Origin of the sequence: Hathewaya massiliensis, assembly GCF_902143515.1 — a bacterium.
Lineage (GTDB): Bacteria > Bacillota > Clostridia > Clostridiales > Clostridiaceae > Hathewaya > Hathewaya massiliensis.
Window position 1 is genome coordinate 288358 of sequence record NZ_CABFVD010000002.1, and the last position, 57671, is coordinate 346028.

Genomic DNA, 57671 nt, shown 5'->3' on the forward strand with positions numbered 1-57671 from the left:
TCAAAAAAACTATTAATTATGTAAATTATTTTTAAAATATTACGATAATCAGTGTAATATATATAATAATAGAATTTAAAATAAAATTTGTAAATTTATTACAAATTAAAAAATTAAATGAGAGGGGGAAGTCCCTAAAATTTTTAGGGGATAAGAATGAAAAAAATCAGCACAAAAATCATTTTATCAATAATACTCTGTACATTTATAGTTTCTATTTTAATTGGTGGTATAAGTTTTTTTAGTAGTAAAAAACTTTCACAACAGGATATTAACTATAAGATGGACTCTCTTGTGGAGGCTAAGGCAGAAAATCTAAATGGCACGTATATAAGCATGAAGTCTATAACAGAAGATTTAGAAGCTGTTTCTAGCAGTTATATGGATTTTAATCAATTGAGTAAAGACAAAAATTATATAGATCAATATGAAAAACAGTTAGACGGCGTAATTAAGAACATAACAACTTCTAAGGAAAATGGCATAGGAATTTATTTTATGATAAACCCAGAACTTTATGAAGGAAAAAAGTTAAAAGTAATTTGCTATGAAGATCCAGAAGGTAAAGGGAACATACAAAAGGTAGAATATGATTACGATAGGAAAACCTTTACTAGAAAAAATCCAGATTGTAAATGGTTTTATGATTATGTAGATAAAAAAGAAGGTACATGGGATGAACCTCATGAAGATAAAAACGGAAATTATCAAATGACCTTTGCAAAGCCAGTATTTAAAGATAATAAATTTATTGGACTTATAGGTGTTGATATGAATTTCACCACTTATTTTAAAAAGATTAACGATATGAAATTTTATAATTCAGGATATGCATTTATATTAAATGAGAAACTTGATTATATAGTTCATAAAAAGAAGAAAAGTGATGTTAATTTAATAACAGAAGAAAAAGGGAAGTACAAAGATATAGGGGAAAAGATGAATTCGCAAAAAGGAATATTCCAAGGAGAGTACGATAAAAAGAAAAGTTATATCGGATACACTAATTTAATTAATGGATGGAAAATGGTAATAGTAATTCCAAGGTCAGAAGTTCTAGCTCATGTAAACAAGAGTCTTATGCAAATTTTTATGGTCACTCTTTTAATAGTAGGATTTTCAGTTATATTGTCATTATTACTTGGAAAGAAGATGTCAAAACCTGTAGTTGATATAACTGCCATGTTAAATTCAATGAAAAATTTAGACTTAACATATGAAGTTGATAATATAGGAATATTAAAGTCAGAAGATGAAATAGGGGTTATGGCAAGAGCTGCAGAAGATTTTAAATTAGAGCTTAAACGGACACTAAAGACAATTCAAGAGTTCTCTCAAAAAGTACTTGAAAGCTCAGATACAGTAAATAACGAATCAAAGGATGCTGTTCATTCAGCCAATTCTATTTCAGATACCATAGATGAAATTGCAAGAGGAGCCAGTGAACTTGCTGCTAATTCACAAGATGGTTCAGAGAGATTGATGAATTTATCAGAAAAAATTAAGTTAGTAGTAGAGAGTAATAACTCAGTAAAAGAATACTCAGAAAACACTAGAGAGATAAATCAAAAATCTATGAGTTCATTAAAGGATTTATTAGATAAATTTAATACGAATAGAGATATGATTGAGGAAGTATCGAAAAACATAGATAAGCTAGCTAATAAGTCAGGATCTGTTGGAAAGATTGTATATACTATAGAAAATATAGCAGAACAAACAAATCTTCTTGCATTAAATGCTGCTATAGAAGCAGCAAGAGCTGGGGAATCTGGAAGAGGATTTGCCGTAGTTGCAGATGAAGTTAGAAAGTTAGCAGAAGAGACATCAGAATCAACTAAACAAATTTCAAATATAATAAAAGAAATTCAAGTTGAAATTCAAAGAACTAAGGAAAATATGGACATAAGCTTAAACCTTACAGAGGATACAGAAAAGGCTTTAGATATGCAAAAGGATTCTTTCGGTTTTATGGAAGATGCAATTTCTAATACTCTAGAAAAACTAGATATATTATCAAAAAATATTCATATTGTAGATGAAGATAAGGAAGCTGTAGTTAATATAATACAAGAAGTTACAGCAGTTTCTCAGGAATCAGCAGCATCTACGGAGGAGGTTTCAGCTTCCATAGAAGAACAATTTAAAACCTTTGAAAGCATAGTGGAAGCCTCTAGAGACTTAGATCAAATTTCAAGAGAATTAAACAATATAGTGGATAAGTTTAAGGTATAAAAATATATAGTATAATAGACACCCTGACAATTCTAACGTCAAGCAATGGAGATGATGAATATAGTGGAGATAATCAAGGATAAAGATATAGTAGATGGCATATAATTTGTACAGTAGCTAGATTAAGTAAAAGTAATAAGACTTAATGCTAGCTACTTTTTATTCCATGAATATTCTCGCTAATACCCAGTTAAAATACTACAACATACCTACTAAGTATAAAGAAATACGTGGAAACTAAGGAATAATAAAGCTAATTATGTTTATGTGTAATATATAAGAAGTGAACTTGTTATAAACTTTTAAATATAATATAATTAATTAGTATTTATTATTTTAGGTTTACTATTTAGTATAAAGTATTTTGCAGTATAGAGATTTAAAATAGTAAAACGATTTTAATTAAGTCTTTGAAGATTGAGTTTTAACAAGGATTATAAAATAATAATTATAACCATGAATTATAAAAAATGTAACTAAGAATTAAAACTAAGAATTATAAAAAAATTACGGAAGTTTAAAATTTAGCTATAGGCTTTAAGCTATGAATTGTATATAATTAGAAATTTTATTTACTATTTGGCTTTATTAGACTGATGGTTACGTAATAGCATATAAATCTAACAGGGTCTAATATTTAAAAGTTTAGAAAAAAGAGAGGGAGTTTATATATGGGTAGAATGTTTGGTACAGATGGTGTAAGAGGTATTGCAAATAAAGAGCTTACTCCAGACCTTGCTTTTAAACTAGGCAAGGCAGGGGCTTATGTTTTAACAGAGGGTACTCATAGACCTAAGGTTGTAGTTGGTATGGACACTAGAATTTCAGGAGAAATGTTAGAATGTGCTCTAGTTTCAGGCTTATTATCAGTGGGAGCTGAAGCTATTTGCGTAGGAGTGGTTCCTACACCAGCGGTTGCATATTTAACAAGAAAATATAAAGCTGATGCAGGAGTAGTAATATCAGCATCACATAACCCAGTAGAATACAATGGAATTAAGTTTTTTGATGGACAAGGTTATAAGTTAAAAGATGAATTAGAAGATAGAATTCAACAAGTTATAGAAAATAATTTTGAAGGAGTGCCATGTCCAACAGGAGAGAACCTTGGTAAAAAGAAAATAGTTACTAATGCAGTGGAAGATTATGTAGAGTTTGCAAAGAGCACCATAGATTGTGAGTTAAAAGGCTTAAAAATAGCTTTAGACTGTGCTAATGGAGCATCCTATGAAACAGCAGTAAAAGCCTTTAGAGAATTAGGAGCAGAGGTTTTAGTTATAAATAATGACCCTGATGGAATTAATATAAATAAAGCCTGTGGATCAACACATCCAGAGCATTTAATGACATTTGTAACAGATAACAATTGTGATTTAGGCTTAGCTTTTGATGGCGATGCAGATAGATGCCTTGCAGTAGATGAAAAAGGAAACCTTATAAATGGCGACGTTATGATGACTATTTGCGCAAAATATTTAAAAGAGCAAGGAAAACTTAAAAAGGATACCTTAGTTGTTACTGTAATGAGCAATATGGGCCTTGATATTGCATTAGATAAGGAAATTATAAATAGGGTAAAAACAAAAGTTGGAGATAGATATGTGCTTGAAAAGATGATAGAAGAAGGATATAGCCTTGGAGGAGAACAATCTGGACATTTAATATTCCTAGATTTCAATACTACAGGAGATGGGCTTGTATCAGGACTTCAACTTACATCTGTAATTAAGAATAAAAAACAAAAGTTATCAGAACTAGCTAGCATAATGACAGAGCTTCCTCAAGTTCTTGTAAATGCAACAGTACCTAATAATATGAAAGATATACATATTAAAGATAAAGAAATAGCAAATGAAATAAAGAAAATGGAAGAAAAACTAGATGGGACAGGAAGAGTATTAATTAGACCATCAGGAACAGAACCTCTAGTTAGAGTAATGCTAGAAGGAAAAGATAAGGCAGAAATAGAGAGCATGGCAGTGGCCTTAGCTAAAAAAATAGAAGAAAAAGCAAATTAAAAGTAAAAGGTTCATTAAGATAAATCTTAATGAACCTTTTCTTTAGCATATTTTCTATTTTAATAAATTTTATACTCTAAGATTTTACTATTTCACTAATATACTTTTAATACTACAAAGGTTATTAAAACTGCCTGTATTATTATTTGTCACCCTTAAGTAACTTTTCGTTTTTGCTTCCTAAGAATACAGATTTTTGAGTTGGTCTGAATTCTCCAGTGTTTTCATCTCTTCCTTGTAAGTAGTATCTAGCATCCGCTTTACCAATAGTATTAGCAGCTTCTTTTGAAAGCTTACCAAGTGCATCACCTTTACATCTGTTAACGATTAAGCTAAATTTAGTATCTTTAAAATCAGATAACATAGCAACGTCACCAGAGCTATCTCCACCAACGATTAATGGACCTTGTCCACCATGTTTTTCAACTAAGAATCTTTCTATAGTCTTAGTCTTACCCTTGCTTTGAGTTTGATCATAACCTTTTCTAAACTCAGCTTTAATTACACCCTTGTCATCTCTTTCAAGTTCCATAGCATATACGTTTTCTTTTGGAAGTTCATATCCAAACTTAGGATTAGTAGCAAATGTTCTAACAACATCTATGAATGATGCTGAACAGATATAAACATCTATTCCATTAGCCATTAAAGTTTTGTAAAGATTTTGTTGCTCTTTTAATGTTCTTAAACCAGTGTGGAATTTAACTGAAACAACGCCAGCCTTACCAGCTAATTCTTTTGGACTTGTCCAAGTTTCTTCACCAAGTTCATGTTTTAACCAATATTCATTTGATTTTTCAGTTAAGTCAGCAACTTCTTTTTCAGTCATTCCTGCAAATAAGTAAGTTACCCATGGATAGCTTACATCAGAACTGAAAGACTCACCAATTGAATTATAAAGGTATCTAGTTTTAGCTATAAAATCTTTATATTGAGGTGTAGCCTTGATCTCATCTAAAGATTTAGTCCCTTTGAAACCTTTATAGTTTTCATATAAGAATTTATAGCTTGAATCTATGTCAGCACCAACTGATTCGATATTAACAGGTTTTCCATCAACATTGTTGCAATCAGCTACAAAGTTATCTTTTGGAATGTTTATTCTAATAGTTTTTGCAAATTCTTCAGGAGTCATTTTAAACTCAAGATTTTCTAACTGATATGCAAGTAATGCTTCTTCAACGTCATTAACTATTGAAGTGTTGTCCCAGTCAAATACAGCATAAGGTTTTTTATTTGCATTATAATCTTTGCTGTTTTTACCGTGTTTTTCTATAAGGGCTGTTAAAGCAGCATAGTTTTCAGGAGCCCAGTTACCTTTTTCAAGTTTAACTTCGCTTTTGTTTTCAGTACTACTTTGTTCTACCTTAGTTTCATTTTTAGGTTGTTCTGTTTTAGCAGAATTTCCACATGCAGCTAAAGAAAAAGACATAATGCATGCTAATGCTAAGCCAAGAGTTCTTCTTTTAAAATTATTCATAAGTTATTTCTCTCCTCATTTGTAATCTTATTTTTATCCCTATACATAAATTTTACAAGGGATATTGTTCTTCCTTAGTAATTTAGTATAAAATTTAAAATAGAAATAGTTATAAATATGCTAAATAAAATTGATTGTTAAGAATATTTAATCATTATTAACATATTCTTTATAATTTATTTATATAACGAGCATCGAAAAATGTCAATATAAAATTGAATTTTCTTATTTTTTTAAAATTAAATTCAATAATTAATTATGTAAAATTGTTTAATTTGAAATATAATATAAAAATATTCCATAAATAGTAAGGAAAATTTAGGGCTTAAAAAAGGTTTTTTCTCTAATTGAGACTTAGAAGTCATTATCTAGGGACTTAAACACTACTTTACTCTTATTTTTAAGAATATATGGAATTATATCAGATAATTATTGCATAAAATAAACATAAGAATTATTTATATTATAAATATAAATAAACCGTTAAAAGTATTGACGTAAAATATGAAAAATGCATATAATAATGTGATAGCTTTTAGGATAGCATAAGCTATAAAAAACCAAGCAAATACATGGAGGTGATTATAAAGAAAAAATTAATTATTTTAAATTTAAAAGCGCCAGGAGTTATATGAATAACTAAAAAAATAAGTTTTTCATGTAACTTGACGAGGATGGGGTTTTATCGAATCTTCGGCGGGTGCCCCACGGTATTCGCACTACCGTTAACAATTGGTAAAAGCGAAAAGTGATTTTCGTTACAAAATCAATTAGGTGCAAAAATAAGTGCATTTATGGTGCCCATAGTGGGAGCATAAATGTCCATTAAGTATTTAAACTAAAAAATACAAACAGAATAAGAGAGGGAATAAAATAATGTGCGGAATAGTTGGGTATTATGGAAAGAGAGAGGTATCACCTCTTTTAATAAGTGGATTAAGCAAATTAGAATATAGAGGATATGACTCAGCAGGAGTTGCTATAATAGAAGATAACAAAATTAAAGTTACAAAATGCCAAGGAAGACTAAAATGTTTAGAAGAAAAGCTAGAGGAAAACCCTATACATGGTAATGTAGGGATTGGTCATACTAGATGGGCAACTCATGGACAGCCATCTTATGTTAACTCTCATCCTCATTCAAATGAAGATGAAACAATCACTATAGTTCACAATGGGATTATAGAAAACTATATTCGTTTAAGAGAAAAGTTAATAGCAAAAGGATATAAATTTGTTTCAGAAACAGATACAGAGGTAATACCTCATCTAATCGACTATTATTACGAAGGAGATCTTTTAGCAGCTGTAAGAAAAGCAGTTTCTAAAATGGAAGGAAGCTATGCTCTAGGAGTTGTATCTTCTCATGAACCAGATAAAGTAGTAGCAGTTAGAAAAGATAGCCCATTAATAGTTGGTCTTGGGAAAGATGAAGCATTTATAGCATCTGACATCCCAGCAGTTTTAAATGAGACAAGAGATATATATCTTTTAAATGATAACGAATTTGTTTTAATGGACAAAAATGGAGTTCAATTATTTGATATAGAAGGCGAAAAAATAGAAAAAGAAATCTACCATGTAACTTGGGATGCTGATGCAGCAGAAAAAGGTGGATACGAGCATTTCATGATGAAAGAAATCCACGAGCAACCAAAAGTTATAAGAGATACTATGAAGTCAAGAATTGCTTTAAATGAGCAGATCAAATTAGACGAAATAAAAATCACAAAAGAAGATCTAGCAAACTTTAATAGAATCTATATTGTAGCATGTGGAACAGCATACCATGCTGGTATAGTTGGAAAATATGCTATAGAAAAATTAGCTAGAATTCCAGTAGAAGTTGATATAGCTTCAGAATTTAAATATAGAGATCCAATAATAGATGAGCATTCTCTTTTAATTGTTATAAGCCAATCAGGAGAAACAGCAGACACCCTAGCAGCTCTAAGGCTTGCAAAAGCAAAAGGAGCAAGAGTTATAGCTGTAACTAATGTAGTAGGAAGCACAGTTTCAAGAGAAGCAGAAGATGTTCTATACACATGGGCAGGACCTGAAATTGCAGTAGCTTCAACAAAAGCATATGTAAGCCAACTTATAGCAATGTATATAATAGCTCTATATTTTGCAGAACTTAAAGAAACTGTAACAAAAGCAGAATTAGAAGAGCTTAAAAAAGGAATGTTAGAACTTCCATTAAGAGCAGAAGAAGTCCTAAACAATAAAGAAGCTCTACAAAAATTTGCATCAGAGAACTATATGCATAAAGATATGTTCTTCTTAGGAAGAGGAATGGACTATGCTGTTGCCATGGAAGGTTCTTTAAAATTAAAGGAAATCTCATACATCCACTCAGAAGCATACGCAGGTGGAGAATTAAAACATGGACCAATAGCATTAATGGAAGAAGGAACAGCAGTTGTAGCCATAGCTACTCAGTCTAATCTAATAGACAAAATGGTAAGTAACATAAAAGAAGTAACAGCAAGAGGAGCAAAAGTTGCAGCCTTCTTACCACAAGGACATAACGAAGTTGAAGAAACAGTAAGTTCAGTAACTTACCTTCCAAAAGTTATGGACATATTTTCACCAGTAATATCAGTAATTCCACTACAATTATTCTCATACTATGTAGCAGTACAAAAAGGTTGCGACGTAGATAAGCCAAGAAACCTTGCAAAATCAGTAACAGTGGAATAGGGATTATATAGAAAGAGTAAGCGGTGTATATTGTACTTCAATAAAAACTCGTATCACCTATAAAAAATGGTGTTACTCATAAAAAAGTAATATTAAAAGTCAGGAATTTTTAATCAGAAAGTGATTAGATTTTCCTGGCTTTTTTTGTTTTCAAGAAAGAAAGCTCAAGGATTTAGGTGAATATTTTTTATTTTTATCTACTGGTAAAAGTAAGAGATAAATAAATCAATAACTAGTAACATTTTTATTCAATAATAATAGAATTACAATAAGAGTTGTAGGTAATTAAGTTTCTGATAAATATATTATAGAAAAATTTATGATATATTTATTGTAATAGTTTAATAATATACAATAACACTTAATAAAATTAGGTAAAACATATTAAACGGTTATAAATAACCTATAATGAGTAAAAACAAAGCTTTATTGATTTCACAAAATATAGTAATATATACTCATTATTAATCGCAAAGGGGGGTCACAAAATGCGTAAAAAATCAATGTTTTACTCATTTTATGTGTTGTTATTTGCTATAGCATTGTATATATTCTTACCAGTAGTAAATTACAATCAAATTTCAATTTATATTATTATAATTGCAGTTAATTTAATTTTCGGAATGACATACTTAATATACAACAATGTTGTTGAAGCAAAGAAAAACAAGACAAACATTTTTTTGAATATAGCATCCATAGGTGTTGGTGCTATAATTGTGTTAGGTATTATTAGTTTGCCAGTATTTAGAGCTAATGGTTATAAAAGTTTATTACCAAACCCTCAATACAAAGAGTTTTCTAAGGAAATATCTTATATTGATGAAAAGAATATACCAACAGTAAATGAGCAGTATGCTAAGTTACTTGCAGATAAAAAGCTTGGAGAAGAAACTTCTTTAGGAAGCAGAGTAGAACTTGGCGATCTTACTCTTCAAAATGTAAATGGAAAGTTATATTATGTAGCAGCTTTAAATCACTCTGGTTTTTTCAAGTGGATGTTTAACAAAGGCACACCAGGATACATTATGGTTTCAGCTACTAATGACCATGATGTAAAATTAGTTAAAGAATTAGATGGAAAAGCAATAAATTTAAGGTACAGCCCATCAGCGTATTTTAACGATGATTTACGAAGACATATTTATTTAAATGGAGAGGTGTTTAGAGGAATAACAGATTTTACATTTGAGGTTGATGATAGTGGTAAGCCTTATTGGACTGCAACTATGTATAAAAATACTATAGGTTTAAAAGGTAAAAAAGCTGTAGGAATAGTGCTTGTAGATGCACAGACAGGAGAAGTTAAGAAATATAATGTAGACAATACACCAAAATGGATAGATAGAATTCAACCATTAAACTTTGTTGAAAACAATATAAATAAATGGGGTAAATATATTCATGGTGTATTTAATTTTTCAGGAAAAGATAAGTTAAAAACAACCCAAGGGGTTGGAGTGGTTTATAATAACGGAAGGTGTTATTATTACACTGGCTTAACTTCTGTTGGAAAAGATGAGTCCACTGTAGGATTTACATTAGTAGATACACGAACTCAAGAGACTACAATTTTTAAAATATCAGGAGCAACAGAAACAGCAGGAACAAAATCAGCAGAAGGTAAGGTACAAAATTTAGGATATACAGGATCTTTCCCTATCCTTATAAATGTTGAAAATATACCAACTTATTTTATAACTTTAAATGATAAAAGTGGACTAACTAAGATGTTCGCAATGGTTTCAGTGGGTGACTATAACGCAGTAGGAACTGGTGAAAATATTACAGAATGTAAGTCAAATTATATAAGAGTACTACAAAGCAAAGGTAATAATACTAACATAGTATCCACAGGAAATGCTAATAAGTTAGATGGGACAGTACTAAGAATAAACAGTTGTACAATTAATGGTTCAAGCTTTTATACATTTGTACTGAAGGAATATCCACAAAAATTATTTCAAGCGTCCCTTACAATTTCAAATGAACTTCCAATAACTCAAATTGGTGATAAAGTGTCAGTAAAATATAATGACATGAAGCAAGAACAAAACTTAATTAATTGTCTTGATTTTGATAATAAGGAATTTGTACAATAGCTATGGTCAAAGGACGTTGTTAACTCTATTATAGATAGTTTTATTGCTGATATTCACTGTTATATCAATGAGAAGTTAGTATTTTTGCCTTGCGAAAGTTGAGTTATAAAATAATAAAAAAGTAATATTAAAAGTCAGGAGAAAAATAGGGATAAAACCTTATTTAATCCTGACTTTATTTTATATTTCTATTGAAAATATTTCTCTAAATCTTGAATTTTTTCTAAATCAAAAATATCAGTTGCAATTACATCAATAGTTTCCTCTGACAAATTATTTATTTTTACCTTATATTCTTGAGGAACAGACTTGAATTTTTTAATTAATAACTTTATAAGAATTTCTGCCTTTCCTTTTTTTGACTTTCTTCAAGCCTTCTTTAAAACTGCATCTTCTATTTTATTATAATCCATAGTCATCCTCACTTTCTAGTTCATTATACTAGTTATTATTTCCAAGACTAAGGAACTTATACGAATATATGTTCTATTTTTGAAATTGAGGATACAAGTTATTACTATACTAATCTTTCTTAATAATACCTATGCGTTATTTTACAATAAAACTTTATAGTATAGTTTCAATTATTCTTGAAATAGGTTATTTAGAAATATGATAATAAAGAAGCAAAAGAGTATGATAAAATATAAAGAAGGGTTAGTAAATATTCACAGAATAAATTAGGGGAGGTAATTAAATGGATAAGAAAAACCATATGTCATACCTTGGGGTTGGATCTGGATATCCTAGATTACTAAGACAAACGTCGGAATATTTAAAAACTATTTTTGTTTAAATATACCAGTAGCTAACAATAAGGTAGAGAAGGAATAATACTTTTGATTCAAGGTTCTAGGGGTAAGAGGAAAAATTTTCTATATTGTTTGGAAGGTGATTTATATAAAATTATTGTTTATATGTAGTAGGAACAAATGGAGAAGTTTTACAGCAGAAAAAATATTCAATGGAGTGAATGGATATGATGTAAGATCAGCGGGAACAGAAGCAAATGCTCGTATTAAGGTAACAGGTGGACATATCGGATGGGCTGATATAATTTTTGTAATGGAAAAGAAACATTTAAGAAGGATTAGGGATAAGTTTGAAAATATACTCTATGATAAAAAGATAATTTGTCTTGATATTTCTGATGATTATGGTTTTATGGATGAAGAGTTAGTGGAATTACTTAAATGTAGGGTATCAGAATATATTGATTTATAGAATTTAGTATTCAAAAAGAGGTGGCTAGATGTCAGAAAAAATTATGCAAAATGAAGAAAGTATTAATTTAGATATTAGAAAGGCAATTATCCAACTTTTTAATTCAAAAGAATACCATGAGTTAAAACTATATTATGATTTTAAAGGTATTTTTGATATTTTAGGTATTATGAGAAATGAGAATGTACATAGCAACTTTTTAGCATGGATACTAAACCCAGATGAGAAGCATGGGCTAAGTAATTATCCAATGCAAAAATTCCTTGAGATGATAGTTATGTCATTATTTGATTGTCAGTATGCAAAGGGGCAAAGAAACTTATTTCCAGAACACCTTAGTGATTATATAATAACTGGTAATTATGAGATTGTTGATGTGAAAATAGAAAGAGAAAAAATTATTGATAATAATAAAAGAATTGATATATTTATTAATTTATCATTGCAGATTGATAATGAAGAGTCAGAAATTACTGATATAAAAATAGTTCTAGAAAACAAAGTTTATTCTAAAGAGCATTCAGAACAGACGGTTCAATATTACCAATGGGCAAAAGAAAATTTTAAGGATAACTGTGAATTAGTATTTTTATATCTTTCACCGATTTCTAATAGTGAGTTACATGACTTGAATGAACAGCAGTGCCAGTGTAAAGAATATATTCAAATAAATTATCAATACTTAGTTGATTACCTTTTAGAACCTTGCAAAATGCAGCAGTTATCACTAGAAGCAAGTTCACTGATCGATAATTATTTAAGATGCTTGAGCTATCCATCAATGGACGAGAAGAGTATTAAGAATGGGGGATTAGTTATGGCAGTTAATGAAAGAGAAAGGAAACTATTACTTGATTTTTGGGAAGGCAACAAGCCGTTACTTTTAGCAATGTTAAACGTATTAAAGGATGACGAAAATATTGATGAAGAAGAAAGAGAAAACATGGATAACATGATCAGTACAATATACAATAAATCTGGTAAGGATTATAGTAAGTACTTATTTAAAGGAAAGAAATATGCTAAAAATAGATTAGTTTTGGCTGTTATAAAAGAATATATAAATTCAACAAAAGCAACTTATGATGAGCTTAAAAGTATTTTCGAAGATAGTATTCAAGGAACTTGGGGAGTTTTTCAAACTGTAGAGGGTTTAGTGAGTAGAGATACAAGAAGATATTTTTTAAAATCTGATGAAATTCTTGTAACAGAAGATGGAACAAGAATAGCAGTTTGTAACCAATGGGGTAGTCCTAAAGTTGAGAAATTTATAGATACTGCAGTAAAATTAGGATATGAAATTAAAAAAGTAGAAGCATAGAAATTAAAAAATTGTTAGCATGAAAAATAATAAGATTAAAGTGTTAAATATTATATAAATAAAAAGATGTGTTGCTTGTTTAGTAGTACATCTTTTTAATATATAATAAATAAATTAATAAAGTTAATTTATAATTTTAGAATTAGAAAAAATTCTAATAAAAATATGTTATAAAATTATTGTATAATATAAAGTGTAAAAATGTAAAATTATGAAATAAAATAATATTAAGAGTATAAAATACGAAATGGTAAAAATATGCTGAAAATTACTAAAGTTAATTATTTAAATTTGTACGCTAAAAAAGATAAATAACAAATGAAGGAGAATTAATTGAATGAGAAATTTGTAAGTATTATTTATAAGTTTGAGAAATTGAAATAGATTAAGAGGTGGTAAGCAATGGAAGAGAATAACAGTATATTAATATATCAAACAGAAGATGGAACAACAAAAGTAGATGTTAGATTAGAAAATGAAACAGTTTGGATGACTCAAAAAGCAATAGCAGAGTTGTATCAAAAAAATGTGAGAACAATTAATGATCACATAATAAACATTTATAATGAGGGAGAATTAGAAGAAAGTTTAACTATCCGAAAAAACCGGATAGTTCAAAACGAAGGAAATAGAAGGGTTCAGCGTGAAGTATCTTTTTATAATTTAGAAATGATAATAGCAATAGGTTATAGAGTACGTTCACATAGAGGTACACAATTTAGAAGGTGGGCAACAGAAAGACTTAATGAATATCTAGTAAAAGGCTTCACAATGAACGATGAACGATTAAAAGAAATGAAAAATTTGGGACAAGATTATTTTGAAGAATTAATAGAACGTATTAGAGATATAAGGGCTTCAGAAAAGAGATTTTACAAGAAAATTACTGATGATTATGCTGTGTGATTTACAAATTTCTATTGGGGATTTTGATGAAGTAGATAGAAAAATGATTGGATTATGTTTATTAGATAAAACCTTATAGTAAGGTTAAAATTTTTGTTTTATGGGGGTATTATGGAAACTATTATTGGATGTTCATTAATAATACATGATGATAACAAAAAAGTTCTAATCGCACAAAGAAGCCAGATTAAACATAAATTTCCTATGTTGTGGGAAACAGTGGGTGGAACTTTAGAAAATGAAGAAACTCCTGAAGAATGCATTAGAAGAGAAGTTGAGGAAGAATTAAATTGTGAAATTAGTGAATTAAAGCTGTTTAAAGTCTATGTTATAAATTCAGATAATCGCTATGTTCTAATTGTATACGCAGGTAAAATAATTGGAGAAGTAAAACCAAATATTGAGATAGAAAAAGTCCAATGGATAAGTAGAAATGATATTAATAAATATGAGTTTATGGGAAATTGTAAAGATAAGATTATAGATTTTTACAGTGAAATTCAATAAATATAGTAGATAATGGATTATTAATATGTTCATTGTTGCATTATTTATGCAGAAAATAAAATATGATAACAAGGTGAGCAATATATGGATTTTTGAATAGTAATATAAAACTAAAGATAAGTAATTTGAATCAATAATCAATTTTACAGAGAATTAATGGTTAGTTATTTGAGGGGGGGGATTTATATGGAAATTAAAACAAGTGATTTAGGAACAGTAAATGATGAAGAATTAAAATTTGCCGTTATAATATCAAGATTTAATGGAAAATTCCTATATGTTAGACATAAAGAAAGAGACACTTGGGAAGTGCCAGGTGGACATAGAGAGTTAAATGAGGATATTAATTATACCGCAGCAAGAGAACTAAAAGAAGAAACAGGCGCAGTTAGATTTAATATAAAGCCTATATGTGATTACTCTGTAAAAAGAGAAAATGTTGATAAAAATTATGGAAGATTATTTTACGCAGAAATTCAAGAGTTAGGTGAACTTCATAATTTAGAGATTGGAGAAATTGCATTATTTGAGGATATACCAGAGAATTTAACATACCCACAAATTCAGCCTATTTTGATTAATGAATTAGAGAAGAGAATGAAATCAGCAGAGTTAATAGACATAGTTTCAAAAATAGTAGAGGAACAATGCAAAAGCAAGGATAATATATTTGGTTACTCAGGGTGGACATGTCACATTGTTAGTGTAGTTAAACATGCTAAAATTTTAGCAAAAAGGATGGGGGCTGATGAAGAAATAGTTGAACTTGCAGCCTTATTACATGACTATGCAAGTGTAAAAGATAAAAATATGTATGAAGAGCATCATATATATGGAGCAATAGAAGCAGAGAAAATTCTTAAAGAATTAGATTACCCACAAGAAAAAATAGAAGTTATAAAAGATTGTATTTTGTGTCATAGAGGCAGTGTAAGGAAGAAACAAAAAACTAAGGAAGCAGTATGTGTAGCAAGCGCAGATGCCATGGCTCATATAGATCAAGTACCATCATTATTACATCTTGTTTATCATAATAGAAAAATGGATGTAAAAGAAGGGGCAGAATGGGTAAGTAGAAAACTTGAAAGAAGTTGGAACAAATTATGTCCAGAAGCAAAGGAAATAATGAAAGAGAAATATGAGAGTGCTAAAGTGGTTTTAAAAGGGTGAACAGTAAAGATAAAACAAAATGTGAATGTAAATATGGGGACTAAAGTATAGTAAAAATTATAAATTAGTCTAGAGGTGGATAATTTTTCTGATGGATATAAGTTTTATGATATAATAAAGAAAAAATAATAATTATTACATGGGGGTATAGTTATGGAGAATGTTGATTTTGATAGAATAAGGAGAGTAGCGGAAGATTATTATAGAAGTGGAGATTTTTTTTGTTCTGAGGCAGTAGTTAAAACAATAAGGGATGAGTTTAAACTAGAGATTTCAGATGAAGCTATAGCCATGGCTTCAGGATTTCCTGTAGGAATAGGTGGAGCAGGATGTACATGTGGAGCTATTACAGGAGGAATTATGGCTATTGGGATGGTGTTTGGGAGAAAAGAAGCAAAAGATCCAAGGGTACAAAAGGCAATGAGTCTTAGCAAAGAGTTACATGATAGCTTTAAAGAAAAACACGGTAGCCTTTGTTGTAGATATCTAACTAAAGGCATGGAATTAGGATCAACGGAGCATATGAATCAGTGTATACAATTTACAGGGGAAGTAGCAGAAAAAGTGGCAAGAATAATAGTTGATAATAGATAAATGGTGTTTAATAGAACCTAATCAATTACAAGCTGAAGTAAATGACTATGGTTCGAAGATATAGGAACTTTTTGGGGTTTTGCAATAAGACAAAATTAAACTAATGCTATTTATTGGAGTGGGTAATCTTACTTACTCCTTATTTTATAAAATATATCCGAATGTTTATTGTACAATTAATTATAAACTATTCAACTTTAGCAAAATAAATGGGGGATAATTTATATGTATTTAATTAATAAAGAAGTTAATAGAATTTCTAGTGTACAACAAAAAAACTTTACCGAATTAGGTTTTAAAGAAAGAGCTCATTTACAGGAATGGATTGCATATAATCCTAAATGTTTAGGAGAAGAATTGCTTATTATTCAAAAAGAATTTGATGGATTTGATGATACTAGAGAAAGATTGGATTTATTAGCTTTGGATAAGCATGGGAATTTAGTTATTATTGAAAATAAACTTGATGATACAGGAAGAGATGTAACATGGCAATCATTAAAATATGCCTCATATTGTTCAAGTTTATCTAAAAATCAAATAAAAGATATATATCAAAAGTATTTAGATACTCAAGGTATAGAAGAAAAGGCAGAGGATAAAATAATTGATTTTTTTGATAATATTGATTATGAGGATATAACATTAAATTCGGGGCAATCTCAAAGAATTATAATGGTAGCTGGTTCATTTAGAAAAGAAGTTACTTCCACTGTCTTATGGCTTATGAATTATAAATTAAATATAAAATGTATAAAAGTAACACCATATCAATTGGGAGAACAATTATTTTTAGATTTAAGACAGATAATACCTATTAAAGAAGCTGAAGAATATACTATTAAAATGGCAGAAAAAAGTGAAGAAGAAAATGTTACCAAAAATCAAATAACAGGTAGATATAGTGTTAGGTTAGAGTTTTGGAATAAGTTATTAAAGGTTCTTAAAGAGAAAGAGAACTTTAATTTATTCTCCAATATAAATCCTTCAAAAGATAACTACATTGGAGCTAGTTCATCAATTGCTAATGTAGCATATATATTTAGAATTACTAAGGAGTATGTTAGGGTTGAACTATGCATGTATAACCCTAATAAGGAATTCAATGAGTTTATTTTTGATACCCTAAAACAGAGGAAAGAAGAAATAGAGACAAGGTTTGGAAAAGCTTTAGAATGGGAAAGACGTGAGGATATCAAATCTTCATATATTATATATAAGTTAGAAAATGTTAATATCTTTAATAGAGATGATTGGGATAAAATGATTGAATTCCTAGTAGAGAACATGATAAAGTTAGAAGAAGTTTTCAGACCAATATTAAAAGAAGTAAAAGAGGAGCTTAAAAATAAAGACTTTTAAATGCTTTTATTGAGCATAATATATTAAATAAAAAGGAGGAATTTCAAATGGCAGATATAAAATTTGATATTGTAAAAAATCTAGGAATCCTATCAGAAGGTTCAAAGGGATGGAAAAAAGAAGTAAATGTTATGAGCTGGAGTGGAAGAAAAGCTAAAATTGATATTCGTGATTGGGATGAAAAACATGAGAAAATGGGAAAAGGTATTACATTAAGCAAAGAAGAATTAAAAGCATTAAAGGATATTTTAAATGAGATAGATGTAGAGACTTTAGATATTGAATAATGGAATACTCAACTTAAATGTGAAATAGATATTTTAAAGGGAAGAAATAAATAGAATAACAATAAAAATATTTGTAATAATATTCCTTAGAATAATAGATAATTTCATATTGAATGTTATGACTACATTATATAAGGGGGGAATTATGGGGAATCAAGAATACTTAGAATTTGTTAGAAATGGATTTGGAGGAAAAGCCTTAATAAAAGAAAACACCACGGATACATTAGTTACATATGAAGAAGTGTTCAAGTGGAGCTGGATTGCAACAAAGCTTAAAATTTTTTCATTTGTAAATTTTGTTGAAACTATTGAACTTGACACAATAAAAGAGTATTCTAGCAAATGCTTAAAACGTGCTATCAAAGAAAAACATGGGCTACCAAGAGGATTTCAAAATGGCGTTTTAAGTTATAATGTTTTGGTTTGCAATTATGCTACACCAGAAGCTATTGCTTTTGTTACTAAGCAACCTAATAAACATTATAGTGCTTTTGAAGTTCCTATTATTTTTGATGTATCAAACAGCCAATTGCATTATTATCAAGGTGATATAGTTTGGGGCATGGTCTATAATTCATTTATAAAGGAATATATATATGAGCATTTTAATCCTGTTAAATTAACATAAGATTTGCTTCACAATATTATTATTCAGAATTAAAGTTCAGCAAATAAACATATTAAGATAAATTTATTAGTTTAGAACTCTGTTTATATTTAGAGAGGTTTTTCATGAAACTTAAATCAAAAAGAATGAAAATAGTTATTAATTGGAAAAGAGACAATTGCTATGGTATGGAGTAAAACTAAAAAACACTTAAAAAGTTTTATATGTGATTCTTTAAAAGATAGAGTAGAGTTTCACTGCTCTAATTATAGAATGCATGATGGTATTGGTAGGACTTATATAACTATAGATGGTAAAGAAGTATATAATATGTGTACATTAAAAAGAGATTATTACAGAACACCAGTAGAAGGTACATATTCTCAAGTTGAGTTTATGGAAATACTACGCAAATACTTTAATACTTCCATAGAAGAATCCCTAAATATAGAAAATACTCTAGTGAAAATATTAGTAGTTTTAGATAGAAGAATAGGAAAAAGAACTCTAATAAGTATGAAGGAAAGCATAGAAAATGAAGAGGATATAGTAAAATATTTTTACAAATTAAGATGTGAGGCTGAGGGAGTTGAGTAGCAGTTGAATATGGGGATATTGCAGAGTAATCAATATTCAAGACTCTCAATTTGTTATAGCAACACATTCTCCAATCATCATGGCATATCCTAATTCAGTGATCTATGAGATCAAAGATGAAATTAAAAAGGTAAATATCATTTTCTATAAGTAAATCTTGCTTAAAAAATAAGCAATGTAATTATGGGGAATGATATTTTTTTATTTAAGACAAAATGTTACACAAAATTTAAATTAAATATGATATATTCATATAAATTACTTTAAAAATATGAAATCAAAACTATTAAAATTTTTTTCTGATGCAATACCTTAATTGAAGGAATGAGGTAAAATAAAGGAGGTCCAACATGGGTAAGTTTTTAAAATCAAAGAGTTTTATAATAAGCATACTTTGTATAATTACTTTAATCATAGGTGGAACCTTAGTATTTGTTAATAGACAAAAGGATAATAAAGAAGTTGATGAAAATATGAGTACTAAAAATTCTAATACTAAGAACACCACTACTAAAAATAAAGTTAATGCAAAAGGCACTGAGAAAAAACAAATTCATAGCACGCATAAAATTGAAACCAGTTGGGTGAAAGATCCAAAGGAGCCTAAGAATTTACTGGAAGTTACAAAAGACAATTCTATAGTAAAGGTAAGGGTAAAATCATTAGGGGAACCAGCATTTTTAGAAAAAACAAGTGACTTTTCCGATCCAAATCCATTTACACCAGTGGAAGTTATAGTAGAACAAACACTAGATGGAGAAGCTTTAAATAACTTAAAAACAATTTATCTAAGAGGTGGAGATGTTAAGATATCGGAGCTAATGAAAACTTTAGACCAAGAATCCATTGAAAAAATGGGACTTGATACATTAATAGAAGAAAAAGAGAGTATGTATATTTCATATAAATCAGACTATGATTACAATTTAAAACCTAATGAAGAATATATTCTTATTGTAGCGAAAAACTCAAATAATACTCATACTGTTGTGGGTAATGGTTACGGAATCTTTAAAGAAGATAAGGAGATGAAAAAGGATAAATCAAGTCCATCAGAGGTTGCGTTAATAAATGTGTTAACAAATAAAGAATTAACAGATAAAAATGGGAACGTATTAAAGCGTAAATAATATATGATATAATCTATTAATCAGGGACGTAGGTGCTTTTCTCTTCTAAGGAAGGATTAGAGCAAGTAGTCATGGGATAAATTTCTATAGGGGATGATTGGGGTGTTTAAAATGTTGTTTTTTATTTTTTTTGCTTTTATAATTTTTATGTGGGTTACTAGATATATTAAAAATGAAAACTCACCAATTATATCTACGAAAGCACGAGTTATAAGGAAAAAAATAGATGCTCATACGCATACAGATGCTAATGGGACCATGACAAGGAATGAAACTTTTATATTAGTATTTGAACTTGATACTGGTAGTGAACTTAGACTTACAGTTAGAAGGCGTGTTTTTAGAAATATAACAGAGAATGAATGGGGAACATTAACTTTTCAAGGTACACGTTTTTTGAAGTTTGAATCTCCAAGTGGAATTATGGAAAAATAAGATGTACCAAATAGCGTTTAAAAAATCTGGAGGGTTATCATGAAAGTAGCAACTAGTTGTTATATAACAAAAGATAATAAAACCTTAATGCTTCATAGAATAAAGAAGAAAGATGATGTACATAAAGGTAGATGGATAGGATTAGGTGGGAAAATAGAACAGGGGGAAACACCGGAGGACTGTGTAATACGAGAGGTTAAGGAAGAAAGCGGATTAACACTTAAAAATCCAATTTTAAGAGGAATATTAACTTTTCCTAAATTTGATAAAAATGAGGACTGGTATGTCTTTTTATATACTGCAACAGAAGTTGAAGGTGAACTACAGGAATGTAATGAGGGTGTACTTCAGTGGATTGATAATGATAAGATTTTAGACTTAAACATCTTAGAGGGAGATAAATTATTTTTAGGGTGGCTTAAACAATATCAGATGTTTTCAGCAAAACTTGTCTATGATAATGGGGAACTTATAGAGCATAAGTTAGTGGTATATGACTAAATTTTATTTAAATAATAACATTTTATTTTTAATATTACTAATAGTCATGTCCCCTTATACAACTATTATACCAGGCATATACATGACATATACTGTTTTATCAGGAAAAGTAAATTTAAAGAAAAATTATTTTAATATAGGATTTATTTTATTATTTTTGTGGGCTTTTACTGTAGGGGTTATAAATAGAAGTTTAACATCAATAATCTCACCCTTTGCCTTATTTATTTATTTTTGCTGTAGTGTATATATTGAAGATTATTTTATTAACAGAGAAAGAATAGAAAAAATATATAGATATTTATTGTATTTTTCTTTTTTATCAGCATTACTTGGGATTTTAGAAAAGATTATTAGCATATATTTTAAAACTAATCTTATAGCAAAATTTTTAGATTTTACTTGTCAACAAATAAATAATAAAAGAATATATAGTACATTTGGTAATCCTAATGTGGCAGGAAATTGGTTTGCTATAATGATACTTGTTAGTCTTTATTTTTCTTCTTTAGAATCTAAATATAATAGGCTATTTTACAAATTGGCGACGTTTTTGTTTACTGTTGCATTGTTCTTAACGGGATCTCGTGGAGCATTTATAGGATTGGCATTTGGACTGCTTATTTTTTATATTTGTAAATTTAATATAAGCAAGAAGAATACAGTTTTATTAGTATCCATGTTTATAATTATATGCATAGTTACCTTTGTTCCAATACCTATTTTAGATAAGATTATTGATCATAATGTTGGTCGTTCTTTTTATAATCGCATAAGAATATGGCGTGGATGTATAGAAATGATAAAAATTAAGCCTTTTACAGGATGGGGGCTTATGGCTATATGGGATAATGGGGCAAAATACATAAGTCAGTATCATAAAACTTTATTTCATGCACATAACATTTGGATTACATTTATGAATACTCTTGGAATTATAGGGTTTTCTATATATTTATATATAAAGGTGAATTTATTTAGAAGCTTAAAGGTTCTTTATAGGGAAGGATGCACTCTTTTGCCGATGTTAGCAGGTATTCAAGCCTTAATAATTGGTCATGGATTAGTTGATTTTACACTGATTGCACCACAACCAGCCTTATTATTTATATTGTGCTCAATTACAATAGTATCTCTTGAAAATCAATATAGGATTTCAGTAGTAAAGAATCCTTGGAACAATAAGGATGAGGTTTCCCATAAAGATTAAAACATTATTATCATTATAAAAAACAAAAGTAAGGCCTAAAGGCTCTTACTTTTATTGGATTTCTAAGTATTCATCATAAGTAACTTTTTTATCAATGAATTTTGTAGGACTTATATCTATAATTCTATTTGCAATGGTTTGTATAAATTGGTGGTCATGAGATGTAAAAAGTATATTACTCTTATAATCCATTAAGCCATTATTTAAAGCTGTAATTGATTCTAGGTCTAAATGGTTAGTTGGTTGGTCTAGTATAAGCACGTTTGCATTGCTTAACATAGTTTTTGATAGCATACATCTAACCTTTTCTCCACCGGATAAAACTTTAACTTGTTTTAGTGCTTCTTCTCCTGAGAATAACATTCTTCCTAGGAAACCACGTAAATAGGTTTCATATTTTTCTTCTGAGTATTGTCTTAACCAGTCCACTAGATTTAAGTCTACATCATTAAAGAATTCGGAGTTATCTTTAGGTAGGTAAGCTTTTGTTATGGTAATGCCCCACTTATATTCTCCACTGTCTGGTTCCATTTCTCCAGATAGTATTTTAAATAGTGTAGTTATGGAAAGTTCATCACCTATAAAAGCAATTTTATCGTTTTTATCTAAAGTAAAGCTTACATTGTCTAAAACCTTTATTCCATCAATGGTCTTGCTTAAGGAATCTACCTTTAATATATCGTTTCCAACTTCTCTCTCTGGTTTAAATCCTATAAAGGGATATCTTCTACTAGAAGGCTGAATATCATCTAGATCAATTTTATCTAATAATTTTTTACGGGAAGTTGCTTGTTTTGATTTAGAGGCATTTGCACTAAATCTTGCTATAAATTCTTGTAATTCCTTAATTTTTTCTTCTTTTTTCTTATTTTGTTCTTTAGCCATCTTAAGAGCTAATTGGCTAGACTCATACCAGAAATCATAATTTCCTACATATAATTTAATGCTACCGAAATCTACATCTGCCATATGGGTACATACTTTATTTAGGAAGTATCTATCGTGGGATACTACAATTACTGTACCTTGGAAGTTTATTAAAAATTCTTCAAGCCATTTAATAGAATTAACGTCTAAGTGGTTAGTAGGCTCGTCTAGTATAAGAAGTCCAGGGCTACCAAATAGAGCTTGAGCTAGTAATACCTTAACTTTTTCACTACCTGAAAGTTCTTTTAAGGCTTTTTCATGAAGTTCTGTTTCTATGCCTAAACCTTGAAGTAGAGAAGAAGCTTCAGATTCTGCTTCCCAACCGTTTAAGTCTGCAAATTCACCTTCAAGTTCAGCAGCTTTTATTCCATCCTCATCTGTAAAAGGATCTTTTGCATATATAGCATCTTTTTCCTTCATTATTTCATAAAGTCTTTCATTTCCCATTATAACTGTTTCTAGAACAGGAAATTCGTCAAACTTAAAGTGATCTTGTTTTAAAATAGACATTCTAACGCCAGGTTCAATAGATACATCACCTTTATTAGGCTCTATTTCTCCAGATAAAATTTTTAAAAATGTACTTTTACCTGCACCATTAGCACCTATAACACCGTAGCAGTTCCCAGAAGTAAACTTAAGATTTACATCTTCAAAAAGTTTCTTTTCACCATATCTTAAACTTAAATTTCTTACTGTAATCAAATCCATACCATCCTTTATCAAATTTTATAATGCTAAAATATTATACCATATTGCCACATTATATCATAAGATAGGTGAGTTAAATAGAAGTTATTTATAGAAATTAAGGATTAAGTTATAGTAATGTATAGTAAAGGTGGGGAGCAGTCATAGAAGTTATTCACAGAAAATTCTAGTTAATGTGCTATATTTGATATATAATTAAATTGAACTCTTTACATAGAGTTCATAATTCTAAATTTTGGGGTGAGCATATGAAAAAAGTATTTTCAATTTTTATGACGGTGTGTATAGTAGTTACTTCATCCTTATTTGCACTTGGTTGTTCAACTAAGGAAAATAATAAGGATGAGAAAAAGGAAACTACAAAGGTAACAGAGGAAACTAAAAAAGAAAAGATTAAAATAGCAACTTTAAAAGGTCCAACAGGTATGGGCATGGTTAAGCTTATGGAAGAAAATAAAGAAAGCTATGATATTTCTTTATTTGACTCTCCTGATCAAATAGTTTCTAAGGTAGTAAATGGAGAAGTAGATGGTGCAGCGGTTCCTTCTAATTTAGCTTCTGTTTTATACAATAAAACTAAAGGTGGGGTAAAATTAGTAGGAGTAAATACCCTAGGAGTTTTATATGTAGTTGAAAATGGAGATACTATAAAAAGTATTAAGGATTTAAAGGGAAAAACAGTTTATGCTAGTGGAAAGGGAGCTACTCCTGAGTATATTTTAAATCATATTTTAAAGGAAAATGGATTAGATCCAGAGAAGGATTTAAAAATAGAATATAAGGCTCAACATAATGATTTAGCTGCTTTAGTAGCTTCAAAAAAAGCAGAAATTGCAGTACTTCCAGAACCTTTTGTAACTACAACAAAGATGAAGAATAAAGAGTTAAACATACAATTAGATTTAACTAAAGAATGGGAAAAGGTAGCTAAAGATAATGGAAAACTAGCTATGGGAACTTTAATTTTTAGAAAAGATTTTATAGAAAAAAGAAATGAAGATGTAAAATCTTTCTTAGAGAATTATAAAAAATCTGTAGAATTTGTAAATGCTAATAAGGAAGAGGCAGGCAAGCTTATAGAGAAAAATGGAATAATTCCAAAGGCAAAAATAGCAGAAATGGCTATACCAAAGTGTAATATAGTGTTTATGGATGCTAAGGAATCAAGAAAGTCTTTAGAAAGTTTTTATAAAGTATTAAGTGATAGCAATCCAAAGTCTATTGGAGGAAAGTTACCAGATGAGAATTTCTACTATGAAGGCAAATAATAAAATTTGTAAAATAGTAAAAAAATCAGCAATAATATTATTTTGGTTGTGTATTTGGGAGCTATGCTCCCTTTTTCTTAATACGGAAATTTTATTTCCAGCTCCCTTAGCTGTATTAAAAGCCCTTTACCATCTAATGGGGAAGGAAGCCTTTTGGATTAGTGTTTTTCAAAGTATATTAAGAGTTATTGAGGGTATAAGTTTCTCTATAATTACAGGAATCCTTCTAGGGATTATATCAGGAATAAATAAATTTGTAGAAGAGTTATTAGAGCCTTTAGTGGTGACTATAAAGGCAACTCCAGTTATGTCTGTTATAATTGTAGCCTTAGTTTGGTTTCAATCTTCAGGAGTTCCTATATTTACAAGTATACTTATGTGCTTTCCTATAATTTATACTAATGTTTTGCAAGGTATAAAATCTGTAGATAAGAAACTTTTAGAAATGGCTAAGGTATACAAGGTAAAGAAGATATATATATTAAAAGATATATACATACCTTCTATAAAATCTTATATAGTGTCGGGAGTTCTTATGTGCCTAGGCTTAGGATGGAAGGTTACTGTGGCTTCAGAAGTTTTAAGTACACCTAAATATTCTATAGGATTAAATCTTTTAAATGCTAAAAGCATATTAGATATGGAAGAGCTTTTTGCATGGACTATAGTGGTGGTTATATTAAGTCTTATTTTTGAAAATATATTTAAATTTTATATAAACAGGAAAAGTAATAAGTAATTCACTCTTACCTATTCGGTCCTCTATAGCTTACAATTTAAAAATCTAGCTCATAATTTAAATATAAAAAACAGAAAAATATTGTTTGATGTATATAAACAATTTAAATATCTAGTTCATAATTTAAGCTAAAAATTCAATAACTTATTATAGATTAAAATATGACTATAGTGAAGGGAAGTGAATTTTAGTAAGAGTTTGGTTCTAGCGATACATTTTCTTACTAAAGATAATTTATGAATGGAAAGAAAGATTACCATATACAATTAATAAATCTATGTAAGTATTATGAAGATAAATGTATATTTAAGGATTTTAGTATGGGGTTTGAAAAGAACAAAATAACAACTATAGTGGCTTCTTCAGGTTATGGTAAAACTACTCTTCTTAATATCATAAGCGGATTGGAGAACTTAGATAGTGGTGAAGTTATAGTAAAGTCTAAAAATATATCTTATATGTTTCAGGAAGATAGGCTAATGCCTTGGCTGACCGTTTATGAAAATATAGCTTTTGTGTTAAAATCTTTAATGGATAATGAAGAAATAAAAGATAGGGTAGAGAAATACTTAAAATTAGTAAGGTTAGAGGATGCTAAAGAAATGTATCCTGAAAAGTTAAGTGGTGGAATGAATAGAAGGGTGGCACTTGCTAGATCTCTTGCATATAAAAGTGACATACTTCTTATGGATGAACCTTTTAAGGGGTTAGATTTAAAATTAAAGGAAGAAATAATAAAAGATTTTTATGATTTATGGACAAAAGAAAAAAATACGGTAATATTAGTAAGTCATGATTTAAAAGAGGCAGAACTTTTAAAAAGTGAAATAGCTTACTTAGAAAACAAATAATAAATATGTACAAGTGATGATAAGTGTCAAGTGGTAAAAACAATGGAGCAATTTTATATAAAATTTTAACAGTGTTTATAATTGATTACAAAGTAAAAAATAGGTTATAATATATAGTATATATAAAATTTATTCTAAAGGAGTTTTTAAATGAATGATTTTGTTATTATAACGGATTCGGGATGTGATTTATCTTTAGAACTAGTAAAGTCTTTAAATGTTAAATATATAGGATTAGTTTGTAATTTAAATGAAAGAGAAATAATTGAGGACTTTGGAAAAAGTCTTTCTTATAGAGAATTTTATGATGAAGTTAGAAAAGGAGCTTCTCCAAGCACAAGTCAGATTAATTCTTTTAGATTTTGTATTGAATTTGAAAAGTATGTCAAAGAAAATGTGGACATATTATATATATCCCTTTCTTCAGCATTAAGTGGAACATATAATAGTGCAATAATTGCAAGGGAACAAATATTAGAAAAATACCCTAACGCAAGTATATCTATCTTTGATTCAAAGGCTGCATCTAGTGGGCAAGGTTTTTTAGTATATAAGGCTGCTAAGCTAAGAGAGATGGGGAAATCAAAGGAATACATAGTAAAGTGGTTAGAAGAAAACCATAATAGGGTTTGTCATTATTTCACAGTAGATGACCTTCAACATTTAAAAAGAGGGGGTAGGGTTAGCGCCTTATCTGCTGACATAGGTACTTTACTTAATATAAAACCAGTACTTTATGTAGATGAAGAAGGTAGACTTATTCCTTTTTGCAAAGCAAGGGGAAAAAAACAAGCATTAAGAAAATTATTTAAAAACTTAGAAACTCATTTAACTGAAGATACCTTAGAAGATATATTTATTTCTCACAGTGATAATTTAGAAGGGGCAGAATCTCTGGCTAATATGATAAAAGAAAAGTATAAGGTAAAAAATATTGTAATTAATTATATTGGCTTAGTTATAGGTAGTCATACAGGAGCTGGAACTGTGGCACTGTACTTTTTAGGAACTCATAAGGCTCCTAAATAACATATATTAAATAGAACGAATAGAAGCTGTATCTTCAAAGAGGGGGATAGCAAGCTTTAAATAAATATATTAATAGCATGTAAATCAGGGGTTGTTTCACTAAGAAATTTACATATAGTATATTGTGCAAATTTAAATTAACATAATATATTGTAGTATTTATTCTTAAGGTCACAGCCCCTATTATATTTAACTAAACTTTCATACATAATTTTTAAATTCTAAATAGATTAATAAAGGAAATACAAATTTTATAGCTGCGAAAGTCTAATATTTAATTAATAATAGTAATAATGAATTTTTACAACTTTATTATCTTATTTAAACAATCAGCAGTATAATCAATATCTTCTACAGTATTAAAATGTCCAAAGCTAAATCTTACAGTGCCCCTTGGGAAAGTGTTTAGGGTTTTATGAGCTGATGGGGCACAGTGAAGTCCACATCTTGTCATTATATTATATTCATTAGCTAAAATTGAGGAAACCTCACCATTGTCTAGTTTAGTAAAGTCTAAGGAGACAACAGGGGTTCTATTTTCTATAGTATTTAATCCAATTAATTTAACATCTTTTAAATTTAAAATTTTCTCTATAAACATATTTGTAAGATAGAGTTCTTTTTCTCTAATTGTGTTTAGGCTAATTTTATTAAGATATTTTAAGGAAGCATTTAGCCCATAAATTCCTGGTATATTTAAGGTTCCACTTTCATATTTATCAGGCATATACTCTGGCTGAGTTTCTTGTTCTGAAAGGCTTCCAGTTCCTCCTTCTATAAAGGAATCTACCTTTGGAATTAGGGAATCTTTTATAATAAACCCTCCAATTCCTTGTGGACCTAAAAGTGATTTATGACCTGCAAAGGCTAAGGCATCTACATTGATTTTATTAAAATCAATATCTAAAAATCCAGCTGTTTGAGCAGAATCCACTATAAAAATTAAATTATTTTCCTTACAAATCTTACCTACTTCTTCTAGGGGGAGTATGGTTCCACAAACATTAGAGGCATTGGTCATAATAATAGCTTTTGTATTGGGCTTTATATGCTCTAAAATGTCTTTAGGATTAAGTCTTCCTAATATATCACATTGAACCTTTGATATTTCTACTCCTCTTTTACTTAAGGAGGAAAGTGGACGCATAACTGCATTGTGCTCCATGGAGGATACTATAACATGATCACCTTTTTTTAATAGTCCCTTAATTAAAGTATTTAAGCTTTCAGTTATATTTTTTGTAAATATTACGCTTTCAGGCTTTTTAAAATTAAATAAAGCACAGAGCAATTCTCTTGTCTCAAAAACTATGTTTTCCGCATCTAAGGAAGAAGCATATACTCCCCTATTAACATTACAACCCACATTTTTTATGTAATTCATCATGGCTTCAGGAACTTCAGGAGCCTTAGGAAAAGATGTAGCTCCATTATCTAAATAAACATTTTTCATATAATCACGGCAAGAAGACCACACTTGCTTGTGTGGATGTAGGAAATGTTACTTAATTATAGGTAACACCCTAATCTGCCACATACACCTCACTTTCTTGTTGCAAGCTATTAAATTAATTATACAGATCACTATAGGAATACATGGTCATGTTGGTATTATCTATAGACATATGACAACCTATTACAAAAAACGATTTAACAAAATGTTCAGACTTTATTAAAATAAAAATGATGTGTGTAATTATCTATTTATTATATTAACAAATAAGGAGGGAGTTGTAAAACATGGATAGTAAAAAGGGTATTATAGTAACCGGAGCTATAGTTGGTATTATTTCTGCACTTTTAGTTTACTTTGGGAATCCAGTAAATATGGGATTTTGTATTGCTTGTTTTATAAGAGATATAGCAGGAGGTTTAGGTCTACATAGAGCACCAATCGTTCAGTACATAAGACCAGAAGTTATAGGCCTTGTAATAGGGGCATTTATTATGTCTATTTTTGGTAAAGAGTTTTCAACAAAGGGCGGTTCTTCACCATTTATAAGATTTACTTTAGGTTTTATAGTTATGGTAGGAGCTTTAATGTTCCTTGGATGTCCATTAAGAATGGTATTAAGACTTGCAGGTGGAGACTTAACTGCTATAATGGGACTTGTTGGCTTTGTTGTAGGAATAGTTATAGGTATTTTCTTCTTAAATAAAGGATTTAGTTTAAGAAGAAATTATAAGTTAAATAAAGCTGAAGGATATTTATTTCCAGCAGTTAATATAGGGCTTTTCGTATTATTAGTTACTGCACCAGCTTTCATATTATTTAGTAAAAAAGGACCAGGGGCTGCTCATGCTCCAATAGCTATTGCTTTAATAGCAGGACTAGTTGTAGGAGTTTTAGCTCAAAAAACAAGATTATGTATGGTAGGTGGAATTAGAGATTTAATAATGTTTAAAGATACGTATCTACTATCTGGTTTTGTAGCTATATTTGTATTTGCACTTATAGGAAACTTAGTTATAGGAAAGTTTAAATTAGGATTTGTAGGACAACCTGTTGCTCATACAGATGCATTATGGAACTTTTTAGGTATGGTTCTTGCAGGATGGGGCTGTGTATTACTTGGTGGATGCCCTATGAGACAACTTATTTTATCAGGAGAAGGAAATATAGATTCTGTTATAACTGTAATAGGAATGTTTGTAGGAGCAGCTTTCTGTCATAACTTTGGTTTAGCTTCAAGTCCTAAGGGAGCAACATTAAATGGAAAAGTTGCAGTAATAATAGGATTTGTAATAGTTTGTGGTATTTCTTATTTCAATATGGAAAAAACTGAAAAAGCTAAAGTGAAGGGAGATGTAAAAGTTGGAACAAATTGATGCTAGAGGAGTATCTTGTCCTCAACCAGTACTTATGACAAAAAAAGCTTTAGAAAACAATCCTCAAGGTATAGATGTTATGGTCGATAACACAACTGCTAGAGGAAATGTAGAAAGATTTATGAAAAATGCAGGATATAAAGTTACTATAAAAGATATAGATGAAGAAGAATTTATACTCTCTGCAAGAAAGTAGGATATATGGATTATATAGCAACATTTTTTACCCATTCTGGGGCTATAAAGTTTAGTAGGTACTTAAAGAGTTTAGATATAAAAAATCAATCTATGCCTGTACCTAGAAAGATAAGCTCCAATTGTGGTATAGGTGTTAAATTTACTTATGATAAGCAATTAGACAACCTGTTAACAGAGGATATAGAAACCGTATTCACAGTGGATAATGGGGAATACAATTGCATATATAGGGAAGAATAATAACTATGTAAAACAATCTAGTTAATTTAAATTAGCTAGGTTGTTTTTTTAGGTTGTTTAATAAACAGAGTTCTTGTCTTTAGAGGAATTAAAGAAGTAGTCATTAATAAAATATATTTTTATAAATAACTATAAATTTTATGAATTATAGTATAAAATTAGAAATATAAAATAACTTATTAGACACTAGAAAGTGAATAGTAAGAAAGAAAGGAGGATTTAGTGAGAGTTTGGTATTTATAATACACCCTCTTACTAAATATTATTTGTGAAGAAAGATAAATTTGAATTAAGAATAGAAGATCATAAAAAGAATGTGGCCGATTATACAAAGACATGCAATAAGCTTTCTATTATAAGGTTATTAGCTATGGTTTTAGGTATATATTTCACTTATGATGGTTTAAAGAAAGGATTTAATAGTTTAAACTTATTTCTTATGTTTAGCTTTTATGCAGTTTTTGTAGTACTAATTATATATCATAAAAAGTTCAAGGATAAATTAAACTTTTCTAAAGAAATTATAAAGATAAATCAGAAGTATTTGGATAGAATTAATGGAGATTGGGTTAGTTTTGAAGATGTAGGGGAAGAATTTATAGACCATAGCCATAAATATTCTAGAGATTTAGATATAGTAGGGCAAAAATCAATCTTTCAACTTATAAATATTACTAATACTTTTAATGGTAGAAAGCGTTTAGGTAAGGATTTACTAAATGGAGAGTATAGTTTAGAGGAAATAACTTTAAGACAAGAAGCTATAAAGGAATTACATGAGAAATTAGATCTATGTGAAGAGATGGAGTATATCACAGGAAAACATAAAAAGAAATTAAACAGTCCAGAAAAATTAGTAAATTATGCAGAGGATTCTGATGTACTAATAAAATCAAAAGGTCTAAAAGGATTTATATATACATTACCATTAATTACATTCCCCTTAATTTTAGTGATTTCATCTTTTAATATAAGTAAATTTCGTATTTTAGTTCCTTTAATAATTATTCTACAGATACTAATATGGGCTATGGGATTTTTAAAGCTGAACAATATTTTAGGGGACATTGGAAATTTTAAATACAATTTAGACACTTATGTACATATACTAAAACTTATAGAGGGAGAGGAGTTTTCTTCAGAAAAGTTAAAAGTTATAAAGGTTAAATTATTTAAGGAAGAAAACTCATCTATGATTGCCATTAAGGAATTAGGGAAAATATCTGAAAAGGTTAATTTAAGATATAATGGATTCCTTTATATGCTGTTAAATATATTTTTACTTTGGGATTATCAGTGTGTATTTTCCTTAGAAGCTTGGAGAAGAAAATATGGAAATAAAATTAGAGAGTCTTTAGAGTTAATAGGGGAAATAGAGAGTCTTATGAGTTTAAGTGTTTTGACTCATATAAATGAAGAGGTTTCATATCCTAAGATAGAACATGGAAAAGTTCCTAAAGTAGAGTCAAGGCAGCTTGGACATCCTCTTATAAATTCTAAGGACAGAGTTGCAAACGATCTAGTAATGAATAATAATATTTTTATTATTACAGGATCTAATATGTCAGGGAAGACTACATTTTTAAGAACCATTGGAATTAATTTAGTTCTAGCTTATAGTGGTGCACCGGTTTGTGCAAAGGAAATGAGTTGTTCCATATTAGATATTTTTACATCTATGAGGATAACAGATGACTTAAATAACGGAATATCTACTTTTTATGCAGAACTTATGAGGATTAAAGAAATAATAAAAGAATCTAAAGAAAATAAAAGCATGATATTTTTAATAGATGAAATATTTAGAGGGACAAATTCTCTAGATAGAATTCTTGGAGCTAAAACTGTTTTAGGAAATTTAAATAGTGAAGGAATAATAGGAGCTATAACTACACATGATTTAGAGTTATGTGAATTAGAGAAGTATAGTAGAATAGTGAATTATCATTTTTCAGAGCATTATAAAGATGATAAAATATATTTTGATTATAAGCTAAAGAATGGTAAATCCACCACAACTAATGCAAAGTTTTTAATGAAAATAGTAGGAATAGATGTACTTTAATTTTAAAACCACTTCTTAGTGATATAATATATTTGTAGTATTAAAAGTGAGGTGAGCTCTGTGAAGTTAGGATTAAGTTTTGAAATTCCAAATGAATATGGAAGTTTTCTAAACTCTATATTAGAACCTGTTAAATGTGAAAATTATAAATGGTATATTGAAAATGATGAGATATACTTAACTCTTAATGATACTTTAATTGAAAAGTGGCTTTTTGAAGAAGAGATTATTAGTGGTGAGGAATTTAAAAATTTAATAAAAAAGAAGTATTATGTTATATTTGCTGAGATTAAAGCCTTTCCAAAGGAAATGGATATAGAAAGGATAGGTTCACATAAGGAGTTTTTAAATAGTAGTTGTGAGCTTATGGTATTAGCTAGTGACTGTTCTTATTTTAGGGTTTATTGCAAGGATGAAGTTTTACTAGAAGAGCTCTTTATCAATGCAGAGAATAATGGGTATAAAAACATAAAATATATAATTGAAGATATAAAAGAATAGCTTAATAAGTAATCAAATTAAGTGATACTTAAAAAATAGGACTAAATAAGGATTTAGTTCTATTTTTATTTTTGTGTGAAAGTTTCATCTGTACATAATTTTAAAACTTAAAAATTTGAAAAATATAATTAAGTGTGTTATTATTTAATTAAGCACTTACTTAACTAATAAGGAGATAAAAATGGAAGATAAAATTCAAATATTTAAAGCCTTAAGTGATGAAACCAGACTTAAAATTTTGATTATATTATCTAAGAAAAAAATTTGTGCAAAAGGTATAGCAAAACATTTAGATATATCAGAGGCAGCGGTGTCACAACATATAAAAATTTTAAAAGAATCAGGGATTATTAAGGGAGAAAAAGTTGGATATTATGTTCACTATAATATAGAAAACCAATGTCTTAAGCAGGCATCAGATTTTATAAAAAGTCTAGTAGATAAGGACTTAGATTACGGTAACTTAGGAGTTCATCTTCCTAATAAGTGTAGAGTTCTTTGTAGAGAAAATGGAGATAAGTGTTGCAAATACAAAAATAAAATTTAAATAAATTATTTGGAGGTATTGTTATGAAGATATGTATGCCAGTTAAGGAGAATCAAGGATTAGAAAGCGTGCCTTTTAACCACTTTGGTTCAGCACCATTTTTTTTAGTCTTTGATTCAGAAAAAGAAGAAATTAAAGTAATTAATAATGGTGATTTAAATCATGAACATGGAAAGTGCCAACCTATTAAAGCCTTATGTGGGCAAGAAATTGACATGGTTTTAGTAAGTGGCATTGGAGCAGGAGCTATTAAAAAATTAAATGACATGGGAATAAAGGTATACAAGGCAGATAGCAATGTAAACTTTAAAGAAAATATTGCAAAATTACAAAATAATCAATTAGCTGCATTTTCTATTGCAGATAGTTGTACTGACCATAGTTGTCATTAGTATTAAAGTACTAAGACTTTTAAGCTTAATAGAAGTAAGAATTTCTTTTAAAGATAATAAATTGTAAAGCCTTGGATAAAGCAACAAAGTTATATGGGAGTAAGAATTTATTCTGAATCTAATAACTTGCTTTATAAGGAATAAAACCATATATAAAAAGAAGGTTCATTTCTTTTTATATATGGTTTTTGTATTACTTAGGACTATTATTCAGTATATAATGATTTGGTAATATATTAAACCTTTATAGCATACTAAACCTTTACAATATATTGTTATTCTAAAATATATTATGATTCTAAAATATATTACATTTCTAGGTTATTTTCTTCAGCTTTAGTTTTTTCCCTAAAAGTAAACTTTTTATTTAATCCAACAATTAAAAGGGCGCAAATCACTAACATAATGCCCTCAATTTGGGATATACTCATTGGTTGTTTAAAAACAATTAAGCTAGTTAGTGTAGCCACTACAGGTTCAACAGTTGCTAAAATTGAAGCTTTACTTGGTTCTAAGTTTTCTAGGCCAATTGTGTAGAAAAGAAAAGCTAAAACTGTTGAAAATAAACCAAGACCAAGGGTATATGCAATTACTTTAGTATTAAGCGTTAGGGAAAATGTTTTTTTTATTGGTATTAAGGGGAAAGCCCCTATAGTAGCCAGAATAAAAGAATAAAGAGTTACAGTCATTGAACTATATTTTTTTAAGGCGAGTTTGCCAAATATGCTATAAAGGGCATATGCAATTCCAGAACCTATACCACAAAATAAGCCAATGGTTGATACTTTATTAGAAGAACTATCAAAGTACCCTGTAACTAATATACATCCTAGGAAAGTTAATATTAAAGATATAAGTTTATTCAAAGTAATTTTCTCTTTAAAAATTAAATAAGAAAAAACTGTTACAAAGGATGGTGCTGTGTAAAGTAAAATAGCAGCAACTGAAAGGGAAGTTTCTTTAATAGCTACAAAGTAGCAATAATTAAAGATAACTATACTAATAATTCCAGTACCAATAAAATAATAGATATCTCTAAACTTTATTTTAAAAGCTTTTTTATTAGTGAGTAAAACATAAATAGATAATATTATAGCTGCACTAAATACCCTTAAAAAGGATATTTGAATAGAAGAGAAACCTAAATCGTACAAGCCTTTTACAAATATTCCAATAATACCCCAAAAGGTAGCCCCTAAGATAACCATAAAACAAGATAATTTTTTCATGAAAAATCTCCTTAGTATAATATTTTTATAACACCCCAAATCTATTTTAGCCTATTGTAAAAGTGAAGTACAGGGAATTAATGGTCAAGATTTGTTTAAAAAATATTTTAAAATGCACTCTTTTAATAACTTACCATTATGGTATACTTAAGATATAAAATAAGAGAGGAATGGGGAACTTGAATTTCGAAAAATACAAAAATCGTAAATACATGGACATAATAATTCCTGTGGCTATTGCTATGCTTCTAGTTGTTTTTCTATCTGTTACTTTTATTAAATTAATAGATAATGTAGATTACTGGAAAAATGGTATAGGCACTATATATTCCATTGTTAGCCCCTTTATTTATGGGATTATTATAGCGTACATATTAGCTCCTATTATGAATTTCTTTGAAAAGAGGTTTAAATTAAAAAGGGGAATAAGTATACTTTTAACTTATATTATTATAATAGGTGTACTTCTAATAATCATAATTTATCTTTTACCTAAGATAACATCTAGCGTTATTGATATGGTTAGAAACATTCCTTACTATGCATCAGAAACTGAAAAGTGGATAGAAAATTTTACAAGTAACGGAAGACTAAGTACCTTAATTAATTCAGACATGGGAAAAAGTTTTAAGCCAGATGTTCTTATTTCTAAGGTAAGTAAATTTTCTATGACTTTATTAAATTCATTTTTAGGAAACGTATTTTCAATTACAAATTATTTTATTAAATGGATATTTGGATTTTTTGTTGCTATTTATGTATTATTTGATAAAGAGAAATTTTTATCCACAGGTGAGAAGCTTATTTATAAGACTTTTAAAAAGAAAAATGGGGATAGGATAACACAGCTTATTAAGACTTTAAATACCATGATAGGAACATATATAGGAACAAAGGCATTAGATTCATTGATTATAGGTGTCATAGCTTTAATAGGATTAATTGTAATAGGATCACCATATACCTTATTAATTGCTATAGCAGTAGGTGTTACAAATATGATACCTTATTTTGGACCATTTATAGGCATGTTTATAGGTGGACTTATAAATGTCTTTGATAGCCCTGTTAAAGCTTTAGTGGTTGTAGGATTTTTATTTTTACTTCAACAGTTTGATGGATGGTACCTAGATCCTAAACTTATTGGAGACAAAGTTGGTTTGAGTCCTTTTTTAGTAATGCTTGCAGTTACTCTAGGAGGAGGATTATATGGAGTTGTTGGAATGATTCTTTCTGTACCTGTTATGGCAGTTATAAAAATCTATATTGATAAGGTTTTTAGATAATAGGGCACCATTTATTAAGTTCAGTAATAATTATTTAAAAGTCATAAATTAAAAAAAGCATAAATTATTCATAAATTATAATGTTAAATTAATAATTTTGGAGGAAGTATATGGCTAATATAATATATTATTTTACAGGCACAGGCAACTCCTACTATGTGGCAAAGAATATATGTAGTAGTTTAGAAAACTGCAAATTTGCTTCTATAGAAGGAGTTATGAAAGAGGACATAGATATAAGTGGATTTGAAAAGGTGGGAATAGTTTTCCCCTTATATTGCTGGGGTTTACCTGAGATAGTTTTAAGATTTTTAAGTAAAATAAAACATAGTGAAAATAAACCGTATATATTTGCTGTATGTACAAGAGGTGGCAAGAGTAATGGAGATTGCATGAGGCAAATGGACTTTATTTTAAAAGAAAAAGGGCTTAAATTAAATTATAATGCTTATATTAATATGCCAGATAATTATATTAGAATGTTTAAAATGAAAGATAATGAGTATAATAAAAAAATAATAGATAAGTCTAAAACTAAGCTTGAAGAGGTATGTAATAATATTAAAAACTCAAGTGAGAATGGGTATAAGAATAGTATTATAGGACTTATATCAAAACCTGTATACAAAAAATTTATAAAAAATGTAGGAAAAAGAGATGAAGATTTTTTCTCAGATGATAAATGCGTTTCATGTGGATTATGTGAGAGAATATGCCCTGTAGATAATATAAAATTAATAGATGGGAAACCAAGTTGGAATAATAAATGTCAAGACTGTATGGCATGCATTCAATATTGTCCAGTTTCTTCTATACAGATAGGTAAAAGGACAATTAATAAATTAAGATATAATAATCCTTATGTTAAAGCTGAAGATATAATAAAAAATAGATAGGTTTTATATGCAATTAAGAGGTTTTAGCATATTTTAAATTAACATATAATAAGAGCTACACAATGTACAAATCTATGTGTGCCATATGAAAAATTCTAGAAGTGACATATGGCAGATATAGATATTATATTAATAAAAAATTTATTTTGAATTTTGTAAAAAAGTTCTCTATAAATTGAACAAAATATATTATTATAGGGTATAATATTTATAAAGATAGCGAAATATTATAAGTTGAAGATTATAGTACAGGTATCAATAATTATTTATTTACATATATTATATAAAAGATGAGTTATCTAAAAATTCAGAAAAGTGATAGAAGGTATAAAGAATAAAACAAAATTTATGGAATAAAAAATAATTGTTTATAAAACTATTAAAGTTTTTATATAATAAGGGGTTAAATTTATTCAAAGGAGTGGTATTATGGGCAAAGGTAAAAAAATTTTATTTAGCAGTGTAGCTGCACTAATAGGGGTAGGAGCAGCGAAGGCTATAATAAAGCATAAGCAGCAAAAAAATATTACTGCCGAAGAAAATATGGGAGAAGAAACAAATTCAATAAAACAAATGTGTAAAGTTTGTGGAGATAAGAGTGAATTTTGTGGTTACGACGATTATTGTGGGTATAATAACGAAAATAAAAAAGAACTAAATGTAGATGAAGTTGATGACTATCATAATTATTCTTTAGATTAATCTAAATGTTTTAAGAACCATAATAGTAAGGTTTAGTAATTAACCTTGTGTTATGGTTTTATTTTATGTAAACTAAGGATGTAATGCTCTGGAATTGTGTTTCTCAATTTTCCATAAGGGGCATAAGAACTAAGTGTATAGATTGCTCTTTTAAGATTTAAGTAGAGGGAATTTATATATGAGATTAAAAGGTAGGGATACAATGAAAATACTAATTTATATTTTAGATATAGTATTTAATCTTGAAGATTATTTAGAAATAATAATTTTTAATTTCGGACATTTGGCATACATATTAATGTTTAGCATAGTTTTTTTAGAGACAGGTATTATATTAACTCCATTTTTACCGGGAAACTCCCTTATGTTTATTGCAGGAACCTTTGCATCTTTAAAGATTATAAACTTATATGCATTAATGGCAACTCTTATTCTAGCATCAGTGTTAGGAGGAATTGTAAATTATCATATAGGAAAATTTTTAGGATTAAGGATTTTAAAAAGCAAGATAGGATATTTTATATTAAAAAAGGGATACCTAGATAAGGCAAAAAACTTTTATAAAAAAAATGGAGGGAAAACTTTGATAATAGCAAGGTATATACCTGTAATAAGAACTTTTATACCATTTATAGCAGGATTAAGTGATATGAGGTATAGTGAATTTTTCTTATATAATATTATAGGCGGAATTTTATGGATAGTGCCACTAAACTTAGCTGGCTATTGCTTTGGTAATTTAAATTTTGTTAAGGATAATTATTCTATAGTAATTTTCACTCCTTTATTGATTTATATTATATGTATAATTATAGGTTTTTTAGTACGAAAAATAAAGAAAAAGGCATCTAATGCCTAGTATCTTATATTTAAACTTATTTAATTTATGATAGATCAGAAAACACTTTATTTTATTATTTGAAAAGTTTTTATATTTATGATATATTAGTTTTAAGAGAGATTAATAATAAAATTAAATATGATTTTTAGAACAAAGTTTTAGGTTCTTTTTATAGAGATTAATAGGGAAAGTGGTTAAATTCCACTACAGCCCCCGCTACTGTAAAAGCTACGAAACCTTGAATACCACTGTGAATACGGGAAGGTAAGGGAGTAGGATTAAGCTTGAGTCAGGAGACCTGCCTAAAATCTTAAGTGATCCTTCGGAGGGAAGGCCAGTTGCTATAATGTTCATATATACATATAATTTCTGCGTTATTTTAAAGAATATATATTATGTATTGAGAATAAGCATCCTAACCTCTAAGGTTAGGATTTTTTTATTTTTTAAAATTGCTTTCCATATCAACATTTAAATAAATAAAACCCTTAAAATGTTATAGATTGAATAAACTATAACTACTAAATATTTAAGAATGTGGAACTTCAACAATGATGTTGAAAAGATTTAACGATGAAGTTAAACACACTAAATATTCTTCTGGTACAAGAAGCTATTGTACCAGTTTTTGTTTTAAGAATAAAGAATAAAGATTTATATTTATACCATGGATATCAGTTCTAATACTCCTCTCGCACTCTGTTTATTGAATGGATTAATTAGATGTAATACTTCTTAAAAAGGTGTAACTGCTACTTTAGGTGTTAATACTAAAATTTATAAGAGTTATTGTTTTAATAAAAACTTCAGTTATAAAAATAATATTTTTTATAACTAATATTAAAGATTTTATATATACTGTACCGTGTATGTTTAGAGTCGTATATGGAATGCTATGAAAGATTACTTCCCCTAAGTACTTTATAGCATCCATACTTCTAATTGATGAAGAGAAATATTTTGAAGTTTAAAGTAGTATCCCCGAAAGTTTGCCCATAGTTTGGTTACACCTTTTTTAGGAGTATTACTTTTTCTTGTCATAGTTTATATCCATTAAAGACATTTCTTTGAATATTTAAATGATTATACTAAATATGATTCCCTTTAAAAGATTTATGCAAGTCATGAATATAAAATCCTTCAAAAAAATAAAATTATTTATGAAAAAACCATAAAAAAAGCTTGAAAACCTCATAAAATAGTGTATTATATAAATTGCGATATAATTTATCGGAAACACAAATGAAAGAACCATGATAAACATATTGCATAACTAAGAAAACATAAGAACAAAATTGAAAGAATTATTATGATAAACATGTTGTATAAATGGAGGGAAAAGGAATGAAAAAACAAAAGAAATCTCTAACGGGTAAAATTCTTATATCCTTATTTTTAGGAATAATTTTTGGAATACTATTTAACAAATTTTTACCTAAGCATATAAATGAAGTGACAATAAAGTGGGTACTTTCACCTTTAGGAACTATGTTTTTAAGATCAATAAAAATGGTAGTAGTACCACTTGTATTATTTTCATTAACAGTTGGAACAGCAAGTATAGGAGATATAAAAAAGCTTGGTAGAATTGGTGGAAAAACTATAAGTTTTTATCTTATAACTACAGCTTTTGCAGTATCTTTAGCTTTAGCAATATCTAATTTATTAAATCCAGGAACTGGAGTAAGCACAGCTTCTAAAGTTGCAGCTAATGTAAAGGCTGCAGAATCACCTTTTATAATGGATATATTTACAAATATGATTCCAACAAATCCCATAGAGGCTATGGTAAATGGGAATATGCTTCAAATAATTGTCTTTGCTATAATTTTTGGAATTGCAATTACCTTAATAGGGGAAAGAGCAAAACCTGTAGTAACTTTATTTGAAGAGATAAATAATATATTATTAAAAATTATTTCAATAGTTATATTAGGTGCACCAATAGGAGTTTTTGCACTTATATCACAAGTAATAATGAGTCAAGGGACATCCGTATTATTTTCTTTAATAAAGTATGTGTTAGTTGTAGTCTTTGTATTATTTATTCATACTTTTGTTATTTACGGAGGAGCCTTGAAGGTACTAGGAAAGGTAAATCCAATTACATTTTTTAAAAAGTTTTGGCCTGTTATGCTAATGGGATTTAGTACTTCTAGTAGTAATGCTACTATACCTTTAAATATGAAAACTTGTAATGAAAAGATTGGAGTTTCTGAGAATGTAAGTAGTTTTACAATTCCATTAGGAGCTACGGTAAATATGGATGGTACAGCAATAATGCAAGGTGTAGCAGCTATATTTATAGCTCAAGTTTTCGGTTATAATCTAACTTTTCACCAACAAATAATGATAGTTCTTACATCAACTCTATCCTCTATAGGAACTGCAGGCGTACCAAGTGCAGGGGTTGTAATGCTTACTATGGTATTCCAACAAATTGGACTACCAATGGAAGGTATAGCTTTGGTTTTAAGTGTAGATAGAATTGTAGACATGTTTAGAACAGCAACTAATATTACAGGGGATGCTGTATGTACTGTAATAGTTGCAAACTCAGAAAAAGAATTAAACTTAGATATATATAATGATATTGAAGAAGAAAAGGTAGCTTAAAAATAATGAAGAGGGTTTAGTAAGTTTCTCAACTTAATGAACCCTCTTCTTAAATTTTACATACCATATAGTATAGTAATAAACATGGAAGTGAGAAGATGCAAAGGAAAAAGGAATTTTCTATGTTCTTAGATAAAAAGGGAGAGGAATATTTAAGGAAAGGAGAATACCTTGGCTGTGGTCATAATGGCATTGTATATAAACTACCAGATAATAAGGTCATAAAGTTTTTTAATGATGAAAATGTTTGTGAAAGGGAATATGATATCTTAAAAAGGGCTAGTAAAAGTAATCATTTTCCGAAGGTTTATGATTACGGTAGTAACTATATTGTAAGAGATTTTGTTGGTGGTGAAAGGCTAGATAAGTATATTAAAAAGAATGGTATAACAAAAGAAATAGCTCATAACTTTTTTAAACTTATAGAGGAGTTTAAAAGACTTAAATTCAAAAAATTAGACATAAGATGTAAAGATATCTATATATCTAAGGATAACTTTCTAACTGTTATAGATCCTAAAAATAATTACACTAAAACTGTATTATATCCAAGACATTTTATGAAAGGGTTAAATAAATATGGAGTTTTAGAAGAATTTTTAGAGTTTATAAGAGAAAAGAATGAAAAGGCATATAAGTTTTGGAAGTATAGGATGGACTTATATCTTAAAAAGAACATAAAATAATAGGCTGATTTAGAAGACAATGTTGATATGAAATTCACTTCATCACTAATTTGCTACCTTAAGAAAGTATGAAAAGTACCAACAAAGTTTGTTGGTACTTTTAAAATTAGGGTTGTCAAACTCCGTATCATATTATAAAATGAAATGGTGGTTCAAATATTTTAATTTGAACACATTAAATTGCAAATTAGCTTTTAAGCTATGATTTGTAGTGAATTTGATACATAATATAAAACTAATTTATAAAAAATAATAGTTTATAAAAATAATAATTTATATAAAAGAAAGCAGGTGATAGTTATGGACGCTAGCCCCTTACCGAGCTCGCAAAATGAAAAATTACAATTGAATAAAATAGGAGATGTAACTATCACTAATATGGTTATGATTCTCCTTTAATAAGGAGGTAATACCTATGGAAAAAGTATTAGAATTATTAAAGGACAACAAATTGGTTAGAGCTAGAGAGGAATTAGTTCATAAGAACGTAGTAGATATTGCACAGCTTTTAGAGGATGTAGAGAGAGAAGATTTAATAATAATCTTTAGAATATTACCAAAGGATATTGCAGCTGATGTATTTTCTTACATGCATTATGAAGAGAAAAGATATATAGTAGAGTCTATTACAGAAAGTGAACTTAGTGGTATTATTAATGAATCTTTTATAGATGATACAGTGGATTTTTTAGAAGAGATGCCAGCTAATGTGGTTAAAAAAGTACTTACAAGTACCAGTGAGGAAAAGAGAAAAGTTATAAACCAACTTTTAAGATATCCTGAAAATTCAGCTGGAAGTATAATGACTATAGAATATGTAGACCTTAAAAAAGAAATGACTGTTGAAGATGCTATAAAGTATATAAAACACACAGGGGTAGATAAGGAAACAATAAATACCTGTTATGTTATAGATAAGAACAGAAAATTAGAAGGGATATTATCTATAAGGAAATTAATATTAAGCGATAATGATGTGAAAATTAAAGATATAATGCACACAGATATTATATATACTCATACTTTAGAAGATCAGGAAGAAGTGGCAAATCTATTCAAAAAATATGATTTTACATCTTTGCCAGTGGTAGATAATGAAAATAGGTTAGTTGGTATAATAACTATAGATGACATTGTAGATATAATAGAAGAAGAAAATACAGAAGACTTTCAAAAGATGGCAGCAATGTCACCTTCTGAAGAGGAGTATTTAAAGACAGGGGTATTTACCCTTGCAAAGCACAGAATTATATGGCTCTTAGTGCTTATGATTTCTGCTACCTTTACTGGAAATATAATAAAGGGATTTGAAGACGTATTACAATCCGTAGTTATTTTAACAGCATTTATACCTATGCTTATGGATACAGGCGGAAATGCAGGATCTCAATCTTCAACACTTATTATAAGAGGACTTGCTTTAGGTGATATAGAACTTACAGATATATTTAAAGTAATTTGGAAGGAATTAAGAATAAGTTTAATAGTAGGTATATCATTATCAACACTTAACTTTCTTAGAATATATTTCTTAGAGAAAACAGAATTTTATGTTTCTCTTACAGTGTCAATTAGTTTATTTTTCACTGTAGTTTTAGCGAAGGTGGTAGGAGGAGTTCTTCCTATTATAGCTAAAAAGTTTAAATTAGACCCAGCTATTATGGCAGGTCCACTGATTACAACTATAGTAGATGCTTTTGCATTAATAGTATACTTTAGTGTAGCAACCTTACTTTTAGGTTTATAATTATAAACAGATTTAAAGTTAACCATGTTCACTTTTGCAGTATAAAAGTGGACATGGTTTTATTTTTTTATTTTATTTATGCTGTGTTAGAGGACAATGTTCATATGTGGCTTATCTTTAAAATTTTTAGAAAAATTTAAGAAAACTTTAGGATAATAAGGCAAAATAAAAGAAAAATATGGTAATATTATATTGATGTAAGTTTTAGAACTTTAAATATTACTATAAGGATAGGTGATATAATGAAGCATAAAAAATCCATTTCAAAAGGTATAGAAATTATACCTTATAGAAATTTTTTAATTATAGCCTCAATTTTATATACCATATTTTTATTGAGTTATGGTGATAAAAGTAGAACTTTTATGATATGGAATATATTCTTAGCTTGGATTCCTTTTGGGGTGTCTACTTGTATTTATAAAATAAGCATTAAGGAAGAGAAAAAGAATTATGTGTTTCCTATTTTAGTCTTAGGAGTTGTTTGGTTATTTTTTTATCCCAATACTAATTATTTGTTTACTGACTTAATGCATTTTTCAAGTCATAAATTTTATATACCTAATCCAAAGTATTCCCCATATAATGGTGAGCCTAAGATACTTTTTAATGACAATTTTAACATTTGGATAGATTTTTTTATTATGGTTTTAGGAGCATGGCTAGGATATATCTTAGGTTTTTTATCTTTATATTTAAACATGGAGATTATAAAAATTAAGCTTAGTAAATTTGCATCTTGGATTTTTGTAATAATTGTAAATATATTGAGTGGATTTGCTATTTATTTAGGAAGGTTTATAAGATTTAATAGCTGGGATATATTTAATCCTAAGATAGTACTAAAGATTTTAAATGAGAATATAAATGAAAAGAGCATGAAATTTACTTTATTGTTTGGAAGTCTAAGTATGATTTTGTATATTATTTTATATTTCCTTACTAATATAAAGAGTAAAAATTAAAGTGACATATTCACCGTAAAGTCTTAATATAAGTTAAAAGTGTAAATAACTTATTAATAAACTATTAAATAAGTAGGAATAGTAGGAAACTACCTTGAATGTGGAAACTATATATTATAAAATGAAATTAATGTAATTAGTCCCGTACTCAATACAGTTATTATAAAAGAAAGGGGAGATTGTCTTGAGTAAATTATTTATAAAAGCCGCAGAGAGAAATGAAAAAGGAAAAAAAGCAAGAAAAGAAGGATTTGTTCCAGGCATAATGTATCTAGAAGAAAGCGGAGATTCTCTTCCAATAAAATTTGATAAAGTTAAGGTAGAAAATCTTTTAAGAAAAGCAACAGCAGCTTCAATTATACAAGTTAAGTTAAAGGATGAAATAAAAAATTGTGTAGTTAAGGATGTTCAAAGGGACAGTATAAAACATGGAATTGTTCATTTAGATGTACAAGCTTTTGGAAAAAATGAAGATATTACTGTTAAGGTACCTATAAATTTTAATGGAGTGGATAACCTTATAAGTAGGAGATTATTACTAGAAACTTTTTTTGATGAAATAGAGGTTACTGGTAAGGCAGATCACATTCCAGAGGTTATAAATTTAGATATAGGTAACAAGACTTTTGGTGATAAAATAATGCTAAAAGATATAGAGTTATCAGATGATATAGATGTACTTCATGAAGAGGACGAAATCTTTGCTATTATTGTTTCAGGTGAAAGAGATAATAAGTCAAATGAAGGTTCTGAAGAAGAAACAGTAGAAGCTTAGAAATTCTTATTAAGGGACGTACCCACTCTTTACACACAACCTGAAGAAAATAGGATTAGTAGATCAAATTGATCAGATAAATTGCATAATTTATATAAAAAATTAGGGGCTGTTACATAATGCATAAATTGCTTTGTAACAGCTCCTTTTCTAATTTTTAAAATTAGATTTTAAAAATTCTTCGTAAGATAAGGCATTTTTTATATCCACATTTTCAACTTGGACACTGTCTCCATAATCTATAAGTTTATAATCTAAATTGATAAAAAATTTTTTCTCGTTAACTAATACTTCAGTGGTAGTCTTATACTCTTTAAGTAGCTTTTTATTTTTATCTATGTATAAGCTTACCTTCATTTTATCTATATATACATTACTAATTATATTGTTAATAGATTGTTCAAGTTCCTTTTGGGTTTTATCTTTTAAAGTATCCCTATTATCAAGAGAAAGTTTTTTATCGTTTAAAGTTTCACTTTCATTTATTATATTTTCCATAAACAAGTCTTTTACATCACCCATATTTATTTCTATAAATTTATCATATAAAATTTTTATTTCGTTACGGTTTAGTTCTAAATTTAAAACCTTCATATCTTTATGATTTTCTAGTTTAATCTTCTTTTTTGAAGATAGGTCACAAATGTATTTTTCAAAGTTTTTAAAAGATTTGTAGGCAAGACTTTTATTAAAAGCTACCAAACGAAGATTTATACTCGATGTTGTATTAGGACAATAAATATAATTATCAAAGTTTTGAAGTTTTATAAAGTCCTTATCTTTTGTGGAATAAATAATGACTTCTTCATTCATATCCTTTATTTTAACTTTAGAATCTATAATACTGTTACTTTCATTTAAGTCATTAGTAACATTTAAAGATAATTTTATTGGGTTATTATTCCGGGCATCTTTAATTGAAAATTTATAATCAGCCTTGTATTTGCTGAGCTTATTGTTGTTTATAAGAGAATTAGCTAATACTTTTGAATTAGATTTACCTAAAGTCAATCCTGCTAATATTCCAACAGAAACTACTCCTGTTATGAGGAATGTGAAAGCTTTTTTCATGAGAATATCCTCCTAAGTATAATAATACTTATAATAGACTAATATATGTTTGTATTATATAATTATATATTTTATAGAGTTTAGTATAAAAGTATGGTGTATTACTATTTTAATATAACCTTACGACAAATCATAAGGTAGGCCTGTAAAATACTAAATGAATCTAGACAGTTTTAATATAACATTATAATATGGTATAAGCAATACAAATACAGTGTTTAAAGTAGTATAAAACTTAAGTTAATTTAGTATTATAGATAATAAGATAAATATTTGATATAATAAATATGTTAATTTTTAAATATATATAATTTTTACTGTAAAGAATACGATAAATATTAAATACAATAATAAAATATGTAATTTGTGATTATGGAAGATATTAGATAAAATATTATTTAATAAAAAATTACAAACTTTGATTAGTGACCAATACAATAGTAGATCAGAAAGAAGGGTGAAGTATGGAGAACGTGACTAGTTCATCTAATTTTATTAAGAACATAGTAAAAGAAGATTTAGCATCAGGAAAACATAAGGATATATTAACAAGGTTTCCTCCAGAACCAAATGGATATTTACATATAGGTCATGCGAAATCTATTGTTTTAAATTTTGAACTTGCAAAAGAATTTAATGGTAAGACAAATTTAAGATTTGATGATACAAATCCAATTAAAGAGGATACAGAATATGTAGAGGCTATAAAAGAGGATGTAAAATGGCTTGGTTATCAATGGAATGAATTACATTTTGCCTCTAACTATTTTGATACAATGTATGAAAAGGCAATTATTTTAATTAAAAAGGGAAAGGCATATGTATGTGACCTTACACCAGAAGAAATAAAAGAATATAGAGGTACTTTAACCCAGCCTGGAAAAGAGAGTCCTTATAGAAATAGAAGTATAGAAGAAAATCTAGATTTATTTGAAAGAATGGCTAAAGGTGAATTTGAAGATGGCTCAAAGGTATTAAGAGCTAAAATAGATATGTCCTCTCCAAATATAAATATGAGAGATCCTATAATATATAGAATAGCACATGCTGAGCATCACAATACAGGAAATAAGTGGTGTATATATCCAATGTATGATTATGCACATCCACTAGAAGATGCTATAGAAGGAATAACTCATTCTATATGTTCCCTTGAATTTGAAGATCATAGACCACTTTATGATTGGGTAGTTAGAGAATGTGAAATGGAAAAAGTGCCACAACAAATAGAATTTGCAAGATTGAATATGACAAATACCGTAATGAGTAAGAGAAAACTAAAATTATTAGTAGATAACAATATAGTAGATGGTTGGGATGATCCACGTATGCCTACTATATCAGGATTAAGAAGGAAAGGCTATACTCCTGAATCCATTAAAAATTTCTGCAGAGAAATAGGGGTTGCTAAAAATAATAGTATAGTTGATTCTCAAATGCTTGAGCACTTCATAAGAGAAGATTTAAACTCAAAAGCGCCAAGAACTATGGCTGTTTTAAAACCTTTAAAGGTAGTTATAACAAACTATCCTGAGGATGAAGTGGAAATGTTAGAACTTGAAAATAATCCAGATGATGAGTCTATGGGCAAAAGACTAGTTCCATTTTCAAGAGAAATATTTATAGAGGAAGAGGACTTTATGGAAGAACCTCCTAAAAAGTACTTTAGATTATTTAAAGGTAACGAAGTAAGACTAAAAGGTGCATACTTTATAAAATGTAATGATTTTATAAAAGATGAAAATGGAAAAGTTATAGAAATTCATTGTACCTATGATCCAGAGACAAAAAGTGGAACCGGATTTACAGGAAGAAAAGTTAAGGGAACAATTCATTGGGTAAATGCAAAAGATGCAGTTCCAGCAGAATTTAGATTATATGAGCCATTAATTTTAGATGAAGAAAAAGAGGGGGATAATTTCCTAGAAGCTATAAATCCAAACTCCCTACAAATATTAAATGGATATATTGAAGAGAATATGAAAGATGTTAAGCCGGGAGACAAATTCCAATTCTTTAGACATGGATACTTTAATGTAGATCCTAAAAATTCTAAAGAAGATAAAGTTGTGTTTAACAGAATAGTTTCTCTAAAGAGTTCATTTAAAATAGATAATAAATAATTAGTGATTACTATAAAATTAGGATTTAAAGTAGTACTTATTTAGTACTACTTTAAATCATTTTATTAGATAATCGTAGTTACTAATTTGTAAACCTTTATATGTATATAAGAGTTATAATATATATATACAAAAGAAATAAGTAAGGAAGAGATATTCCATATTTTAAGTTGTGGTAACTATAATATATGTATATGAAATATCATAAATGTAAATTTATTAAAAATACTGTATTTAGTTATTGAAAAACATATATTTTTTAAGTAATATTAATAAGGAAAGTTAACTTAAAAGTTAAGAACTACTGGAATAGGAGATGAAAGCATGGCAAGGCAAACAAGAAGGCAGCAGATGATTCAAAAGAAAAGAAAAAAAAGGAAGGCATTAATAGTTGTAACTTCACTTATTGCTGTATTACTAGTATCTGCAGTGGTAGCCTTTGGGTACATATGGAACAAACTGAATTCTGTAAAGAAACAAGAAATAAACAATGTAGAAATTACAGAAGAAGGCAAAAAAATAAAGGAAAAGCATAAAGATAAAAACATTACTAATATAGCTTTATTTGGACTTGATAGTAGAGAAGTAGATGGAAAAGATGATCCAAGATCTGACTCTATAATGGTTGTAACTATAGATAAAGAGAGAAATAAAATAAAGATATCCTCAATTATAAGAGATACTTATGTAGATATAAAAGGAAGAGGCATGGATAAGATAAATCATGCATATCACTTTGGAGGGCCAGAGCTTGCAGTAGGAACTATAAATAAAAACTTTGGACTAGCTATTGAGGACTTTGCATCTATAAATTTTTATGGACTAAGAAAAGTAATTGATACTATTGGTGGTATAGAAACAAATATTACTAGTGAAGAATTAAAATACATAAACGGATACATAAGAGATATAGCCAAAATAGAAAAAATAGAACCAACTCCAGTGACTAAAACAGGAAAACAAACTTTAAATGGATTACAAGCAGTAGCATATTGTAGAATAAGATATACATCAGGTGGAGACGAAAGAAGAGCTGAGAGACAAAGATATGTACTTTCTCAAATGCTCAAAAAAGCTCAAAAGATTAGTCCTACAAAATATGCAGGATTAATAACAGAGATGCTTCCAAATGTGAAAACATCCTTAAGTTCTTCTGAAATATTAAGTTTAGGTATGGATGTTATGAAATTAGATATAGGAAATTTAGAACAGCAACAATTCCCATTAAAAGGTAAATGCGAAGGAAAAAAGATTAATAATATTTATTATAATATATGTGATTTAGATGAGGCTAAAAATGATATCCAAAAGTATATTTATGAAGATATAAAACCAAAGTCTAACTAAATTTAAAAACTAAATATAAAATATTACTTCAGGGTGGTGTGAAATTCCCAACCGGCGGTATAGCCCGCGAGCCAAATTATTTGGCAGATTCGGTGAAACTCCGAGGCCGACAGTAAAGTCTGGATGGAAGAAGGAAATAGAATTATGTTTATAATCTTATTTAATAAACAGAAAATTAACTTATGCAAATTTTTATTGTAAATTTACAATAATTAATTTAAATGAGTTTTGTTGCGAAGTTTATGATTAGGTGAACATAAGATTTTAATATGCTAAAAAGCCCTGAATTTGATTCAGGGCTTTTTTAGCATTTAAATAAAAGTCTGTGATAGAGAGAAATGTCAACAAAATCTTTGATAAAGGCAAATAAAAATAAGTAGATTTATTGGAATGGGGAGTGAAGCTTTGAAGGGAGAAAGCAATAAAAAAAGTAAGGATGAATTTTATATGGAAAGGGTCATAGCTTTAGCGAATAAAGGAAGGGGATGTACAAATCCTAATCCTTTAGTTGGGGCTATCATAGTGAAAAATAATAAAATTTTAGGAAAAGGCTACCATAAGTATTATGGAAGTTATCATGCTGAAATAGAAGCTTTTAAAGATGCAGAACTTAAAGGAGAGGATGTAGAGGGAGCTACTTTGTATGTTAATTTAGAGCCATGTTCTCATTATGGTAAAACCCCTCCTTGTGCAAAGGCTATTATAGAGAAAAAAATAAAAAAAGTGGTTGTAGGTATAAAAGATCCTAACCCTATAGTTAGTGGAAGAGGAATAAGGTTTCTAGAGGAAAATGGAATAGAAGTAAAGGTGGGAGTTTTAGGAGATAGGTGTACTGAACTAAATAAAATATTTGTAAAACATATAACTACAGGACTTCCTTATGTGATTTTAAAATGGGCTATGACCTTAGATGGCAAAATAGCAACAAGTAATGGGGATTCAAAGTGGATAACAGGGGAAGACAGTAGAACTTATGTGCATAAATTAAGGAGTTCAGTTTCAGGCATAATGGTAGGAGTAAATACGGTTATAAAAGATGATCCATCATTAAATGTAAGACTTTGTAGTGGAAAGAGCCCAATTCCTATAATTCTAGATACACATTGTAGAATTCCGCTACATAGTAAGGTTTTAAATGGTGAGGTAAAACCCATAATTTATACCTCTGAAAAGGCTGAAAGTGATAAGGTAAGCGTTTTACAAGCTATGGGAGTCGATGTAATTGTAGGACCTATTAAAAATGGCAAAATGGATACAGAATTTTTAATGAAAAGTCTAGGAAGTATGAATATAAATAGCATATTGATTGAAGGGGGTGGTGAGGTTGCATATTCCTTCCTAGAAGGTAAGTTAGTAGATGAAGTTCTTGCATTTATTTCACCTAAAATAATAGGTGGGATTAATAGTAAAACACCAGTAGGAGGAGGTGGGATAGAGTTTATAAAGGACTGCATAAACTTAGAAAGTTTAAAGATAAGAAAGTTTGAAAAAGATATTCTTATTAGAGGAAAAATTCAAAAGTAGGAGACTTAAGACAAATCTAAAAAATATATCTTAATATATATTTAAAAATTTAGTTTTAAATAGGGGTTTTAAATATATATCAAGATAAATAAAAACAAATAAAAATAAATAAAAGAAGGGGAGAATATGTTTACAGGAATAGTAGAAGAGGTGGGAGAAGTTTGTGCAATTAATAAGGGGGGAAAGAGTTGTTCCTTAAAGATAAAAGCTAAAAAGATTTTAGAAGATATGGAAATAGGACATAGTATTTGCACTAATGGGGTGTGCCTTACGGTAACTTCTTTTCATAGGGGACAGTTTACCTTAGACGTAACTCCAGAGACAATGGAGAGGACAAATTTAAAGGAACTTTCCATAGGAGACTTAGTAAATCTTGAGAGGGCTTTGAGTTTAAATTCTAGGTTAGGTGGACATATAGTTTTAGGACATGTTGATGGTATTGGAATTATAGAAAGTATGAGAAAGGAAGAAAACGGATTATTTATAAAAATTAAAGTTCCGTCTAATATTTTAAAATATGTAGTGGAAAAAGGTTCAATTACTATAGATGGCATAAGTCTAACTGTAGTAAGTCTAGATAATAAATCCTTTACTGTATGTATAATACCTCATACAAAAGAAGAGACAACTTTAATTCATAAGAAAACTGGAGATAGTATCAATTTAGAATCAGATATTATGGCTAAATATATTGAGAAAATTTTATTAAAGGAACCTAAGGAAGAAGAGTCAGAAGTTAATTTAGATTTTTTAAGTAAGTATGGCTTTATATGATGACTATTGTATATAGTACTCCTATCTTTTAGTGGTGGGATAAAATAGTGGTCACGTAACTAAATATTAATTTAAGCATTGGATATTGAACCTAGAAATAATTTAAAACAACTTAAAAGGGGGTGTACTTTAGCTATAAGTTTATAGAACTTTTAGCTAAAGATTTAAATATGTTTAATACTATTGAAGAGGCGATACAAGATATTAAAGAGGGAAAAATGGTTGTTATAATAGATGATGAAAATAGAGAAAATGAGGGAGATATAGTTGTAGCAGCTGAAAAACTGACTTCAGAACATATTAATTTTATGGTGAAAAATGCAAGAGGGTTAGTTTGTATGCCTATGAGCCAATATTATATAGAAAAACTAAAATTAGAACCTATGGTATATAAAAATACGGATAATCATGAAACAGCTTTTACAGTATCTATAGATTATAGAGAAACTACTACAGGAATTTCAGCTTTTGAAAGGGCTCTAACAGTACAAAAAGTTTTACAAAACAATATAACACCAGAGGATTTTAGAAGACCAGGACATATGTTTCCACTTAAAGCTAGAGAGGGTGGCGTGCTAGTTAGACAAGGACACACAGAGGCAGCGGTAGATCTTGCAAGAATGGCAGGATTGAAAGAAGCAGGGGTTATATGTGAAATTATGAATGAAGATGGAACCATGGCAAGAACTCCAGAGTTAAAAAAGTTTGTAAAAGAACATGGTTTAAAAATAATTACCATAGAAGATTTAATAAAATATAGAATAAAAAATGAAAAAATTATAGAAGCAGCTTCACAGGCAGAACTTCCTACAAAATATGGTGATTTTAAAATTGTAGCTTATGTAAATAAAATTAATGGAGAACATCATATAGCTTTAGTTAAAGGTGAGGTTAAGGGAGAAGAGCCTATATTGGTTAGAGTTCATTCTGAATGTTTAACAGGAGATGTATTTGGTTCTTTAAGATGTGACTGCGGAGAGCAACTATCAAAAGCTATGGAAGCAATAGAGAGGGAAGGAAGAGGGATTATTTTATATATGAGACAAGAAGGGAGAGGCATAGGGCTTGTAAACAAAGTAAAAGCTTATAAACTTCAAGACAAGGGTATGGATACCGTAGAGGCAAACTTAGCCTTAGGATTTCCAGAAGATTTAAGAGATTATGGCATAAGTGCACAAATTTTAAAAGACCTTGGGGTTAAAAATATAAAACTTATGACTAATAATCCTAAAAAAATAAGTGGCATAGAAGAGTATGGAGTTAAGGCGGTAGAAAGAGTTCCAATTGAGATGAATCAAAATGAAAAAAATATTTATTATTTAAAAACTAAAAAAGAAAAAATGGGTCATTTATTACATTTAGAAGCAAAATAAATAGGTTTTTTGTTTTAGTATAGATTTAAAATCTTAAAAAATGGGGGTATTAATATGATATATGAAGGAAAATTAACTGGACAAGGCTTGAGGTTTGCTATAGTAATTAGCAGATTTAATGAGTTTATAGGAGGAAAATTATTATCTGGATCTTTAGATGCTTTAAGTAGACATGGAGTTGAGCAAGAAAACATAGATATTGCATGGGTGCCAGGGGCTTTTGAAATTCCACTTATAGCTAAAAAGCTTGCAAAGAGTAAAAAGTATGATGGGGTTATATGCCTAGGAGCAGTAATTAGAGGTGCAACAACACATTTTGAATATGTAAGTTCAGAGGTATCAAAAGGAATTTCTAAAGTTAGCTTAGATGAAGAAGTTCCAGTAATATTTGGAGTATTAACTACAGAAAATATTGAACAAGCTATAGAAAGAGCTGGAACTAAGGCAGGAAACAAAGGATACGAAGCTGCTGTAACAGCTATTGAGATGGCAAATTTAATAAAAGATAACAATCTATAATAAGATTTTATTTAAGATAAATGGAAACAATATTATCAGAGGGGTGATAATATGAAGAACTCAAATGAAAAATTCAGTAATATGAAGAAGGTAGGGAATTTTACAAAAAATGCAGTAGAATCCTTTGAAAATAATATTATTAACCAAACTAATTATCTAGAAAAAGTAAAAAAAGAAGAGGAAAAGTCTAAAGATAATAATATATATTCTTAATATAAACAGAGTTTTTGCCTTTAGAGAGAGTTTTTACTCTCTCTAAAACTTATTAACAGAGTTCTTACGGGGTTCACTCCTTAGAAGTTGTTATCCTTTAGGTGAAATCCTTATGCAGGGATGTTGTGGCTCTTTTCTCTTACTTTGAAGAAAAGCAGAGAGTCCCAATCTTCGATTTGCTAGGAAGTGCTTTCATAGAATGCCATGGAAGTATTAAAGGGGATAGTCATGGATAAGAAATCATATAACTTAGGATGAGATGTGAAAATATCCTAAGTTATTTTTTATTAAATTTTAAAACTTTATAAATATACAAGGAGCCAACTTTATCTTATGTATTAAGATTATTGTAATAAAGTAAAATTTTATTCAGACCGAAATTTCTGTTATGATATTTATATAAGGCTGTTTACATGAAAATATTAATATAGAAGTTAATTCATCTTAGTAAAATAGACTAATAGTTAAGAGGGGGATTTATGGAATTTGATTATACATATAGCAAGGGTATAGCTAAGGTAAAAGTAGAGTTTAGAGAGAGGAAAACACTTAAATTAAGTATAAAAGATTCTGATACCATAGAAGTGGTTTCTCCAAAATTTTTAAAGGATGAACAGAAGATAAGAGAAGTAATTGATGAAAAACGTATATGGATTGAAAAGCAGTTAGATTTTTATAAAGAAAACTTAGAAGAATATATAAATAGAGAATATAAAACTGGGGAGAAATTTTTGTATCTTGGGGATGAGTACTCTTTAATTGTGGAAAAGAATCCGAAGCTCTGCAGGGTAGAGGTGGATAATAAAAATAAAAAGCTCTATGTTACAAGTCCAAACATTGAAGGTGAGTATATAAAAAGGTTACTTGTGAATTTTTATAAGGAGCAAACTACTAAAGAAGTTCGACAAGCAATAAAGAAATTTCAGACCTATTTTTCAATGAAGCCTATAGAAGTTGTAGTGAAGGATCAAAAGAGTAGATGGGGGAGTTGCACATATAAAAATAAAATCCTATTTAATTTTAGAATATCTATGGCAGATCGTGAAGTAATAGAATATGTGGTGATTCATGAGATGTGTCATATGGTACATAAAAATCATTCAAAGGACTTTTGGGATTTAGTTAAGCATATAATGCCAGACTATAAATCTAAGGATTCTTGGCTTAAAAAGAATGGACTTAAGATGAATATATAAGTATATATAAGACCTTTGGCAATGAATATGAAGGTAAGTAGTTTAAAGAAAATGGACTTAAGATGAATATATAAATAAGTACAATTTTAAGTGGCAAGCATAGTATATAGTGAATGTGAAGTTTTAGGAGGAAATCGATGTATATAAATATTCCTATAATTTTTAAAAGAACTTTTACAGTAGGAGACATTCCTTATAGAAATGTCCAGCCACCTAAGAGTATATATGAGAATAATAAAGATGAACAAATGAAGGGGTATAATTTTTGTGAAGAACATAACCAATATGAAAATATAAAGGATTATAATCTTTATGAAGAATATAATCAATGTGAAAAGATTAAGGGGTATAGTCTTTGTGAAGAGGATAATAAAGAGGATAAATACAGTGATTACTATAAGAGAGCTGAAAAGCAGCCTGTACCTCAAAAGGTTATAGATAATTATGAGATCTTAGACTTTAAAAAAGGAGATGTTACAGGAGATGGTGTTCCTGATAATGTATATCTATTAGGAAAAGGTGTAAAGGGATCACCTAATTTTAAAGAAGATATTAGAGTTTTGGTGGAAGATGGAAAGACTAAGAAAACCTACTATATGGATATGAAAAGCAATGCAGGATATGAAGCTAATTTATTTTTAGCTGATTTTACAGGAGACGGGAAAGAAGATATCTTAGTTAGCATAGCTTCAGGAGGAAGCGGGGGATTTTATTTCTACTATATGTTTACCTTTAGAAATGGAAATTTCGTTAAAATTTTCGATTATGAAGATTTTAGTCAAAATCAAAAATATGAGGCAATTTATAGAAATAATTATAGGGTAGAAATTATAAGTGAAGATGGCAAGGAAAGGTATAGTATAGATATAAGCCACAGAAATAGAGAATATTTAGATCAATTTTACGATAAAAATGGAAATCTTATAAAGCCAGCAAAAGGAGATGTTTCAGGGTTAAATACATTATTTCCTATATACCCAACCTTTGGTCTTAAAAGTAAGTTTGGACTCCTTACCTTGCAAAGAATTACAGGAACATATAGTGCAGATGGACTTGGGTATCTACAAACTTATGTGAATTATGAGGATGATATGTTTAA

53 protein-coding genes, 1 pseudogene and 2 riboswitches (1 of these 56 running past the window's edge) are annotated in these 57671 nt (G+C 28.6%); of the genes and pseudogenes, 48 read left to right on the forward strand and 6 right to left on the reverse strand.

What is annotated here, in order from left to right:
- Positions 1-156: 156 nt before the first annotated feature.
- Positions 157-2235, forward strand: coding sequence for a methyl-accepting chemotaxis protein (locus FNZ64_RS06605; RefSeq protein ID WP_142414054.1), 2079 nt, complete (start codon positions 157-159; stop codon positions 2233-2235).
- Between the two features lie 671 nt (positions 2236-2906).
- Positions 2907-4253 carry a phosphoglucosamine mutase gene (glmM, locus tag FNZ64_RS06610; protein WP_142414055.1) on the forward strand — a complete coding sequence of 449 codons (1347 nt, stop codon included), beginning with the start codon at positions 2907-2909 and terminating at the stop codon, positions 4251-4253.
- A 142-nt stretch (positions 4254-4395) separates the two neighbouring features.
- Here glmM and FNZ64_RS06615 read toward each other — a convergent pair whose 3' ends face one another.
- On the reverse strand, positions 4396-5733 hold the full coding sequence (locus FNZ64_RS06615; RefSeq protein ID WP_142414056.1) for an HAD family hydrolase: 1338 nt from the start codon (positions 5731-5733) through the stop codon (positions 4396-4398).
- Between the two features lie 876 nt (positions 5734-6609).
- On the opposite strand from FNZ64_RS06615, the gene glmS reads away from it, so the two are divergent.
- Both glmS and FNZ64_RS06625 read left to right on the forward strand, forming a co-directional pair.
- The gene (glmS, locus tag FNZ64_RS06620) at positions 6610-8436 is read left to right on the forward strand and encodes a glutamine--fructose-6-phosphate transaminase (isomerizing) (RefSeq protein WP_142414057.1); all 1827 of its coding nucleotides are present in this window, start codon (positions 6610-6612) and stop codon (positions 8434-8436) included.
- A 488-nt stretch (positions 8437-8924) separates the two neighbouring features.
- Complete coding sequence (locus FNZ64_RS06625) at positions 8925-10538, forward strand: cell shape-determining protein (protein WP_142414058.1); 1614 nt, start codon at positions 8925-8927, stop codon at positions 10536-10538.
- Positions 10539-10726: 188 nt separating this feature from the next.
- Here the strand turns inward: FNZ64_RS06625 and FNZ64_RS14895 are convergent, their stop codons facing one another.
- Complete coding sequence (locus FNZ64_RS14895) at positions 10727-10879, reverse strand: DUF4351 domain-containing protein (protein WP_423244934.1); 153 nt, start codon at positions 10877-10879, stop codon at positions 10727-10729.
- Positions 10880-11429: 550 nt separating this feature from the next.
- On the opposite strand from FNZ64_RS14895, the gene FNZ64_RS06635 reads away from it, so the two are divergent.
- From FNZ64_RS06635 to FNZ64_RS06710, 15 genes and pseudogenes are all read left to right on the forward strand, one after another.
- On the forward strand, positions 11430-11762 hold the full coding sequence (locus FNZ64_RS06635) for a low molecular weight protein tyrosine phosphatase family protein (protein ID WP_142414059.1): 333 nt from the start codon (positions 11430-11432) through the stop codon (positions 11760-11762).
- 28 nt (positions 11763-11790) lie between these two features.
- Positions 11791-13083 (forward strand): PDDEXK-like family protein, encoded by a 1293-nt coding sequence (locus tag FNZ64_RS06640; RefSeq protein ID WP_142414060.1) that lies wholly within the window; start codon positions 11791-11793, stop codon positions 13081-13083.
- A 402-nt stretch (positions 13084-13485) separates the two neighbouring features.
- Complete coding sequence (locus FNZ64_RS06645) at positions 13486-13989, forward strand: virulence RhuM family protein (RefSeq protein ID WP_207705515.1); 504 nt, start codon at positions 13486-13488, stop codon at positions 13987-13989.
- A gap of 111 nt (positions 13990-14100) precedes the next feature.
- Positions 14101-14496: an NUDIX hydrolase gene (locus tag FNZ64_RS06650; RefSeq protein ID WP_142414061.1), complete on the forward strand. Its 396-nt coding sequence runs from the start codon at positions 14101-14103 to the stop codon at positions 14494-14496.
- Positions 14497-14682: 186 nt separating this feature from the next.
- Positions 14683-15666 carry an HD domain-containing protein gene (locus FNZ64_RS14900; protein WP_243129214.1) on the forward strand — a complete coding sequence of 328 codons (984 nt, stop codon included), beginning with the start codon at positions 14683-14685 and terminating at the stop codon, positions 15664-15666.
- 153 nt (positions 15667-15819) lie between these two features.
- A complete protein-coding gene (locus FNZ64_RS06665) occupies positions 15820-16260 on the forward strand; it encodes a C-GCAxxG-C-C family protein (protein WP_142414062.1) in 441 nt (146 codons plus the stop codon).
- 225 nt (positions 16261-16485) lie between these two features.
- Complete coding sequence (locus FNZ64_RS06670) at positions 16486-17622, forward strand: DUF4268 domain-containing protein (RefSeq protein ID WP_142414063.1); 1137 nt, start codon at positions 16486-16488, stop codon at positions 17620-17622.
- A gap of 47 nt (positions 17623-17669) precedes the next feature.
- A complete protein-coding gene (locus tag FNZ64_RS06675; RefSeq protein ID WP_142414064.1) occupies positions 17670-17909 on the forward strand; it encodes a YdbC family protein in 240 nt (79 codons plus the stop codon).
- Between the two features lie 145 nt (positions 17910-18054).
- Positions 18055-18540 (forward strand): hypothetical protein, encoded by a 486-nt coding sequence (locus tag FNZ64_RS06680; protein ID WP_142414065.1) that lies wholly within the window; start codon positions 18055-18057, stop codon positions 18538-18540.
- A gap of 162 nt (positions 18541-18702) precedes the next feature.
- Positions 18703-19116, forward strand: a complete 414-nt coding sequence (locus FNZ64_RS06685; protein WP_142414066.1) for an SF0329 family protein — start codon at positions 18703-18705, stop codon at positions 19114-19116.
- A gap of 37 nt (positions 19117-19153) precedes the next feature.
- Positions 19154-19249: pseudogene (locus tag FNZ64_RS14905) on the forward strand (AAA family ATPase); the annotation flags it as partial.
- Between the two features lie 217 nt (positions 19250-19466).
- Entirely contained in the window at positions 19467-20246 is a 780-nt protein-coding gene (locus FNZ64_RS06695) for a hypothetical protein (RefSeq protein ID WP_142414067.1), read from the forward strand.
- 111 nt (positions 20247-20357) lie between these two features.
- The gene (locus FNZ64_RS06700; RefSeq protein WP_243129215.1) at positions 20358-20681 is read left to right on the forward strand and encodes a DUF2500 domain-containing protein; all 324 of its coding nucleotides are present in this window, start codon (positions 20358-20360) and stop codon (positions 20679-20681) included.
- 39 nt (positions 20682-20720) lie between these two features.
- Positions 20721-21182 (forward strand): NUDIX hydrolase, encoded by a 462-nt coding sequence (locus FNZ64_RS06705; RefSeq protein WP_142414069.1) that lies wholly within the window; start codon positions 20721-20723, stop codon positions 21180-21182.
- An 82-nt stretch (positions 21183-21264) separates the two neighbouring features.
- Complete coding sequence (locus FNZ64_RS06710) at positions 21265-22392, forward strand: O-antigen ligase family protein (protein WP_185903703.1); 1128 nt, start codon at positions 21265-21267, stop codon at positions 22390-22392.
- 51 nt (positions 22393-22443) lie between these two features.
- On the opposite strand, the gene FNZ64_RS06715 is transcribed toward FNZ64_RS06710, so the two are convergent.
- On the reverse strand, positions 22444-24024 hold the full coding sequence (locus tag FNZ64_RS06715) for an ABC-F family ATP-binding cassette domain-containing protein (RefSeq protein ID WP_142414071.1): 1581 nt from the start codon (positions 24022-24024) through the stop codon (positions 22444-22446).
- Positions 24025-24278: 254 nt separating this feature from the next.
- On the opposite strand from FNZ64_RS06715, the gene FNZ64_RS06720 reads away from it, so the two are divergent.
- From FNZ64_RS06720 to FNZ64_RS06735, 4 genes are all read left to right on the forward strand, one after another.
- Positions 24279-25298 carry an ABC transporter substrate-binding protein gene (locus FNZ64_RS06720; protein WP_142414072.1) on the forward strand — a complete coding sequence of 340 codons (1020 nt, stop codon included), beginning with the start codon at positions 24279-24281 and terminating at the stop codon, positions 25296-25298.
- The gene (locus FNZ64_RS06725; protein WP_142414073.1) at positions 25270-26037 is read left to right on the forward strand and encodes an ABC transporter permease; all 768 of its coding nucleotides are present in this window, start codon (positions 25270-25272) and stop codon (positions 26035-26037) included. Before FNZ64_RS06720 ends, FNZ64_RS06725 begins: the two co-directional genes overlap by 29 nt.
- Positions 26038-26273: 236 nt before the next feature.
- Complete coding sequence (locus FNZ64_RS06730; protein WP_243129216.1) at positions 26274-26888, forward strand: ABC transporter ATP-binding protein; 615 nt, start codon at positions 26274-26276, stop codon at positions 26886-26888.
- A 150-nt stretch (positions 26889-27038) separates the two neighbouring features.
- Entirely contained in the window at positions 27039-27917 is an 879-nt protein-coding gene (locus FNZ64_RS06735) for a DegV family protein (RefSeq protein WP_142414074.1), read from the forward strand.
- Between the two features lie 301 nt (positions 27918-28218).
- Here FNZ64_RS06735 and FNZ64_RS06740 read toward each other — a convergent pair whose 3' ends face one another.
- Positions 28219-29370, reverse strand: coding sequence for an aminotransferase class V-fold PLP-dependent enzyme (locus FNZ64_RS06740; RefSeq protein WP_142414075.1), 1152 nt, complete (start codon positions 29368-29370; stop codon positions 28219-28221).
- Between the two features lie 287 nt (positions 29371-29657).
- On the opposite strand from FNZ64_RS06740, the gene yedE reads away from it, so the two are divergent.
- From yedE to FNZ64_RS06775, 7 genes are all read left to right on the forward strand, one after another.
- A complete protein-coding gene (yedE, locus tag FNZ64_RS06745; protein ID WP_142414076.1) occupies positions 29658-30746 on the forward strand; it encodes a YedE family putative selenium transporter in 1089 nt (362 codons plus the stop codon).
- Positions 30733-30942 carry a sulfurtransferase TusA family protein gene (locus FNZ64_RS06750; protein WP_142414077.1) on the forward strand — a complete coding sequence of 70 codons (210 nt, stop codon included), beginning with the start codon at positions 30733-30735 and terminating at the stop codon, positions 30940-30942. The genes yedE and FNZ64_RS06750 overlap by 14 nt, the downstream gene beginning before the upstream one ends.
- 5 nt (positions 30943-30947) lie before the next feature.
- A complete protein-coding gene (locus FNZ64_RS06755) occupies positions 30948-31184 on the forward strand; it encodes a putative Se/S carrier protein (RefSeq protein ID WP_142414078.1) in 237 nt (78 codons plus the stop codon).
- Between the two features lie 268 nt (positions 31185-31452).
- Entirely contained in the window at positions 31453-33249 is a 1797-nt protein-coding gene (locus FNZ64_RS06760) for a MutS family DNA mismatch repair protein (RefSeq protein ID WP_142414079.1), read from the forward strand.
- A gap of 60 nt (positions 33250-33309) precedes the next feature.
- Positions 33310-33750: a DUF2691 family protein gene (locus tag FNZ64_RS06765; protein ID WP_185903704.1), complete on the forward strand. Its 441-nt coding sequence runs from the start codon at positions 33310-33312 to the stop codon at positions 33748-33750.
- Positions 33751-33931: 181 nt separating this feature from the next.
- On the forward strand, positions 33932-34297 hold the full coding sequence (locus FNZ64_RS06770) for an ArsR/SmtB family transcription factor (protein WP_142414081.1): 366 nt from the start codon (positions 33932-33934) through the stop codon (positions 34295-34297).
- Between the two features lie 23 nt (positions 34298-34320).
- Positions 34321-34689 carry a NifB/NifX family molybdenum-iron cluster-binding protein gene (locus FNZ64_RS06775; RefSeq protein WP_142414082.1) on the forward strand — a complete coding sequence of 123 codons (369 nt, stop codon included), beginning with the start codon at positions 34321-34323 and terminating at the stop codon, positions 34687-34689.
- 308 nt (positions 34690-34997) lie between these two features.
- On the opposite strand, the gene FNZ64_RS06780 is transcribed toward FNZ64_RS06775, so the two are convergent.
- Entirely contained in the window at positions 34998-35918 is a 921-nt protein-coding gene (locus tag FNZ64_RS06780; protein ID WP_142414083.1) for a DMT family transporter, read from the reverse strand.
- A 179-nt stretch (positions 35919-36097) separates the two neighbouring features.
- Here FNZ64_RS06780 and FNZ64_RS06785 point away from each other — a divergent pair, with 179 nt between their 5' ends.
- The 9 genes from FNZ64_RS06785 to FNZ64_RS06825 all read left to right on the forward strand — a co-directional run bounded on the left by FNZ64_RS06785 (position 36098) and on the right by FNZ64_RS06825 (position 46432).
- Positions 36098-37204: an AI-2E family transporter gene (locus FNZ64_RS06785; RefSeq protein WP_243129217.1), complete on the forward strand. Its 1107-nt coding sequence runs from the start codon at positions 36098-36100 to the stop codon at positions 37202-37204.
- Between the two features lie 110 nt (positions 37205-37314).
- The gene (locus FNZ64_RS06790; RefSeq protein WP_142414085.1) at positions 37315-38100 is read left to right on the forward strand and encodes an EFR1 family ferrodoxin; all 786 of its coding nucleotides are present in this window, start codon (positions 37315-37317) and stop codon (positions 38098-38100) included.
- Between the two features lie 429 nt (positions 38101-38529).
- Positions 38530-38802, forward strand: a complete 273-nt coding sequence (locus tag FNZ64_RS06795) for a hypothetical protein (RefSeq protein WP_142414086.1) — start codon at positions 38530-38532, stop codon at positions 38800-38802.
- 178 nt (positions 38803-38980) lie between these two features.
- Positions 38981-39661, forward strand: a complete 681-nt coding sequence (locus tag FNZ64_RS06800; protein WP_142414087.1) for a VTT domain-containing protein — start codon at positions 38981-38983, stop codon at positions 39659-39661.
- Positions 39662-39786: 125 nt separating this feature from the next.
- Positions 39787-39963: riboswitch (cobalamin riboswitch) on the forward strand.
- 1024 nt (positions 39964-40987) lie between these two features.
- Positions 40988-42259 (forward strand): dicarboxylate/amino acid:cation symporter, encoded by a 1272-nt coding sequence (locus tag FNZ64_RS06805; protein WP_142414088.1) that lies wholly within the window; start codon positions 40988-40990, stop codon positions 42257-42259.
- Between the two features lie 98 nt (positions 42260-42357).
- Positions 42358-42945, forward strand: a complete 588-nt coding sequence (locus FNZ64_RS06810) for a serine/threonine-protein kinase (protein WP_142414089.1) — start codon at positions 42358-42360, stop codon at positions 42943-42945.
- Positions 42946-43360: 415 nt separating this feature from the next.
- A complete protein-coding gene (mgtE, locus tag FNZ64_RS06815; RefSeq protein WP_142414090.1) occupies positions 43361-44692 on the forward strand; it encodes a magnesium transporter in 1332 nt (443 codons plus the stop codon).
- A gap of 242 nt (positions 44693-44934) precedes the next feature.
- Complete coding sequence (locus tag FNZ64_RS06820) at positions 44935-45657, forward strand: DUF1361 domain-containing protein (protein WP_142414091.1); 723 nt, start codon at positions 44935-44937, stop codon at positions 45655-45657.
- 184 nt (positions 45658-45841) lie between these two features.
- Positions 45842-46432 carry a 50S ribosomal protein L25 gene (locus FNZ64_RS06825; RefSeq protein WP_185903705.1) on the forward strand — a complete coding sequence of 197 codons (591 nt, stop codon included), beginning with the start codon at positions 45842-45844 and terminating at the stop codon, positions 46430-46432.
- A 150-nt stretch (positions 46433-46582) separates the two neighbouring features.
- Here FNZ64_RS06825 and FNZ64_RS06830 read toward each other — a convergent pair whose 3' ends face one another.
- Entirely contained in the window at positions 46583-47503 is a 921-nt protein-coding gene (locus FNZ64_RS06830; RefSeq protein ID WP_142414093.1) for a hypothetical protein, read from the reverse strand.
- Positions 47504-47967: 464 nt separating this feature from the next.
- On the opposite strand from FNZ64_RS06830, the gene FNZ64_RS06835 reads away from it, so the two are divergent.
- The 9 genes from FNZ64_RS06835 to FNZ64_RS06870 form a co-directional block, all read left to right on the forward strand.
- The gene (locus FNZ64_RS06835; RefSeq protein ID WP_142414094.1) at positions 47968-49626 is read left to right on the forward strand and encodes a glutamine--tRNA ligase/YqeY domain fusion protein; all 1659 of its coding nucleotides are present in this window, start codon (positions 47968-47970) and stop codon (positions 49624-49626) included.
- 324 nt (positions 49627-49950) lie between these two features.
- Positions 49951-50973: an LCP family protein gene (locus FNZ64_RS06840; RefSeq protein WP_243129218.1), complete on the forward strand. Its 1023-nt coding sequence runs from the start codon at positions 49951-49953 to the stop codon at positions 50971-50973.
- A gap of 20 nt (positions 50974-50993) precedes the next feature.
- Positions 50994-51112: riboswitch (FMN riboswitch) on the forward strand.
- A gap of 266 nt (positions 51113-51378) precedes the next feature.
- Positions 51379-52497 (forward strand): bifunctional diaminohydroxyphosphoribosylaminopyrimidine deaminase/5-amino-6-(5-phosphoribosylamino)uracil reductase RibD, encoded by a 1119-nt coding sequence (gene ribD, locus FNZ64_RS06845; RefSeq protein WP_279233262.1) that lies wholly within the window; start codon positions 51379-51381, stop codon positions 52495-52497.
- A 126-nt stretch (positions 52498-52623) separates the two neighbouring features.
- A complete protein-coding gene (locus FNZ64_RS06850) occupies positions 52624-53271 on the forward strand; it encodes a riboflavin synthase (protein WP_142414096.1) in 648 nt (215 codons plus the stop codon).
- 170 nt (positions 53272-53441) lie between these two features.
- Complete coding sequence (locus FNZ64_RS06855; protein ID WP_142414140.1) at positions 53442-54644, forward strand: bifunctional 3,4-dihydroxy-2-butanone-4-phosphate synthase/GTP cyclohydrolase II; 1203 nt, start codon at positions 53442-53444, stop codon at positions 54642-54644.
- Between the two features lie 54 nt (positions 54645-54698).
- Positions 54699-55163, forward strand: a complete 465-nt coding sequence (gene ribH / locus FNZ64_RS06860; RefSeq protein ID WP_142414097.1) for a 6,7-dimethyl-8-ribityllumazine synthase — start codon at positions 54699-54701, stop codon at positions 55161-55163.
- A gap of 51 nt (positions 55164-55214) precedes the next feature.
- Entirely contained in the window at positions 55215-55376 is a 162-nt protein-coding gene (locus FNZ64_RS14660; protein WP_185903706.1) for a hypothetical protein, read from the forward strand.
- Between the two features lie 479 nt (positions 55377-55855).
- Entirely contained in the window at positions 55856-56572 is a 717-nt protein-coding gene (locus FNZ64_RS06865; RefSeq protein ID WP_142414098.1) for a M48 family metallopeptidase, read from the forward strand.
- Between the two features lie 137 nt (positions 56573-56709).
- On the forward strand, positions 56710-57671 hold the 5' portion of the coding sequence (locus FNZ64_RS06870; RefSeq protein WP_142414099.1) for a VCBS repeat-containing protein. Its footprint extends 43 nt past the window's final position; only the first 962 of its 1005 coding nucleotides appear in the window; the start codon lies at positions 56710-56712; its stop codon lies beyond the right edge, outside the window.

Coding starts and splice junctions, on each gene's coding strand:
- FNZ64_RS06705 (WP_142414069.1), top strand. CDS start 20,721: ATGAAAGTAGCAACTAGTTGTTATATAACAAAAGATAATAAAACCTTA.
- FNZ64_RS06840 (WP_243129218.1), top strand. CDS start 49,951: ATGGCAAGGCAAACAAGAAGGCAGCAGATGATTCAAAAGAAAAGAAAA.
- FNZ64_RS06645 (WP_207705515.1), top strand. CDS start 13,486: ATGGAAGAGAATAACAGTATATTAATATATCAAACAGAAGATGGAACA.
- FNZ64_RS06740 (WP_142414075.1), bottom strand. CDS start 29,370: ATGAAAAATGTTTATTTAGATAATGGAGCTACATCTTTTCCTAAGGCT.
- FNZ64_RS06710 (WP_185903703.1), top strand. CDS start 21,265: ATGACATATACTGTTTTATCAGGAAAAGTAAATTTAAAGAAAAATTAT.
- FNZ64_RS06685 (WP_142414066.1), top strand. CDS start 18,703: ATGGTATGGAGTAAAACTAAAAAACACTTAAAAAGTTTTATATGTGAT.
- yedE (WP_142414076.1), top strand. CDS start 29,658: ATGGATAGTAAAAAGGGTATTATAGTAACCGGAGCTATAGTTGGTATT.
- FNZ64_RS06695 (WP_142414067.1), top strand. CDS start 19,467: ATGGGTAAGTTTTTAAAATCAAAGAGTTTTATAATAAGCATACTTTGT.
- FNZ64_RS06640 (WP_142414060.1), top strand. CDS start 11,791: ATGTCAGAAAAAATTATGCAAAATGAAGAAAGTATTAATTTAGATATT.
- FNZ64_RS06805 (WP_142414088.1), top strand. CDS start 40,988: ATGAAAAAACAAAAGAAATCTCTAACGGGTAAAATTCTTATATCCTTA.
- FNZ64_RS06775 (WP_142414082.1), top strand. CDS start 34,321: ATGAAGATATGTATGCCAGTTAAGGAGAATCAAGGATTAGAAAGCGTG.
- FNZ64_RS06730 (WP_243129216.1), top strand. CDS start 26,274: ATGAATGGAAAGAAAGATTACCATATACAATTAATAAATCTATGTAAG.
- FNZ64_RS06650 (WP_142414061.1), top strand. CDS start 14,101: ATGGAAACTATTATTGGATGTTCATTAATAATACATGATGATAACAAA.
- FNZ64_RS06770 (WP_142414081.1), top strand. CDS start 33,932: ATGGAAGATAAAATTCAAATATTTAAAGCCTTAAGTGATGAAACCAGA.
- FNZ64_RS06615 (WP_142414056.1), bottom strand. CDS start 5,733: ATGAATAATTTTAAAAGAAGAACTCTTGGCTTAGCATTAGCATGCATT.
- FNZ64_RS06700 (WP_243129215.1), top strand. CDS start 20,358: ATGTTGTTTTTTATTTTTTTTGCTTTTATAATTTTTATGTGGGTTACT.
- mgtE (WP_142414090.1), top strand. CDS start 43,361: ATGGAAAAAGTATTAGAATTATTAAAGGACAACAAATTGGTTAGAGCT.
- FNZ64_RS06670 (WP_142414063.1), top strand. CDS start 16,486: ATGTATTTAATTAATAAAGAAGTTAATAGAATTTCTAGTGTACAACAA.
- FNZ64_RS06720 (WP_142414072.1), top strand. CDS start 24,279: ATGAAAAAAGTATTTTCAATTTTTATGACGGTGTGTATAGTAGTTACT.
- FNZ64_RS06625 (WP_142414058.1), top strand. CDS start 8,925: ATGCGTAAAAAATCAATGTTTTACTCATTTTATGTGTTGTTATTTGCT.
- FNZ64_RS06605 (WP_142414054.1), top strand. CDS start 157: ATGAAAAAAATCAGCACAAAAATCATTTTATCAATAATACTCTGTACA.
- FNZ64_RS06820 (WP_142414091.1), top strand. CDS start 44,935: ATGAAGCATAAAAAATCCATTTCAAAAGGTATAGAAATTATACCTTAT.
- FNZ64_RS06755 (WP_142414078.1), top strand. CDS start 30,948: ATGGATTATATAGCAACATTTTTTACCCATTCTGGGGCTATAAAGTTT.
- glmS (WP_142414057.1), top strand. CDS start 6,610: ATGTGCGGAATAGTTGGGTATTATGGAAAGAGAGAGGTATCACCTCTT.
- FNZ64_RS06835 (WP_142414094.1), top strand. CDS start 47,968: ATGGAGAACGTGACTAGTTCATCTAATTTTATTAAGAACATAGTAAAA.
- FNZ64_RS06790 (WP_142414085.1), top strand. CDS start 37,315: ATGGCTAATATAATATATTATTTTACAGGCACAGGCAACTCCTACTAT.
- FNZ64_RS14900 (WP_243129214.1), top strand. CDS start 14,683: ATGGAAATTAAAACAAGTGATTTAGGAACAGTAAATGATGAAGAATTA.
- glmM (WP_142414055.1), top strand. CDS start 2,907: ATGGGTAGAATGTTTGGTACAGATGGTGTAAGAGGTATTGCAAATAAA.
- FNZ64_RS06830 (WP_142414093.1), bottom strand. CDS start 47,503: ATGAAAAAAGCTTTCACATTCCTCATAACAGGAGTAGTTTCTGTTGGA.
- FNZ64_RS06725 (WP_142414073.1), top strand. CDS start 25,270: ATGAGAATTTCTACTATGAAGGCAAATAATAAAATTTGTAAAATAGTA.
- FNZ64_RS06855 (WP_142414140.1), top strand. CDS start 53,442: ATGTTTAATACTATTGAAGAGGCGATACAAGATATTAAAGAGGGAAAA.
- FNZ64_RS06800 (WP_142414087.1), top strand. CDS start 38,981: ATGAGATTAAAAGGTAGGGATACAATGAAAATACTAATTTATATTTTA.
- FNZ64_RS06810 (WP_142414089.1), top strand. CDS start 42,358: ATGCAAAGGAAAAAGGAATTTTCTATGTTCTTAGATAAAAAGGGAGAG.
- ribH (WP_142414097.1), top strand. CDS start 54,699: ATGATATATGAAGGAAAATTAACTGGACAAGGCTTGAGGTTTGCTATA.
- FNZ64_RS06675 (WP_142414064.1), top strand. CDS start 17,670: ATGGCAGATATAAAATTTGATATTGTAAAAAATCTAGGAATCCTATCA.
- FNZ64_RS06850 (WP_142414096.1), top strand. CDS start 52,624: ATGTTTACAGGAATAGTAGAAGAGGTGGGAGAAGTTTGTGCAATTAAT.
- FNZ64_RS06795 (WP_142414086.1), top strand. CDS start 38,530: ATGGGCAAAGGTAAAAAAATTTTATTTAGCAGTGTAGCTGCACTAATA.
- FNZ64_RS06680 (WP_142414065.1), top strand. CDS start 18,055: ATGGGGAATCAAGAATACTTAGAATTTGTTAGAAATGGATTTGGAGGA.
- FNZ64_RS06780 (WP_142414083.1), bottom strand. CDS start 35,918: ATGAAAAAATTATCTTGTTTTATGGTTATCTTAGGGGCTACCTTTTGG.
- FNZ64_RS06665 (WP_142414062.1), top strand. CDS start 15,820: ATGGAGAATGTTGATTTTGATAGAATAAGGAGAGTAGCGGAAGATTAT.
- FNZ64_RS14660 (WP_185903706.1), top strand. CDS start 55,215: ATGAAGAACTCAAATGAAAAATTCAGTAATATGAAGAAGGTAGGGAAT.
- FNZ64_RS06865 (WP_142414098.1), top strand. CDS start 55,856: ATGGAATTTGATTATACATATAGCAAGGGTATAGCTAAGGTAAAAGTA.
- FNZ64_RS06735 (WP_142414074.1), top strand. CDS start 27,039: ATGAATGATTTTGTTATTATAACGGATTCGGGATGTGATTTATCTTTA.